This is a genomic window from Xenorhabdus sp. SGI246, from assembly GCF_040838225.1.
GTDB lineage: Bacteria > Pseudomonadota > Gammaproteobacteria > Enterobacterales > Enterobacteriaceae > Xenorhabdus > Xenorhabdus indica.
In genome coordinates, this window is record NZ_JBFPEZ010000004.1 from 57,672 (window position 1) to 115,342 (window position 57,671).

Annotated in this window: 48 protein-coding genes, 1 other RNA gene and 3 pseudogenes (2 of these 52 cut by a window edge); 31 read left to right on the forward strand and 21 right to left on the reverse strand. The window is 41.2% G+C overall.

Annotated elements, in window-relative coordinates:
* Positions 1-1,667 carry the 3' portion of a bifunctional aconitate hydratase 2/2-methylisocitrate dehydratase gene (acnB, locus tag ABLA85_RS01615; protein ID WP_367960767.1) on the forward strand. Its footprint begins 931 nt before the window's first position, so the window shows 1,667 of its 2,598 coding nt (coding positions 932-2,598); the start codon falls outside the window, past its left edge; its stop codon occupies positions 1,665-1,667.
* A 181-nt stretch (positions 1,668-1,848) separates the two neighbouring features.
* On the opposite strand, the pseudogene ABLA85_RS01620 reads toward acnB, so the two are convergent.
* Positions 1,849-2,100, reverse strand: a pseudogene (locus ABLA85_RS01620) (IS1 family transposase); the annotation flags it as partial.
* Between the two features lie 253 nt (positions 2,101-2,353).
* On the opposite strand from ABLA85_RS01620, the gene ABLA85_RS01625 reads away from it, so the two are divergent.
* The 4 genes from ABLA85_RS01625 (at position 2,354) to ABLA85_RS01640 (ending at position 5,580) form a co-directional block, all read left to right on the forward strand.
* The gene (locus tag ABLA85_RS01625) at positions 2,354-2,719 is read left to right on the forward strand and encodes a YacL family protein (protein WP_367960769.1); all 366 of its coding nucleotides are present in this window, start codon (positions 2,354-2,356) and stop codon (positions 2,717-2,719) included.
* 181 nt (positions 2,720-2,900) lie between these two features.
* Positions 2,901-3,773: a small-conductance mechanosensitive channel MscS gene (gene mscS, locus ABLA85_RS01630; protein ID WP_367960770.1), complete on the forward strand. Its 873-nt coding sequence runs from the start codon at positions 2,901-2,903 to the stop codon at positions 3,771-3,773.
* A 239-nt stretch (positions 3,774-4,012) separates the two neighbouring features.
* Positions 4,013-4,636, forward strand: coding sequence for an arginine exporter ArgO (gene argO, locus ABLA85_RS01635; protein WP_367960772.1), 624 nt, complete (start codon positions 4,013-4,015; stop codon positions 4,634-4,636).
* Positions 4,637-4,842: 206 nt separating this feature from the next.
* Positions 4,843-5,580 (forward strand): oxidative stress defense protein, encoded by a 738-nt coding sequence (locus ABLA85_RS01640; RefSeq protein ID WP_367960774.1) that lies wholly within the window; start codon positions 4,843-4,845, stop codon positions 5,578-5,580.
* Here the strand turns inward: ABLA85_RS01640 and ABLA85_RS01645 are convergent.
* Positions 5,577-6,485 carry a LysR family transcriptional regulator ArgP gene (locus tag ABLA85_RS01645; protein WP_367960776.1) on the reverse strand — a complete coding sequence of 303 codons (909 nt, stop codon included), beginning with the start codon at positions 6,483-6,485 and terminating at the stop codon, positions 5,577-5,579. The two genes, ABLA85_RS01640 and ABLA85_RS01645, sit on opposite strands and share 4 nt — an antisense overlap.
* Before the next feature lie 229 nt (positions 6,486-6,714).
* Between ABLA85_RS01645 and rpiA the strand changes: the two genes are divergently transcribed.
* Both rpiA and serA read left to right on the forward strand, forming a co-directional pair.
* Positions 6,715-7,374, forward strand: coding sequence for a ribose-5-phosphate isomerase RpiA (rpiA, locus tag ABLA85_RS01650; RefSeq protein WP_367960778.1), 660 nt, complete (start codon positions 6,715-6,717; stop codon positions 7,372-7,374).
* Positions 7,375-7,646: 272 nt separating this feature from the next.
* Positions 7,647-8,888, forward strand: coding sequence for a phosphoglycerate dehydrogenase (gene serA, locus ABLA85_RS01655; protein WP_367960779.1), 1,242 nt, complete (start codon positions 7,647-7,649; stop codon positions 8,886-8,888).
* Positions 8,889-9,009: 121 nt separating this feature from the next.
* Here serA and ABLA85_RS01660 read toward each other — a convergent pair whose 3' ends face one another.
* From ABLA85_RS01660 to zapA, 3 genes are all read right to left on the reverse strand, one after another.
* Positions 9,010-9,609, reverse strand: a complete 600-nt coding sequence (locus ABLA85_RS01660; protein WP_367960780.1) for a 5-formyltetrahydrofolate cyclo-ligase — start codon at positions 9,607-9,609, stop codon at positions 9,010-9,012.
* A 49-nt stretch (positions 9,610-9,658) separates the two neighbouring features.
* Positions 9,659-9,842, reverse strand: a non-coding RNA gene (gene ssrS, locus ABLA85_RS01665) — 6S RNA.
* Positions 9,843-10,022: 180 nt separating this feature from the next.
* Positions 10,023-10,331, reverse strand: coding sequence for a cell division protein ZapA (gene zapA, locus ABLA85_RS01670; protein ID WP_038270060.1), 309 nt, complete (start codon positions 10,329-10,331; stop codon positions 10,023-10,025).
* Positions 10,332-10,602: 271 nt separating this feature from the next.
* Here zapA and ABLA85_RS01675 point away from each other — a divergent pair, with 271 nt between their 5' ends.
* The 8 genes and pseudogenes from ABLA85_RS01675 (at position 10,603) to ABLA85_RS01710 (ending at position 20,501) form a co-directional block, all read left to right on the forward strand.
* A complete protein-coding gene (locus ABLA85_RS01675) occupies positions 10,603-11,184 on the forward strand; it encodes a YecA family protein (protein WP_367960782.1) in 582 nt (193 codons plus the stop codon).
* A 47-nt stretch (positions 11,185-11,231) separates the two neighbouring features.
* On the forward strand, positions 11,232-12,572 hold the full coding sequence (pepP, locus tag ABLA85_RS01680; RefSeq protein WP_367960783.1) for a Xaa-Pro aminopeptidase: 1,341 nt from the start codon (positions 11,232-11,234) through the stop codon (positions 12,570-12,572).
* Positions 12,572-13,762 carry a 2-octaprenyl-6-methoxyphenyl hydroxylase gene (gene ubiH, locus ABLA85_RS01685; RefSeq protein ID WP_367960784.1) on the forward strand — a complete coding sequence of 397 codons (1,191 nt, stop codon included), beginning with the start codon at positions 12,572-12,574 and terminating at the stop codon, positions 13,760-13,762. The genes pepP and ubiH overlap by 1 nt, the downstream gene beginning before the upstream one ends.
* A gap of 24 nt (positions 13,763-13,786) precedes the next feature.
* Complete coding sequence (gene ubiI, locus ABLA85_RS01690) at positions 13,787-15,019, forward strand: FAD-dependent 2-octaprenylphenol hydroxylase (protein ID WP_367960786.1); 1,233 nt, start codon at positions 13,787-13,789, stop codon at positions 15,017-15,019.
* Between the two features lie 375 nt (positions 15,020-15,394).
* Positions 15,395-16,492, forward strand: a complete 1,098-nt coding sequence (gene gcvT / locus ABLA85_RS01695) for a glycine cleavage system aminomethyltransferase GcvT (RefSeq protein WP_367960788.1) — start codon at positions 15,395-15,397, stop codon at positions 16,490-16,492.
* 46 nt (positions 16,493-16,538) lie between these two features.
* Positions 16,539-16,931 (forward strand): glycine cleavage system protein GcvH, encoded by a 393-nt coding sequence (gene gcvH, locus ABLA85_RS01700; RefSeq protein WP_367960790.1) that lies wholly within the window; start codon positions 16,539-16,541, stop codon positions 16,929-16,931.
* 99 nt (positions 16,932-17,030) lie between these two features.
* Positions 17,031-19,907: an aminomethyl-transferring glycine dehydrogenase gene (gcvP, locus tag ABLA85_RS01705; protein WP_367960792.1), complete on the forward strand. Its 2,877-nt coding sequence runs from the start codon at positions 17,031-17,033 to the stop codon at positions 19,905-19,907.
* A gap of 142 nt (positions 19,908-20,049) precedes the next feature.
* Positions 20,050-20,501: pseudogene (locus ABLA85_RS01710) on the forward strand (hypothetical protein).
* A 70-nt stretch (positions 20,502-20,571) separates the two neighbouring features.
* On the opposite strand, the gene ABLA85_RS01715 reads toward ABLA85_RS01710, so the two are convergent.
* Together ABLA85_RS01715 and ygfZ are read right to left on the reverse strand one after the other, a co-directional pair.
* Positions 20,572-21,180, reverse strand: coding sequence for an HD family hydrolase (locus ABLA85_RS01715; RefSeq protein ID WP_367960794.1), 609 nt, complete (start codon positions 21,178-21,180; stop codon positions 20,572-20,574).
* A 20-nt stretch (positions 21,181-21,200) separates the two neighbouring features.
* Positions 21,201-22,199 carry a tRNA-modifying protein YgfZ gene (ygfZ, locus tag ABLA85_RS01720; RefSeq protein ID WP_367960796.1) on the reverse strand — a complete coding sequence of 333 codons (999 nt, stop codon included), beginning with the start codon at positions 22,197-22,199 and terminating at the stop codon, positions 21,201-21,203.
* A 318-nt stretch (positions 22,200-22,517) separates the two neighbouring features.
* Here ygfZ and sdhE point away from each other — a divergent pair, with 318 nt between their 5' ends.
* Together sdhE and ABLA85_RS01730 are read left to right on the forward strand one after the other, a co-directional pair.
* On the forward strand, positions 22,518-22,784 hold the full coding sequence (sdhE, locus tag ABLA85_RS01725; protein WP_367960797.1) for an FAD assembly factor SdhE: 267 nt from the start codon (positions 22,518-22,520) through the stop codon (positions 22,782-22,784).
* Positions 22,765-23,217 (forward strand): protein YgfX, encoded by a 453-nt coding sequence (locus tag ABLA85_RS01730; RefSeq protein ID WP_367960799.1) that lies wholly within the window; start codon positions 22,765-22,767, stop codon positions 23,215-23,217. Before sdhE ends, ABLA85_RS01730 begins: the two co-directional genes overlap by 20 nt.
* A gap of 296 nt (positions 23,218-23,513) precedes the next feature.
* On the opposite strand, the gene ABLA85_RS01735 is transcribed toward ABLA85_RS01730, so the two are convergent.
* Positions 23,514-24,614: a Txp40, insecticidal toxin (previously name A24tox) gene (locus ABLA85_RS01735; protein WP_367960801.1), complete on the reverse strand. Its 1,101-nt coding sequence runs from the start codon at positions 24,612-24,614 to the stop codon at positions 23,514-23,516.
* A gap of 900 nt (positions 24,615-25,514) precedes the next feature.
* On the opposite strand from ABLA85_RS01735, the gene ABLA85_RS01740 reads away from it, so the two are divergent.
* Positions 25,515-25,895: a DUF4354 family protein gene (locus ABLA85_RS01740; protein ID WP_367960803.1), complete on the forward strand. Its 381-nt coding sequence runs from the start codon at positions 25,515-25,517 to the stop codon at positions 25,893-25,895.
* 83 nt (positions 25,896-25,978) lie between these two features.
* Here the strand turns inward: ABLA85_RS01740 and fldB are convergent, their stop codons facing one another.
* Positions 25,979-26,497, reverse strand: coding sequence for a flavodoxin FldB (fldB, locus tag ABLA85_RS01745; RefSeq protein WP_367960878.1), 519 nt, complete (start codon positions 26,495-26,497; stop codon positions 25,979-25,981).
* A 106-nt stretch (positions 26,498-26,603) separates the two neighbouring features.
* Between fldB and xerD the strand changes: the two genes are divergently transcribed.
* The 5 genes from xerD (at position 26,604) to lysS (ending at position 32,944) form a co-directional block, all read left to right on the forward strand.
* The gene (gene xerD, locus ABLA85_RS01750) at positions 26,604-27,542 is read left to right on the forward strand and encodes a site-specific tyrosine recombinase XerD (protein ID WP_052189545.1); all 939 of its coding nucleotides are present in this window, start codon (positions 26,604-26,606) and stop codon (positions 27,540-27,542) included.
* Between the two features lie 75 nt (positions 27,543-27,617).
* Positions 27,618-28,319 carry a bifunctional protein-disulfide isomerase/oxidoreductase DsbC gene (dsbC, locus tag ABLA85_RS01755; RefSeq protein ID WP_367960805.1) on the forward strand — a complete coding sequence of 234 codons (702 nt, stop codon included), beginning with the start codon at positions 27,618-27,620 and terminating at the stop codon, positions 28,317-28,319.
* Between the two features lie 50 nt (positions 28,320-28,369).
* Positions 28,370-30,103: a single-stranded-DNA-specific exonuclease RecJ gene (recJ, locus tag ABLA85_RS01760; protein ID WP_367960806.1), complete on the forward strand. Its 1,734-nt coding sequence runs from the start codon at positions 28,370-28,372 to the stop codon at positions 30,101-30,103.
* A gap of 218 nt (positions 30,104-30,321) precedes the next feature.
* Positions 30,322-31,420, forward strand: a protein-coding gene (gene prfB, locus ABLA85_RS01765) for a peptide chain release factor 2 (RefSeq protein ID WP_156115361.1) whose coding sequence is annotated in 2 segments (ribosomal slippage) — positions 30,322-30,396 and positions 30,398-31,420 — 1,098 coding nt in all. Because the reading frame shifts where the segments join, the coding sequence is not laid out codon by codon here.
* Between the two features lie 9 nt (positions 31,421-31,429).
* Positions 31,430-32,944 carry a lysine--tRNA ligase gene (gene lysS / locus ABLA85_RS01770; protein ID WP_367960808.1) on the forward strand — a complete coding sequence of 505 codons (1,515 nt, stop codon included), beginning with the start codon at positions 31,430-31,432 and terminating at the stop codon, positions 32,942-32,944.
* 415 nt (positions 32,945-33,359) lie between these two features.
* On the opposite strand, the gene ABLA85_RS01775 is transcribed toward lysS, so the two are convergent.
* From ABLA85_RS01775 to tssF, 7 genes are all read right to left on the reverse strand, one after another.
* Entirely contained in the window at positions 33,360-34,061 is a 702-nt protein-coding gene (locus ABLA85_RS01775; protein WP_367960810.1) for a DUF2931 family protein, read from the reverse strand.
* A gap of 101 nt (positions 34,062-34,162) precedes the next feature.
* Positions 34,163-34,870, reverse strand: a complete 708-nt coding sequence (locus tag ABLA85_RS01780) for a DUF2931 family protein (RefSeq protein WP_367960812.1) — start codon at positions 34,868-34,870, stop codon at positions 34,163-34,165.
* Positions 34,870-36,813 carry a DUF2235 domain-containing protein gene (locus ABLA85_RS01785; RefSeq protein ID WP_367960814.1) on the reverse strand — a complete coding sequence of 648 codons (1,944 nt, stop codon included), beginning with the start codon at positions 36,811-36,813 and terminating at the stop codon, positions 34,870-34,872. Before ABLA85_RS01785 ends, ABLA85_RS01780 begins: the two co-directional genes overlap by 1 nt.
* Before the next feature lie 22 nt (positions 36,814-36,835).
* Positions 36,836-37,624, reverse strand: a complete 789-nt coding sequence (locus tag ABLA85_RS01790) for a DUF4123 domain-containing protein (protein WP_367960816.1) — start codon at positions 37,622-37,624, stop codon at positions 36,836-36,838.
* Positions 37,621-39,360, reverse strand: coding sequence for a type VI secretion system tip protein TssI/VgrG (gene tssI / locus ABLA85_RS01795; RefSeq protein WP_367960818.1), 1,740 nt, complete (start codon positions 39,358-39,360; stop codon positions 37,621-37,623). Before tssI ends, ABLA85_RS01790 begins: the two co-directional genes overlap by 4 nt.
* A gap of 29 nt (positions 39,361-39,389) precedes the next feature.
* On the reverse strand, positions 39,390-39,647 hold the full coding sequence (locus ABLA85_RS01800) for a hypothetical protein (protein WP_367960820.1): 258 nt from the start codon (positions 39,645-39,647) through the stop codon (positions 39,390-39,392).
* Between the two features lie 44 nt (positions 39,648-39,691).
* The gene (gene tssF / locus ABLA85_RS01805) at positions 39,692-41,449 is read right to left on the reverse strand and encodes a type VI secretion system baseplate subunit TssF (protein WP_367960821.1); all 1,758 of its coding nucleotides are present in this window, start codon (positions 41,447-41,449) and stop codon (positions 39,692-39,694) included.
* Between the two features lie 71 nt (positions 41,450-41,520).
* On the opposite strand from tssF, the gene ABLA85_RS01810 reads away from it, so the two are divergent.
* Positions 41,521-41,958: a GNAT family N-acetyltransferase gene (locus tag ABLA85_RS01810; protein ID WP_367960880.1), complete on the forward strand. Its 438-nt coding sequence runs from the start codon at positions 41,521-41,523 to the stop codon at positions 41,956-41,958.
* Between the two features lie 12 nt (positions 41,959-41,970).
* Here ABLA85_RS01810 and ABLA85_RS01815 read toward each other — a convergent pair whose 3' ends face one another.
* Positions 41,971-43,038, reverse strand: a complete 1,068-nt coding sequence (locus ABLA85_RS01815; protein ID WP_367960823.1) for a PfkB family carbohydrate kinase — start codon at positions 43,036-43,038, stop codon at positions 41,971-41,973.
* A gap of 803 nt (positions 43,039-43,841) precedes the next feature.
* Here ABLA85_RS01815 and ABLA85_RS01820 point away from each other — a divergent pair.
* Positions 43,842-45,518 (forward strand): ShlB/FhaC/HecB family hemolysin secretion/activation protein, encoded by a 1,677-nt coding sequence (locus ABLA85_RS01820; RefSeq protein ID WP_367960825.1) that lies wholly within the window; start codon positions 43,842-43,844, stop codon positions 45,516-45,518.
* An 81-nt stretch (positions 45,519-45,599) separates the two neighbouring features.
* The gene (locus ABLA85_RS01825; protein ID WP_367960827.1) at positions 45,600-49,859 is read left to right on the forward strand and encodes a hemagglutinin repeat-containing protein; all 4,260 of its coding nucleotides are present in this window, start codon (positions 45,600-45,602) and stop codon (positions 49,857-49,859) included.
* 192 nt (positions 49,860-50,051) lie between these two features.
* Here the strand turns inward: ABLA85_RS01825 and ABLA85_RS01830 are convergent.
* Positions 50,052-50,177, reverse strand: a pseudogene (locus tag ABLA85_RS01830) (VOC family protein); the annotation flags it as partial.
* Positions 50,178-50,194: 17 nt separating this feature from the next.
* A complete protein-coding gene (locus ABLA85_RS01835; protein WP_367960829.1) occupies positions 50,195-50,548 on the reverse strand; it encodes a tRNA-binding protein in 354 nt (117 codons plus the stop codon).
* 220 nt (positions 50,549-50,768) lie between these two features.
* Between ABLA85_RS01835 and cobU the strand changes: the two genes are divergently transcribed.
* The 3 genes from cobU (at position 50,769) to cobT (ending at position 53,237) form a co-directional block, all read left to right on the forward strand.
* Positions 50,769-51,314 (forward strand): bifunctional adenosylcobinamide kinase/adenosylcobinamide-phosphate guanylyltransferase, encoded by a 546-nt coding sequence (gene cobU / locus ABLA85_RS01840; RefSeq protein WP_047683381.1) that lies wholly within the window; start codon positions 50,769-50,771, stop codon positions 51,312-51,314.
* Positions 51,311-52,075: an adenosylcobinamide-GDP ribazoletransferase gene (cobS, locus tag ABLA85_RS01845; protein WP_367960831.1), complete on the forward strand. Its 765-nt coding sequence runs from the start codon at positions 51,311-51,313 to the stop codon at positions 52,073-52,075. Before cobU ends, cobS begins: the two co-directional genes overlap by 4 nt.
* Positions 52,076-52,172: 97 nt before the next feature.
* Positions 52,173-53,237: a nicotinate-nucleotide--dimethylbenzimidazole phosphoribosyltransferase gene (gene cobT / locus ABLA85_RS01850; protein WP_367960833.1), complete on the forward strand. Its 1,065-nt coding sequence runs from the start codon at positions 52,173-52,175 to the stop codon at positions 53,235-53,237.
* 67 nt (positions 53,238-53,304) lie between these two features.
* Here the strand turns inward: cobT and ABLA85_RS01855 are convergent, their stop codons facing one another.
* Complete coding sequence (locus ABLA85_RS01855) at positions 53,305-54,969, reverse strand: AMP-binding protein (RefSeq protein ID WP_367960835.1); 1,665 nt, start codon at positions 54,967-54,969, stop codon at positions 53,305-53,307.
* Positions 54,970-55,253: 284 nt separating this feature from the next.
* Between ABLA85_RS01855 and ABLA85_RS01860 the strand changes: the two genes are divergently transcribed.
* Together ABLA85_RS01860 and ABLA85_RS01865 are read left to right on the forward strand one after the other, a co-directional pair.
* Positions 55,254-56,003, forward strand: a complete 750-nt coding sequence (locus tag ABLA85_RS01860; protein ID WP_367960837.1) for an SDR family oxidoreductase — start codon at positions 55,254-55,256, stop codon at positions 56,001-56,003.
* A 158-nt stretch (positions 56,004-56,161) separates the two neighbouring features.
* Positions 56,162-56,857, forward strand: a complete 696-nt coding sequence (locus ABLA85_RS01865; RefSeq protein WP_367960839.1) for an epoxyqueuosine reductase QueH — start codon at positions 56,162-56,164, stop codon at positions 56,855-56,857.
* Between the two features lie 134 nt (positions 56,858-56,991).
* Here the strand turns inward: ABLA85_RS01865 and ABLA85_RS01870 are convergent, their stop codons facing one another.
* A protein-coding gene (locus ABLA85_RS01870; protein WP_367960841.1) for a helix-turn-helix transcriptional regulator crosses the window boundary here: on the reverse strand, positions 56,992-57,671 show its 3' portion. The gene runs 136 nt beyond the window's last position; the window shows 680 of its 816 coding nt (coding positions 137-816); its start codon lies beyond the right edge, outside the window — the gene reads right to left on this strand; its stop codon occupies positions 56,992-56,994.

Consider the following 57,671-nt stretch of genomic DNA (forward strand, 5'->3'; position numbering starts at 1 on the left):
CTTATAAAGGTGAAATTCGTCATCACGATACCAATGAAGTGCTGGCAACTTTTGAACTGAAAACGGATGTACTAATTGATGAAGTGCGCGCAGGCGGCCGAATTCCATTAATTATCGGCCGAGGTCTGACAGCTAAAGCCCGTGAATCTTTAGGATTGCCACACAGTGATATTTTCCGTCAGGCAAAAACGGTTGAGAAGAGCAGTCGTGGTTTCTCGCTGGCACAGAAAATGGTAGGTCGTGCCTGCGGTACTACCGGGATCCGTCCGGGAGAATACTGTGAACCGAAGATGACTTCTGTTGGCTCTCAGGACACAACTGGCCCAATGACTCGTGATGAATTGAAGGATTTGGCCTGTCTTGGTTTTTCGGCAGATCTGGTTATGCAGTCATTCTGCCATACAGCGGCCTATCCAAAACCGGTTGATGTGACAACTCATCATACCTTGCCTGATTTCATTATGAACCGTGGTGGTGTATCCCTGCGTCCAGGAGATGGAATTATCCATTCATGGCTGAACCGTATGTTATTGCCAGACAGTGTAGGTACAGGTGGAGATTCTCATACGCGTTTCCCTATCGGTATCTCTTTCCCGGCGGGTTCTGGGTTAGTGGCATTTGCTGCTGCGACAGGGGTTATGCCGTTGGATATGCCTGAATCCGTATTAGTTCGTTTTAAAGGTAAAATGCAGCCAGGTATAACCTTACGTGATCTGGTTCATGCAATTCCTTACTACGCGATTCAGCAAGGTTTGTTGACTGTAGAGAAAAAAGGTAAGAAAAATATTTTCTCTGGCCGTATTCTGGAAATTGAAGGTTTGCCAGAACTCAAAGTTGAGCAGGCATTTGAATTGGCAGATGCTTCCGCAGAACGTTCCGCAGCAGGCTGTACGATCAAACTGGATAAAGCACCGATCATTGAATATTTGCAATCCAATGTCGTATTGCTGAAATGGATGATTGCAGAAGGTTATGGTGATCGTCGGACATTAGAGCGCCGTATTATCGGTATGGAAAATTGGTTGAAAGATCCACAATTGCTGGAAGCAGATACAGATGCAGAATATGCAGCAGTGATTGAAATTAATTTGGATGACATCAAAGAGCCTATTTTGTGTGCACCAAATGATCCGGATGATGCTCGTCTGTTATCAGAAGTTGCCAACAATAAAATTGATGAAGTGTTTATTGGCTCCTGCATGACGAATATTGGTCACTTCCGTGCGGCTGGTAAGTTACTGGATCAACATAAAGGCCAGTTACCGACCCGCCTGTGGGTTGCTCCGCCAACGAAAATGGATGCTGCTCAACTGACAGAAGAGGGCTATTACAGCGTCTTTGGTAAGAGTGGGGCGCGCATTGAGATCCCTGGTTGTTCACTGTGTATGGGAAATCAGGCTCGTGTTGCAGATGAAGCGACGGTGGTATCTACTTCTACGCGTAACTTCCCAAACCGTTTAGGTGCGGGAGCCAATGTATATCTGGCATCTGCGGAGTTAGCTGCTGTGGCTTCATTGCTAGGTCGCCTGCCAACGCTAGAAGAGTATCTGCAATTCATGGCCAAGGTGGATGAAACAGCGGCAGATACTTATCGTTATCTCAATTTTGATCAATTGAATCAATATACCGAAAAAGCAGACGATGTGATCTTCCAAACTGCGGTGTAAAAAATATCTTGCTAAGAAAGGCGAAGGCCTTAATACCGCTCGCTTAAACGCGAGCGGTTTTTTTGTAAGGATAATGCTTACCAATATGCTAAGACTGAATTTTAATCAGATGGAACAATAAAGGTTCTGTTGTATTAATGGTGTTTGATACGGGTCATGTATTAAATGGTTAGATTAAACGTCAAAAATAATATTCACGCTCGATAAAAGTCCCTATCACCCTATCATGCATTTCTTCGGATTTTGAATAACCGATAGTTTTTCTATTCAGTCTTTTTAATCGAGTACACTGAGTTAAATTCGTTCTCTCTATACGCTGAATAAACGTTTTTCTCGTCAGATGCTCTTCTTCGGGAAGGCTGCCATAAACAACATAATCATCCATGCAGTAAAACCGAATACTAAAAGGGGATAAGAGGGCAAGTATGTTCTGATTTGCGACAATGACGATAATGGACGTCAGCTTTAACCATTAAAAAACCCTAAGCGTATCACAATAACTAATCATTTAAGACATAGACCATCCTGGTTTACTTAAGCGAGCAGTATTAAGGCGGAGTCCTCTCTTTTTTATGTCTATTTTTTGTGGCAAATTTTATGTCAGTTTGTGGACAGACTCTGGGGTAGACATCGGAAATGTTTAAAACCCAGATGTGGTTGATATAACAAAAACGTGGAGGTAAGTGATGGAATATGAATTTATACAGGATATCACTGGTCAGGTGATGACAAATTTCTCAATGGATCATGAAGCTATTGGTCACTGGTTGAATGAGGAAGTAAAAGGCGATTTAAGTGTTTTAGATAAAATAATTTCAGCATTGATGGATATAAAAGGTAGTGAACGTCAGTGGCAATTGAACGGTCATGAATACACACTGTTAATGAATGAAGAAGAAATTATGATCAGAGCTAATCAACTCCAGTTTGATACAGAGATGTTGGAAGAGGGGATGAGCTATTACGATAATGAGAGCCTGGCACTTTGTGGTACAGATGATTTTATTAATATGTTGGCAAATTACAGAGTTTTTGTTTTGCAAAATAATTAAAGATAAGTGTTTATGTTCAACCAATGGCAGATTTCTGCCATAATCGATATTCCATCACTTTTGTGTGACGTATTTGTGTAACATATTTGTGTGACATTGTACTGGCTTTTTATTTATAAACAGGAGCCTATATTGCTGGGCGTTTCTTCCCGGCAGGTTCCAACAAAAAAGGTAGGCTTTTATGGAAGAGATCAATCTATCAGGTGAGATTGATAAGGCAGCAAATTGGTTTGTCAATAATCAACATCTACTGATCCAGTATGCAGTGAATATTGTGTTTGCCATTCTAATTCTGATTGTAGGTTTGGCTGTTGCCAAACTGGCAAATAAAGCGGTGAAACGCGTCATGACGCTACGCGGTATTGATGCGACTATTTCTGACTTTTTGTCAGCAATAATTCGTTATGCCATCATCGCCTTTACTATTGTTGCAGTGCTCGGAAAATTAGGCGTTCAAACCGCCTCTGTGATTGCCGTTATTGGTGCCGCAGGTTTGGCTGTCGGTTTGGCATTACAGGGTTCACTGTCAAACTTCGCTGCTGGCGTGTTGCTGGTAGTTTTCCGTCCACTCCGCACTGGTGAATATGTCATGATTGGTGCAGTGGAAGGAACGGTTGTACAAGTGCAAATTTTCTCCACAACATTACGTACTGCGGATGATCGTATTATTGTGATCCCTAACGGAAAAATTATTGCGGACAATATTATCAATACCAGCCGTGAACCAAACCGCCGTACTCAGATAATGGTCGGAGTTGCTTATGACGCTGATATCGATGAAGTAAAGAAAGTGTTGGGTGACGTCATCGAAGCGGATAAGCGCATTCAGCATGAGAAAGGTGTCACTATTCGGTTACATGAAATGGCGCCTTCATCACTCAATTTTATTGTACGTGTGTGGACAACTAATGGAGATGCCTGGAGCGTTTACTGGGATCTGATGGAAAATTTCAAACGAGCTTTGGATAAACACAATATTGGTATTCCTTTCCCACAAATGGATATTTATCTGCATCAGCAGCAAGTTACTCTACAGAATAAAACGGACCAATAATCAATATATTTGGTGTGAGAAATCTTGGTGTGAGAAAATAGAAATACTCTCACACCAAATCAGCATTGCTTAAATAACTTGGGTTTGCCACTCTTTCCACTCTGTTTCTTTCAATACCTTTTAATTGCTTCATAAGTTTCTTTAATGATAGATAAGAAATATTCATTTCTGCTAATGAATAAATTTTCCTAATATGCAGATAGAACTTATCTGATTGAATAAATATTAGGAATTTTTGCATGTTTTCAACATTAATTCAGGGCTTTTTTCTCAGTGCTGCAATGATTATTCCACTTGGACCACAAAATGTTTTTGTGATGCAGCAGGGTAGTAAAAAACGTTTTCATTTGATGAGTGCCGCATTATGTTCTATCAGTGACATTATTCTTATCATGGCAGGAGTCTTTGGAGGTAGTGCTCTGCTTGGGCAGTCAGCATTTTTGTTGCAAGCTGTAACATGGGGAGGTGTTGCGTTTTTGCTATGGTACGGATGGGGAGCTTTTCGGCTGGCAGTATCAACGGATATTGCATTCTCCAGTACAGAAACTCTGGCTCAAAGCCGCTGGCGGGTTATTGTGACATTATTTGCAGTAACCTGGTTGAATCCTCATGTTTATCTGGATACTTTCGTTGTATTAGGTAGCATTGGAGGACAATTATCAGCGGAACACAAGCCGTGGTTTACTGCCGGTGCAGTTACCGCATCCATCAGTTGGTTCTTCGCATTGGCTATTCTGGCCGCATGGTTTTCACCAATTCTTAATCAGCCACGATCTCAGCGCATCATTAACTTATTTGTTGGTTGTGTGATGTGGTATATCGCATGGAGTTTGTTTAAGCAAGGATTACAGATTTTTAATTAAATTAAACATTTCTTTATAATTTAAATACTTCTTTATAATTCAAACCGTTCTTTATAAATATAGTTCTTTATAAATATGGTTCTTTATAAATATAGTGTGCTAATGTTTCTGAAAGCAGCTTGTCTTAATATGAGAATTCTGTAGAAAATACTTATTTATTTGCTGTGTACCTAATAGATAAAGGGTATATCCGAAAGGAGGTTTTAGTGAAACGTAACTCACTGATATTTGCTGTTATGTTAGCTGTAGGCAGTTTGTCATGTATGACGGCTTCGGCTGCGGAATTACCGTCCACCCCGCATGTATCAACTTCTGGTAATGCGACAATCAAAGCGGCTCCAGATATGGCGACTTTGTTGATTCATGTGAAAGTGAGTCAGAAAAATGCAGCAGATGCGAAGAGAAAAGTTGATGAGCGTGTTGCAAAATATTTTGATTTTTTGAAAACAAATGGTATCGAAAAGAAAGATATTAATGCGGCCAATATACGGACTCAGCCAGAATATCAGTACGATCAGAAAACAGGCAAATCAACTCTTACGGGATATGACGCTTCCCGCTCAGTTGAAGTCAAAGTTCGTAAGCTGGATCAACTGAATACACTGTTGGATGGAGCCTTGAAAGCGGGATTAAATGAAATTAATTCCGTACAGTTCAGCGTGGCCGATCCTCAGCGCTATCGCGATGCAGCCAGACAGAAAGCAATTGCGAATGCGATTCAACAGGCAACTGAATTAGCAAAAGGTTTTAACAGTAAGTTAGGTTCCGTATATAGCATCACTTATCGTCCGCCTGAAGCGGTGCCTTTTCCAATGAGTCGGTTGCAATTCAAATCAGCTTTAATATCTGCGGCTTCTGCGGAAAATTCATCTGATGAAACTTATGAACCGCAGAGCATAGAGTTTTCTGATCATGTTGATGCAGTTTTTGAGTTACAGCGTTAATTAGTTTCATCATCTTCCTGACGTAACATCTGGCGTCCTAGTTTTAACAGGGCGTCAGTCACTTTTCTCATAGCGCTGCTTTCCGGGGCAAAACGGTGCCAGTAAAGCATACGGCGTTGGCACAAGCCGGGGGTTAAATCAACCAATTTACCTGCCTTCAATTCTTTGTCGATTTGTAAATGGGGGATCATGCAACATGTCGATCCTTGTTTTGCCAATTGAACAAACGCTTCGGACGAGTTAACGATATGACAAGGCACACTACCTGGTGATAAATCAAAATACTGTTGTAAAAAGGCCTGATGCATATCATCCAAATGATCGAACGCAACAGCAGGTGCTTTTAGTAAAGCTGAGCGAGTGACTCCATTGGGGAAAAAACGTTCAGCGAATTTAGGGGAGGAGACGAACAGATAATCAAGAGCACCTAGCTTATCCACCAGACAGCTTGGTAGGGGTTGTGATTGAATACTGATTGCACCAACAACTTCCCCACGTCTCAGGCTTTCTTGTGTACGTGTTTCATCTTCCACCTGAATATTGAGCTGGATAGGCAAATCGGAAAGCACGGGATGAAGTGCCGGTAAGAGCCAGGTTGCCAGACTATCCGCATTGACGGCAAGAGAGAGTAATAAAGGAGTATCATTACCATTTTCATCACCAAGCCATTGTGCTTCGAGCAACTCTACCTGATGTAATAACGCAAGCAATTTTTGCCCTTGTTCTGTAGGGCGGGGGGGGATGGTACGAACCAATAACGGTTGACCGAATAAGTTTTCTAATTGCTTGATACGTTGGGATACTGCGGATTGAGTGATACAAAGCTTTTGTGCTGCACGTTCGAAACCGCGTTCACGGATCACGGCATCCAACGCTTGTAGGGATCGGTAATCAGGGCGTTTCATCGAAAATCAGGTTCTCCGTTTTTACTCTTCTCTTTGAATATCTGGTCACTAGATTGTGTGTTTAAAATTGTGTGTTAAGAAATTGTCGTTGATTCAAAAATATATTGTGTGCTCAAAAGATTTTTGGGTCTAGGTAGCACTATGCCATATTTTTTCACAGGATAAGATAAAATATTGTTTATACTGGTGGCTGGATTTTTCTTGTAATTGATTATAGGCAGTAATTGATATGACACAGGACGAATTAAAAAAAGCGGTAGGTTGGGCAGCGCTGGAATATGTCAGACCGGGAACCATTGTTGGGGTTGGTACAGGCTCAACGGCATCTCATTTTATTGATGCGTTGGGGACGATGAAAGACAAAATTGAAGGTGCAGTATCCAGCTCGGAAGCATCAACGGAGAAATTGAAAAGTCTTGGCATTCCTGTGCTTGATTGTAATGAAGTTAATTCTTTGGACATTTATGTTGACGGTGCTGATGAAATCAATGGCAACATGCAAATGATTAAAGGTGGTGGAGCAGCATTGACCAGAGAGAAAATCATTGCTGCTGTGGCAAGGAAATTCATTTGTATTATTGATGAATCCAAGCAGGTTGATATATTGGGTAAATTTCCGTTACCGGTTGAAGTTATTCCGATGGCACGTGCGTATGTTGCCCGTGAGTTGGTGAAATTAGGAGGAACTCCGGTTTACCGTCAGAACGTTGTCACTGATAATGGTAATATCATTTTGGATGTTCATAATCTTGCCATTCTTAACCCAATCGAATTAGAAAACAAAATTAATGCTATTGCTGGTGTAGTAACTGTTGGCTTGTTTGCTAACCGTAGTGCGAATGTCGTATTGGTTGGTACAGCTAATGGTGTAAAAACGATTGCAGAGTAATTATTAGTTAAGGGCAGAATATTCTGCCCTTAAAAAATTTTTAGATTTATATTTAAAAAATAAAATTCAGATATATATATTGTATGTTTGTCTAATTATCACTCAAAATTCTATATTTATCTCGTAACTAAAATTTTTACTTTGCGTAACAACTTTTTTATTGTTTCTTATGCTGTTTTACAGGCAAACGATTGTATTGCTGTTGACGTTTTTTTTGTTATTTTAGTGAAACCTATCGGCATTACGAAAATTAGTACAAATAAGGCGGATAAATGGTTAAGGTATCTTTAGAAAAAGATAAAATTAAATTTCTGCTGCTGGAAGGCGTTCATCAAAGCACAGTAGATAATTTGCGGGCAGCAGGGTACAGCAATATTGAGTATCATAAGGGCGCATTAGAACCGGAAGAGCTGAAAGAAGCGATCCGTGATGCCAAATTTGTGGGGATCCGTTCCCGTACTCAGTTAACCGAAGAAATTTTTGCTGCTGCTGAAAAATTGGTTGCAGTTGGGTGTTTCTGCATTGGCACTAATCAGGTTGATCTGAACGCCGCAGCAAGACGCGGTATCCCCGTATTTAATGCTCCGTTTTCCAATACACGCTCAGTGGCTGAAATGGTATTGGGAGAGCTGCTGCTGTTATTGCGTCGTGTTCCAGAAGCCAATGCCAAAGCCCACAAAGGGGAATGGTACAAACAGGCTGCGGGTTGTTATGAAGCACGTGGCAAAAAATTAGGCATTATCGGTTACGGTCATATCGGTTCACAACTTAGTGTCTTGGCTGAAAGCATCGGTATGAATGTTTACTTCTTTGATATTGAACATAAATTACCACTGGGGAACGCCCAGCAAGTTCATCACTTATCTGAATTGTTAAATATGAGTGATGTTGTGAGTCTGCATGTTCCTGAAACATCTTCAACCAAAAATATGATCGGTTCGGCTGAATTAGAGCTGATGAAACCGGGGTCAATTTTAATCAATGCCTCACGCGGTACTGTTATCGATATTCCTGCATTAGTTAATGCGTTAGAAATTGGGCATATTGCTGGTGCTGCGATTGATGTATTCCCCGTGGAGCCGGCAACCAACAACGAGCCTTTCGTCTCCCCATTAATTAAATTTGATAATGTACTGTTGACGCCGCATATCGGTGGATCCACACAAGAAGCGCAACAGAATATCGGTTATGAAGTCGCCGGAAAGTTGGTCAAATATTCTGACAACGGTTCTACACTGTCAGCGGTTAATTTCCCGGAAGTTTCACTGCCAGTACATGCTAAGGATACTAATCGATTACTGCACATCCACGAAAACCGTCCGGGTATCTTAACCAGCATCAACCAGGTTTTCACCGATCAGGAAATCAATATTGAAGCACAATACCTGCGTACTGAAGGGGATATTGGTTATGTGGTTATCGATATCATGACGCAAAATCCGGCTCAGGCTGAATTAGTTTTACAACAACTCAGAGCCTTACCAGGTACTATCCGCTCCCGTCTGCTTTACTAAGGCGAGCTGTACTTAATTGAATGAACAAGTGAGTTAGGTGAAAAACACGTAACCAAATAAAATAAGGGCTATTGAAGAAACAATAGCCCTCAAACTAATCTGCTAAACTCAGTCTCTGCAATTATCCCGGCCAATGCCATCTTTTTTCTGGTGTGATAATTTCTGGTAATGGAATATCCCAACTTGCGCTAGGTAGTGTATTAATTAATTGAAAATTGTGTGCCAGCCCAATTGGATAAAAATTTTTCTGTTGCCATTTGGCTAGCGTTCTATCGTAGAACCCTCCTCCCATGCCTAACCGTTGCCCTGTAAGATCAAAAGCAACCAAAGGGATAAACATAACATCCAGTTCAGAGATAGGTAAAACCTGCCTGACGTCCAGTGATGGCTCTTCTATATTAAAGTGGTTGCGGACAAGAGAAGTTTCAGGTTGATAACGTAAGAACAATAGGTGATTCCGGCTGAAAGGGTGCAATACTGGTAAGTAAACCTGTTTATTTTGCTGCCAAAGTTGTTGAATCAATGGACGTGTATCTAATTCTCCGTCAAAGGAGAGATACAGGGCAATCTTCTCCGCTTGGAGGATCTTTGGGTGAGCCATGACTCGCTCGGCAGCCTGTAGAGCAAATTGCAATTGTTGTTCAGGAGAAAGGCTTTTACGCAGTTGTCGTATTTTTTGTCTGATGCTTTTTCGGAGAGAGAAAAAAGAATCTGATTGCATGATACCTGCCTATTTAGTAGTGCAGAAAAGGATACAAAACAGATAGATAGGATTCTCCAAGATGCCGTTACAGGTGGTAACCCTTGAACCCTTGGTTCAAGGTGAACGTGGAGTCGCCTCTATTAGGCTTCTTGGTCTGGCCAAGCATGCTCACAAGAAACGGAGCACCACATTCTGTAGATATGAAATATCGGCTCAGGGGACTTCCCTGCACACGAACACCTCAGAGAAAATTTTTTATCACTTAAGCCATTGGCAGAGAACCATTAAATCAGGAGCCTACCCATTTGGTTTTAAGTAACATCATGTGACCTATTGTATGTAACTAAATGGAGAAAGCAACTGGTTATATTCATCTATCGTGACTACTGCCTGATTTATCAACAAAAATCTGTTTATTGACAGTTAGATGGTCAGCTAATTTTATTACCTTGCTCTAATAAGGCTTGCTCAATAGTCTGCTGGAGCATTTTAATTTTCTGTTCCATATTGTAGGAATAATCACGGGTTTTCATTTTTTCTTGTGCTAACTCGTGACAGATATTCAGTGCCACAATAAAAACCAGTTGCTCAGTGTTAGTCACTCTGGTGCGTTCTTTGAGGTTATGCAAACGCTGATCAAGTTCCTCCGCCGCAGCCTGCAATGCTTCTATCTGCTCTGGTGGACAATTGACACGTAATGACCGCCCAAAAATCTGAATATCTACTGGTTGTGCAGACATGACACCTTCCTGATTTATTACTGTATCGAACCTTTGTTGATACCTTAATTCTGATATACGCCCTTTAGCTTTCAAGGTAAGTTGCTACATGTTATTAGCTGTAACTCGAAATTTGTTGGGGGTAAAAAAACATATTTTGGTATAAAAATAAGGCCGACACCAATCATTACCGTACAATACCAAAAGACAACCTGATTATGTTGTCTGGTATAGCGACTCCCCTTGATGGTAGCATAGCATGAACTTATATCGCCAACGATGATCAATATACATGTCTATACAAAACTCATTACCTAATTATCAATCATTTGATGAAATTTTGCATCAACAGTCCGTTGCACTGACAGCCGCAGAGATGCATGGCTTAATAAGTGGTTTATTATGTGGTGGAAATCACGACAGTAGCTGGCAGACTCTTGTACATGATCTCGCTAATGATGGTCTTGCATTTTCACAGATACTCGCACAGTCAATCAGAGAATTATATGAAGTCACTTTCGAATCACTGGATGATAGTAACTTTAATTTTAATTTACTGCTTCCTGATGATGAAGCTGGTGTTTTTGCATGTGCTGACGCGTTGGCAGGATGGGTAAACCATTTCTTGTTGGGATTGGGGGTTGCAGATCCAAAAATAACAGAAAAAAAAGAAATTCAGGAAGTTATTACTGATTTACGCAATATAGGTATGTTGGGATACGACGAAGGCGAAGATCAAGAAGAGCTATCTCAGGCACTGGAAGAAGTATTGGAATATGTCCGTGTTGCAGTGCAGCTCTGTTACATTGCACTGGCGATGCCCAAAAAAGAAGGCAATACAACGAAAAAAGATGAAAAACCAACGCTGCATTGATTGGTAATTAGCTAATTATTAATAATAACGAGATTGCAGGAGAGGGTATGACTAAACAAGAATATTTATCCCGTCGTCAGGTATTATTGTCAAAAATGGCACCGGCAAGTGCAGCCATTATTTTTGCGGCCCCGCCTGCGACACGCAACTCAGATAGTGAGTATTCTTATCGTCAGCACAGTGATTTTCTTTATCTGACTGGGTTTAATGAACCGGAATCTGTTCTTATTCTTATTAAAAGCGATGAAACTCACAACCACAGTGTCTTGTTTAATCGAGTGCGTGATCTCACCGCAGAAATCTGGTTTGGTCGTCGGCTTGGGCAGGAAGCCGCTCCAGAAAAACTTGGAGTGGATCGTGCTTTGCCATTTAATGATATTGATGAACAACTCTACCTCTTGCTAAATGGGTTAGATGTGGTTTATCACTCTCAGGGGGAATTTGAATATGCTGATAAGATCGTATTCAGTGCCCTGGATAAGTTGCGTAAGAATAGTCGCCGTAATTTCAGTACCCCATCAATAATAGCAGACTGGCGTCCGTGGCTGCATGAAATGCGTTTGTTTAAATCAGAAGCTGAATTGGAAATCATGCGCAATGCCGGGAAAATTAGTGCTCAAGCACATACCAGAGCTATGCGAAACTGCCGTCCGAATATGTTTGAATATCAGCTTGAAGCTGAAATTCACCATGAATTTATCTATCACGGTGCGCGCTATCCTGCTTATAACACTATTGTTGGTGCAGGAGAAAATGCTTGTATCCTGCATTACACAGAAAACGACCGTCGTATGAAAGATGGCGATTTAGTGTTGATCGATGCAGGTTGTGAATATGAAGGGTATGCGGGGGACATTACGCGGACGTTTCCGGTCAATGGCAAATTTACCCGTCCTCAACGAGAAATTTACGACATTGTGCTGAAATCCATCAATGTTTCCCTTGAACTTTATAAGCCGGGTACTAGCATTCGTGAAGTGACTGAGCAGGTTGTGCGCATCATGGTTGAAGAGCTGGTTAAACTAGGCATTATGCATGGTGAAGTGGAATATTTGATTGAGACCAATGCCTATCGCCAATTTTTCATGCATGGTTTAAGCCATTGGTTGGGGCTGGATGTTCACGATGTGGGGCATTACGGTATTGATCGTGATCGCATTCTGGAACCTGGTATGGTACTAACTGTTGAGCCGGGGCTGTATATCGCACCGGATGCTGATGTGCCGTCGGAATACCGTGGTATTGGTATCCGTATTGAAGACGATATTGTGATTACAGAATCAGGCAATGAGAATTTGACTGAGTATGTCGTTAAAGATCCTGATGAAATTGAAGCACTGATGGCACAGGCAAAACAAGAGTACAGTAATCAGGAAGTCAAGCCATAATGAGCGTGATTATCGTGGGAGGAGGGATGGCTGGTGCAACATTAGCGCTTGCTATTTCTTCTTTGAGCCGAGGGCAGTTGCAAATCTCCTTAGTTGAAGCAGCAGAGCCAACACAGGAACATCCGGGTTTTGATGCAAGGGCGATTGCTTTAGCTTATGGTACATGTCAGCGTTTGAGTCAAATAGGTGTCTGGTCTGCACTGAAAAATGATGTCACTCCAATTACTCACGTTCATGTCAGTGACCGCGGTTGTAGTGGTTTTGTCAATATCCGGGCTGATGATTATGACATTCCGGTATTGGGTAACGTGATTGAGTTGCACGATGCCGGAAACCGTCTGTTTGATTTATTAAAACAAGCACCGAATATCAAACTTTATTGTCCAGCTAAAGTGAATGCTGTTGAGCGTCTGGACACGTCAGTTTTTATTACCTTGAATAATGGCAAAGAACTTACGGGTAAACTATTGATAGCAGCGGATGGAAGCCAGTCTTCCGTAGCAAAAGCCTGTAATATCCCGTGGCAGCGGCAGGATTACGGTCAGGTTGCCATCATTGCCAATGTCTTGACATCTGAACATCACCGAGGCCGGGCATTTGAGCGTTTTACTGAACATGGCCCGTTGGCACTGTTGCCAATGTCAGAAGGGCGCAGCTCGTTAGTCTGGTGTCACCCATTGGATAAATGGGCGGAGATTAATCAGTGGGAAGATGCCGAATTTCTTCAGCAACTGCAAAAAGCGTTTGGCTGGCGGCTGGGAAAAATGTTGGAAACAGGTCAACGGCACAGTTACCCGCTGGCCTTATCTACATCCAACCAGCAGATCAGCCACCGTTTGGCATTAGCAGGTAATTCATCTCAAACTCTGCATCCAATTGCAGGGCAGGGTTTTAACTTAGGTATGCGTGATGTAATGGCATTAGCTCAGGTTATTTCGACTGCTGCGATTGAAGGGCACGATATCGGCTCTTATAACGTTCTGACTTGTTACCAACGGCAACGCTTTGCAGATCGTGAAGCAACGATTGGTATTACTGATGGGTTGGTCAGGCTGTTTGCCAATGACTACTTTCCGTTGAGAATCGGGCGTAATCTTGGCCTGATGGTGATGGAAATGTTGCCACTGATAAAGGGCACACTGGCCCGTCAGACATTGGGTTGGGGCGCCCATCGTTCAACGGCAGAATAAGTCAGATTAAGAGGAAATAAAAACATGCAATCATTTGATGTGGTGATCGCAGGAGGCGGTATGGTTGGCCTTGCGCTGGCCTGTGGTTTACATGGTAGCGGCTTGCGCATTGCGATTGTAGAAGAGCATCCACCAACCAGTATTTTTCATACTAATGATGAACATGCGTTGCGTGTTTCTGCCATCAATGCAGCCAGTGAACGGTTATTAACCCATCTCGGTGTCTGGCAGAAGCTCCTCGCAATGCGTGTCAGCCCTTATCAGGGGATGGAAGTCTGGGATCAGGATAGCTTCGGTCGTATTCAGTTCAATGCGGCGGAAAATGGCCTCAATCATCTTGGACATATTATCGAAAATAATGTGATCCGCCAGGCTCTTTGGCAACAGGCTGAAAGTTTATCTGATGTAACTATGTTTACCCCCGTTTCTCTTAAGCATGTTGCCTGGGGAGAAAACGAAGCCTTTATTACCCTGTCCGATGAGCGAATGCTGACTTCACGGCTAGTTGTTGGTGCAGATGGTGCCCAATCATGGTTACGTCAGCATGCAGATATCCCACTGACTTTCTGGGATTATGAACATTATGCATTGGTCGCTACTATTCGTACTGTGGAACCTCATCAAGGGGTTGCGCGCCAGGTTTTTCATGGGGATGGTATTCTTGCTTTCCTGCCACTTTCTGATCCTCATCTATGTTCTATTGTCTGGTCATTGCCTGCGGAATCGGCGCAACAGCGCAAGACAATGGAGACTGAATTGTTCAATCGGCAATTGAGTGCCACTTTTGACATGCGATTGGGGCAGTGTGAGTTGATCAGTGGCCGTCAGGCTATCCCATTAATAGGACGTTATGCTCGTAATTTTGCTGCACATCGGTTAGCTTTATTGGGAGATGCAGCACATACAATCCATCCGTTGGCCGGGCAAGGCGTTAATCTGGGGTTTATGGATGTAGCAGAGTTGATCGGAGAGTTGATCCGTTTGAACCAGCAAGGCAAAGATATCGGTCAACATCTCTATCTTGGTCGTTATGAGCGTCGCCGTAAACACAATGCGGCTGTCATGCTGGCTGGTATGCAGGGATTTCGGCAGCTATTTGATGGGAATAATCCTGTCAAGAAATTATTTCGTGATGTAGGGCTGACTTTGGCTAACCATTTCCCCGGAGTAAAGCCACAATTACTCCGTCATGCGATGGGTCTTCATGATCTGCCGGATTGGTTGATTACTCAAACCTCTTCAGTTGAAAAAATCTAATTCTTTCTCTTGTTTGGGATTAGTTTTTTTTATAACAGGCTAAAGTGTAATCAGTTGGTTTGCTTCACACTTTAGTCTATTTGTAATAAAAAAAAGAATATTTTTTACATATTACTGCCATTTTTTAGCGTTCCCACACAATAAAATAGAAAAAAATTCCGCATGATAGTGAAGGGTTTTTGAAGGCATCATTGTTATGTTGATAATTTATTTTATAGTTCATTTCTATTTTCAGTGATAACTTCTAGTCCAAGGTATCGTTTGCGTTATTAACCGCTTCTTTGCTTCATGATCCAACATTTGCCGGTTAATACGCCGTATGTATGTTACTCAGATCAAGAACGTTTTCATGTTAAAAATGGAAAGAGGGAAATAATGTCAAAACACACCCCACTATATGATCAGCATCTGGCATGCGGGGCGCGCATGGTAGATTTTCATGGCTGGATGATGCCCCTTCACTACGGTTCACAAATCGACGAGCATCACGCCGTGCGTACTGACGCAGGTATGTTCGACGTTTCCCATATGACCATTATAGATTTGCACGGCGCAGGTTGCCGTGATTTTCTCCGTTATCTTCTGGCAAATGATGTTGCTAAGCTGACTGAAAAAGGTAAGGCACTTTATACCGGTATGCTTAGTGCTTCCGGTGGTGTTATTGATGACCTGATTGTCTATTTTTTCACTGATAATTTTTATCGCATGGTCGTTAACTCGGCGACACGCGAAAAAGATTTAGCCTGGATCCAACAACATGCGGAAAAATACCCTGTTGAGATCACCGTTCGTAATGACTTGGCGTTGATTGCAGTTCAAGGTCCTAACGCACAATCTAGAGTTCAGTCTTTGTTAAATGATGAGCAAAACCAATCCATTGCAGGTATGAAACCCTTCTTTGGTGTGCAATCTGGTGACTTATTTATCGCAACTACTGGTTATACCGGTGAAGCGGGTTATGAAATTGCATTGCCTCAGGAACAAGCTGTTGATTTTTGGCAGCAGTTACTGAAAGAAGGTGTTAAACCAGCGGGACTAGGCGCACGGGATACACTGCGTCTTGAGGCTGGTATGAACCTTTATGGTCAGGAAATGGATGAATCCATCTCACCTTTGGCTGCGAATATGGGCTGGACGATTGCATGGGCACCGGAAGAGCGCCAATTTATTGGCCATGAAGCCCTGTTGAAACAGCGTGAAGCAGGGACAGAACAATTGGTTGGGTTAATCATGCGTGAAAAAGGCGTCTTGCGCAGTGGGTTAACAGTTAGTTTCACAGATAAAACGGGTGAAGTACGTTTTGGTGTTATTACCAGTGGAACATTCTCACCTACATTAGGATTCAGTATTGCCCTTGCCAGAGTGCCGCAAGGGGTTGGAGAGCAGGCGATTGTTCAGATCCGTAATCGCGAGATGCCGGTTCAGGTTGTTAAACCGGGTTTTGTCAGGATGGGAAAATCGCTTGTAGGATGATTTTGGTCGCAACATTTTAATGAATAAAAATAAGGAGATGGAACCGATGAGTCATGTACCAACTGAATTAAAATATACCGAATCACACGAATGGATTCGCTCTGAAGGAAATGGCGAATATACCGTGGGTATTACCGAACATGCTCAGCAGTTATTGGGTGATATGGTATTCGTTGATTTGCCTGAAATCGGAGCAGTCATAAACAGTGGTGATGATTGTGCAGTCGTTGAATCAGTCAAGGCGGCTTCCGATATTTACGCACCACTGAGTGGGGAAGTTATCTCAATCAACCCTGCTTTAGAAGGTTCGCCTGAATTAGTGAATAGCGAGCCTTATAACGAAGGCTGGTTATTCCGTATCAAAGTGACTGATGAAAGTGAATTGACCAACCTGCTGGATGCAGAAAGTTATCGGTCACTCTTGGAAGAAGAAGAGTAGTAATCACCGCCCCACATCACCTACGTCACCAACGCCATACAGTGAGTGGGGCGTTTTTTATATGTGCCGTTTTTAGCTAGTTTCAGGAAATTATTATCAATGATCCAGACTCTAATCCAACTTGAAAATCAAGGTGAATTCATTCGTCGCCACATTGGTTCCTCTGCTGAACAGCAAAAAGAAATGCTGGTAATGGTTGGCTCGAACTCTCTTGACGATCTCACTAATAAAATTGTTCCCCGTGATATTGCATTACCAGAGCCACCAGCAGTAGGCGAAGGTGCGACAGAGCAACAGGCACTGGCTGAACTGAAAGCAATGGCAGGTCAGAACAAACGTTACCAATCTTATATCGGTATGGGATATGCCCCCGCAATACTACCGCCGGTTATCTTGCGTAATTTACTGGAGAATCCCGGTTGGTACACAGCATATACGCCTTACCAACCTGAAGTTTCTCAAGGGAGATTAGAAGCCTTGCTGAATTTCCAGCAAGTCACCATCGATCTGACCGGATTAGATCTTGCTTCAGCATCCTTGTTGGATGAAGCCACCGCCGCAGCCGAAGCGATGGCAATGGCAAAACGGGTTAGTAAACTGAAAAATGCGGAGCGTTTCTTCGTAGTTGATGATATTCACCCACAGATATTAGATGTAGTGCGTACGCGAGCGGCAACATTCGGGTTTGATGTCATTGTCGATAAAGCAGAAAAGGTACTGGAACTAGAGGGTATTTTTGGTGTTTTGCTGCAACAAGTTGGTACTACAGGTCAGATCCATGATTACAGTGAACTTATCGCAAAACTGAAACAGCAAAAAATTATTGTCAGTGTTGCCGCGGATATTATGGCACTGGTTATGCTGACTGCACCGGGTAAACAGGGCGCTGATATTGTCTTTGGTTCAGCACAGCGTTTTGGTGTCCCAATGGGATACGGTGGCCCACATGCTGCATTCTTTGCTTGTCGTGACGAATATAAACGCTCAATGCCGGGCCGTATTATAGGTGTTTCCCGCGATGCCGCTGGCAACCGGGCATTGCGTATGGCAATGCAAACACGTGAACAGCATATTCGCCGTGAAAAGGCGAACTCCAATATCTGTACCTCACAGGTATTATTGGCAAATATTGCTGGTATGTATGCCGTTTACCATGGTGCTGAAGGTCTGAAAAGAATTGCGGGGCGCATTCACCGATTGACTGATATTTTAGCTGCGGGTCTACAAAAAGCGGGCATAACGTTACGTCACAAAACATGGTTTGATACATTGGCTGTAGAAGTCGCTGATAAGGCATCAGTACTGGCACGAGCGGAAAAAGCGCAAATCAACTTACGCACTGATATTCTTGGTGCCGTTGGCGTATCATTGAGTGAAAAAAACAGCCGTGAAGACTTGATAACTCTGTATCAGGTTTTAACTGGTTCTGAAACTGTCTTAGATGTTGATGCTCTTGATAGTGAAGTATCAGAGAACAGTCAATCCATACCGGCTTCAATGCTGCGCAATGATGAGATTCTGACACATGATACCTTCCGCCGTTATCATAGCGAAACAGATATGATGCGCTATATGCATAGCCTGGAACGTAAAGATCTGGCACTGAATCAGGCCATGATCCCATTAGGGTCATGCACAATGAAACTGAATGCGGCTGCTGAAATCATACCTATCACATGGCCTGAATTTACTGACCTGCATCCTTTCTGCCCGTCAGAACAAGCACAGGGTTATCAACAATTGATTAGCCAGCTATCACATTGGTTGGTGTTACTGACGGGATATGATGCGGTATCTATGCAGCCAAACTCTGGTGCTCAAGGAGAATATGCTGGCTTACTGGCAATTCGTCATTACTACGCCAGCCGCGGTGAACAACACCGGCATATCTGTCTGATCCCAAGCTCAGCCCACGGCACAAACCCTGCATCTGCACATATGGCAGGTATGACTGTGGTTGTGGTGAATTGTGATAAAGAAGGCAATATTGATCTGGCAGACCTGTGTGAAAAAGCGGAAAAACACCGTGATGAACTGGCTTGTATCATGGTTACCTATCCATCAACCCATGGTGTATATGAAGAAACCATCCGCCAGATTTGCGACATTATTCATCAAAATGGTGGGCAGGTTTATCTTGATGGTGCAAATATGAATGCTCAAGTTGGGATCACAACGCCGGGCTTTATTGGTGCTGACGTTTCACACTTGAATCTGCATAAAACCTTCTGTATTCCGCATGGTGGTGGTGGTCCGGGTATGGGGCCGATTGGTGTGAAAAAACACCTTGCACCTTTCCTTCCGGGGCATTCCGTGGTGGAAATGGGATCATTAACCACATCGGGTGCCGTATCGGCCGCACCATTCGGCAGTGCGTCTATTCTGCCGATTAGCTGGATGTACATTCGCATGATGGGAGCAAATGGGTTGAAACAAGCCAGTCAATCTGCGATTTTGAATGCAAACTACATCGCTGCTCGTCTGAAAGGTGCTTATGAAATCCTTTATACCGGCCGCGATGGTTACGTTGCCCATGAATGTATTTTGGATATTCGCCCACTGAAGGAAGAATTCGGCATCAGTGAAATGGATATCGCCAAGCGTTTGATTGACTATGGCTTCCATGCACCAACCATGTCATTCCCTGTTGCTGGAACTCTGATGGTTGAGCCAACAGAATCAGAAAGTAAGGTTGAAATTGATCGTTTTATTGATGCGATGCTGGCAATCCGCGAAGAAATCCAAAAAGTGGCGGAAGGTCATTGGCCGCTGGAAGATAACCCGCTGGTGAATGCACCACATATTCAGGCTGAGCTGATTGCTGACTGGGGCCATGCGTACAGCCGTGAAATTGCCGTTTTCCCGACAGCAGAGACAAAAGCAAATAAATATTGGCCAACGGTGAAACGTCTTGATGATGTGTATGGGGATCGTAACTTGCATTGTTCCTGTGCACCAATTGAAGATTATCGTTAAGCATGAATCATGGTGTTGTGAATTGATTTAGAATAAAATTGATTAGAAATAAAAGCAGTGTTGAGAGCCATCTCACACTGCTTTTTTATATCAGCTAGAGGCCATCCGCTGAAATAATTCAATCCTTTTCTAAGGTGATAAAGTGGCAAGAATTCATTTTGTGGTACATGAATATTTTGAAGCACCTGGGGCATATGAAGATTGGGCTAACGCAAGAGGATATCAGACTACATTTTCACGGGTTTATCTCGGTGATAAATTACCAGATTCAATAGAGGATATTGATTTTCTGATAGTAATGGGTGGGCCGCAAAGCCCCGCAACCACAACGACTGACTGTGCACATTTTGATGCAGCAGCGGAAAAGCAACTCATTGTAAAAGTTTGGTTTATGCTTTCCAGTGTCATATGGAACTGACTACAGAGGTAGTTGAATTACTTATCCAAAATTCAGAAAAAGACCTTAGTAAAGCGGATAAGTATACATTTGTTCAAACACCGGAAATATTACGCTCCCATGATTATAGTGAGATGAATAATAAGTTATTTGTTTTTCTCGATAAATTGGCTAGCCAATATATGAAGTTAAATTGATTGATATAATTGTCACGACGATTTTTCAGTCGTGACGATAAACTGAACACTTTTAATTGGGAATAGAAAATTACACTTTTAACCAACCTTTTTCTCTTGCTGTTTCCAGTTGTGGTAGCAAATATTTCCAAAATTCAGGGTAACTTTCAGAAATAAACTGGAGCAAGTTAAAAACTTGTTCAAAACGAATACCATTTTCTACCCAACTCTGCCCATTATTATGCAAATTCATCAGTACTGGCATAACCCTGTCGAGCATTTTAGCGAAACATGCTTCAGGTGTTTCTCCGTCTTCATACTCGTACCAAAGGGCGAGAAAATAATCTCTCTGCGTTTCTGGTAGTAAACCGAAAATGCGCTTGGCAGCTTGCACTTCTTGTTCATGAATAGCTTCACGAGCAGCCAAATCAAACGCGATAACATCACCGGCATCGATTTCCACGATATCGTGAATCAATGCCATCTGTATAACACGGCTGATATTTACCTCTCCGGCATAAGGGGCAAAACTGATAACTGCAAGAGCAAAGTGCCAGCTATGTTCCGCAGAATTTTCATTGCGCTGATTGTTCAGAATTTTCGTTTTACGGTGGACATATTTTAATTTATCCAGCTCCATAATAAAGGAGATAATATCGGTAAACGGGCCGAAATTAACAGGAGATTCAGTCGATGACATAAGAAATTAAACCTCAAATATTATTTTTCTTCCAATGAATAAGGCAGTGTCTGAATAGAGAGAGAATGCCCTTCATCATTGCGAATACGGAATACATTGTCTGTTTCCATATCATTGCTCATAACGATCTGTACCCAAACGGAGCCATCAGCCAATTTGACCGCAGCGAGAACTGAGCCAGTCCGGCGCCACTTATCGCCTAACTGCCACTCCAGTTCATCACCTGCTACAGGAAGAGAAGAGGCGCTACCTGCCAGCCAATACATTGCCCGCTTATTAGCACCGCGATATTTAGCACGTGCCACTATTTCCTGACCGGCATAACAGCCTTTTTTGAAACTGATACCACCTTTGATGGCCTGAAGATTAGTCGCCTGTGGAATAAATTGTGTGCTGCTTGCTCCATCAATTACGGGGAACCCTGCTTCAATCTCCAGTGCTAGCCACTGTTGGCTATCGTTCAATTGTGCCTGAAATTTTTCAACTAACACTTCTGCTAATTTTGTTGCAGTAGTGCTATCTGTAACTAAAAGAAAACGTTCTGTAGGGAGGGAGAAATGAAGAATAGTTGTTGTTTCATGTTGGATAACGGTTGCTTCTGCATCAGGTAAAGTGAGGAAAAGTGTTGCCAGTGCTTCCCGGCTTCCTGCTCCGGCGATACCAAGCAAGATATTTTTTTCGTCTTTGGCAAAGGTCACTTTGGAGAATACAGCATACTTTTTCAATTCAGCCAATTGCGTATCTAATACCGAACGACGTTCAATATAGGCAAAACCTTCTCCACGATGAAACAGCCGCAGATTGCTCCACATCTTTCCTTTGGCATCACAATGAGCACATAGTACATGTTGATTTGCATCCAGGGAGTTAATATCTGCGGTCACCTGACCTTGCAGATATTTTTCTGTATCAGCCCCGATTGCAGTGGCCATTGCCCAATCATCAAGGGAAATTAATGTCAGTGGAAGTGTTGTGGAAGATAATGGAGATTGTGCAGAAAACGGAATTTGGTAAGCCATAACAGCTCCTGCCATAAACTATCTGAGAAATAACGTTAATGGTAAAAGAGATGAAGCTCAATGCAAAGGGGTTATTTTTGTTATTTGCTGGCTGGAGGTTTATTGGCAGATTGGTGTGATACCTTTTATTGCGATACTTTTCGCATATTGTAGAGATACCAACAGTTCAATCGTTACCAATGATGAAAAATAGCCCAGAATCATTGATAATTACAGGTTCTTACTGTAACGAGTTTTTACAGTGATAACGTTTTTACCATGATAAGGTATTACCGTCCCTATGGCACGAATGAAAATAATCAAGAGGCTTTTTTAAACATGGATATTGACAATAAAGCGCGTATTCACTGGGCATGTCGTCGTGGGATGCGTGAACTGGATATTTCTATTATGCCATTTTTTGAATATGAATATGACTCGTTGAATGATGATGAAAAACGCATTTTTGTTCGTTTGCTGGAATGTCCAGATCCTGATCTTTTCAATTGGCTGATGAATCATGGCCACCCGGAAGATGAGGAGCTTTTCAACATGGTGCAATTGATTCAAAGCAGAAACCAAGCTCGTGGCCCTGTGGCACAGTGAACTGAGAGTATCTCTCCGAACCCGCTTGTTTTCCTCTGGCGTACATGGAGTTATTATTCTGGTTGCTCTATTAACACCGTGGTTTGCCAATAGTTTTTATGTTTGGCTTCTGCCACTGATCATTATCTCCATCGTGGCGAGTTGGATAAAGAGCCAGAGAAATATCATGCAGTGCCAGGGGAAACTAATACTGCTTCGTGGCAATAAAGTACACTGGCAAAAAGAAAGATGGAAAATGGTTCAGCCACCGTGGCTTAGCCGTTATGGGATAATGCTCACCCTACGCACCTTTGAGCAAGCGGAAAGTTTTCGCCATCGGCCTAATATTCGGTTATGGGTGGCATCGGATAGTATGTCGGTTAAAGCTTGGCGTAGTTTTAGCCAGATTATGCGTAGTACAGAATTGTGGAAAGAAAAGGCAGAAAGATCATGAAAATCTGACATATTTATTCCTGTGTGGAGAATCTGTTGTGGCTAAGATATGGATATATCACTGCTGAATTGGCAAATGGCAATAAGCTGTTTTATTAGCGAATTCGGTGACCGCCTGGGCGGTCACCTTTGATGAAAGATATTTACAAAACTTATGTACAGGCTCTGTTAGCCACGTAAACCACGTCGCCTATTTTTACCACTCATTTTTTATATCCAGTACAATAGAATTACAATCTCCTACATTCATCTCACGTATCATATTTAAATATTTCATGTTCTGTCACCATCCAGAAATTAGTAATGACCTCCAACACCATGAATTGTGATTATTTTATTAGTGTCATCTTTGGTGAATGTTACCCTGTGTTTTTGACTTAGCCTTATACTAAGGAAATCGCCATTCAGTTTTTCGAAGTTACTGCCTCTTGTTGTACCAATATTTTTTGCTGCTGTAATTGGATCATTACCCATTTGTATCTCTTTTATAAATGATTCATATTTTTCTTGTGCAGCTTTCTCCATATTATCAAATTTATTCTGATTTTTCTTAAGCTTATTAAGATCAACTCTCCATCCAGACGTTGTAGCTGTAGACGATGATGTTGGACTCGATTTAGGCATTTTTGTTGGACCCAATTTAGGCCCTTTTGTTGGACCGGCCAGATAACCTATTCTGCCATCAGGTAACTTCTGAGGTGGTCGAAAGAAAGGCTGAGAAAGTTTTTTTCTTCCAATATAATTCTCTAATGATTTAGTTTCTAATCCGTTGTAAAAATTTCTTGAAAAAATCCTCTTTCCTAGTGAAGTTGCAGCAGATAAGATAAATAAAAAATCAATTAATTTAAAAAATCTTGCCGCGTTTGATTGTTGATTTTCCTCCAGAGGGATTTCTTGTGAAGCAAAGAAATAGAGTGCTAACAATTTGTCTTCATCTGAATAATCACTCAATCGCTTATTTTCAAGTTCAGGAACATTCCAGGTATTTTCAGGATGTTGACCTCCAAAATCCAGTTCGTTCTGGAGAAATCCATTTGCCATATCTTTAGAAATTTGATCACCATTCTCACCCAATAGTGCAGATGAAAGGTTAGACATATATTCTTGATAAATGCTATCTGCGGTATCCTTATTCTTATAATAGTCATTTGGAAGTTGAAAGACATTATGAATACCACTTACCGCTAAAGCGTATGCTAATATTACTTTTTTAGCTCGATATTCAATTCCATATGCTGCTGTATGGCCTTCATCTGTCTGCTTAAAGTTTAGTATACCTATTATATCTCCCGCTATTTGCTTTTCAACGGGTAGATAACCTTCACCTCTAGCATCAGGCGTTAATTGTATTACACTCGAAGTTGTTATGGATTTTATAACCATTGTATTTTCAATCATTGTACTTTCCCATTATGTTGGCGTTTATTGAAATAAAGACTAATATAAATTGCAGCGTTGATTTCCGCTGTTACGGTTTCTTGACTGCTTTAATTAAATTATCAAGTTTATTTTCTCTCGATAATATCCTTACAAACACCTCGGATAATTGAGGGGCTAATATTTTAATAATAAGTAACTATATAATCATTTTTTTATGATTATGACTAAATATAAAAAATATGTGTTTATGTGACTGCTGGATATATAGATAACATAGCACTTTTATGGTGTCAAGCACTGCTAAGTGACTTAATTTTGATTATATTATAGGCATAAGTGATTCGATTTTAATTAAATCTCTGTAGCCTGAGCCAGTTTATCAGGACTCTTTTAGAGACAACTGTAGCGAATGAAACAGCATTATCTCTATATATTTTGTTTTAGTGTTGTCTCTAATGACAATGGAGAAGAAAGTAAAACAGATAAAATTACACGATGTAGTTTTGATATTAAATTTTTCCCATCATTATTGTATGGAATTTCTGACAAATATGTTGGCATACATGCTGTTAATTTTTTTTTAAATTGTTGTTAGTTTTAATTGTGAAATAATTTAAGCGTTAGCACATATTTTTCTATTTTTTATAGTGGTGAATTAATTTTGCAAATGGGATTTGCATTTTATTATATATTTATTAGTTATAAGTTAATGCCAATTTATTTATGAGTAATATATTTAAACTAATAACTAAGTAATTTATCATTAGTTCAATTTTAATTAACTTTAAAATAATCAGGGTCTTTAGATAAAATGCCATTTTCTGATGGATTAGTTGCTTAAAGGTAGTATTATAATTCAGACTGTATCTTGCATACGTACAGTTATTACGAAATTTCAACTTTAAAGAAGGGGCTTATATGAAGGTTTCCACACTTGTCGCATCAATTGCTTTGGCTGGCTTTTGCTTTGTTGCAAACGCCTCTGCTCTTGATAATGTTGCTGTTTATTCTACAGAGAAATCTGACGGCTCTATGTCAGTGGGTGGCAAAAATGCTTACACTAAATCTTTCGAAGTTGCAGTAGCGAACTTATCCGGTAAGGATATTGATTTGTCAAAGCTTTGTTTGAAAGCTTACTCACCTGATAAAAAAGAATTTAGGCTGGATACGGTTGATGAAGAGCTGAGTCAGGGCACACTGAAAGCGGGTAAGTCTGTCAAAGGTATTGCTGTGTTTGCTTCTGAAAATGATGAAGTTCATAAAGCCGCTCTTATTAAAATTTCTGATAATTGCAAGTAACCAGATAAAGCAGCCTTTCTGGCTGCTTTATCTGGATTAGCCTTTCAGGCTCGCTCTGAACTCTTAAGGAAACTTAAGTGATGCTAAAACAGTGCTTCCATTTCTGACAATATCTGTAGACTCCATTGATTCAAGCGCTCATCAGTCTCTTCAAACTGGTTCACATCATCCAGCGCAAGACCGACGAACTGTTTGCCATCTTCCGTCAGTGGTTTTGGACTGGTGAATTCATAACCTTCAGTCGGCCAGAAACCGATAAACTGCACGCCCATAGGAAGTAAATGGTGATACAGCATTCCTAAGGCATCCAGAAACCATTCGCTGTAATCAATTTGATCGCCCATGCCGTACATGGCAACAATTTTCCCTGTCAAATTCAGTGATGGAAGTTGATCCCAAATAGCCAGCCAATCTTCCTGTATTTCACCGAAATCCCATGTAGGAATGCCGAGGATCAAGACAGAATATTCTTCCATCAATTTAGGATCACAATCTTTGACGTTGTGTAGGTCGATCAGATCCTCACCAAGAATATCGCGTATTTTTTCTGCTACCATTTCAGTATAACAAGTGGTAGAGCCGTAAAAGAGACCAATTTTCATCATTATTTATCAGAGAATTTCTAATATGAGAGAGGGTATTGTAACAGAAGAATTGCTTTTTCAGGCATAATAGCCGATCGGAAGGCGCAGATATAAAGGAGGGCTTGTGCCAAGCAAACACGTATTAAAAACTGATGTATCGGAACAGAGCCCATCGGCTAATCCCCTGATAGAACAATTTTTGGATACGATCTGGCTGGAAAAAGATCTGGCAGAAAACACATTGGCTTCTTATCGGCTTGATTTACAATCTTTGAATAATTGGCTGGTGTATGGTGGCTATGATTTGCTTTCTGTACAGTCTATCGAACTACAATCATTTTTGGCTGAACGGGTAGATGGCGGTTATAAAGCCAGTAGCTCTGCGCGTTTGCTGAGTGCCATGCGCAGATTGTTTCAATATCTCTATCGTGAAAAAATGCGGACGGATGATCCAACCGCGCTTTTATCTGCCCCCAAATTACCTAAGCGCTTACCAAAAGATTTAAGCGAAAAACAGGTTGAAGACTTGCTAAACGCGCCCTCGACTGAGCAACCAATAGAATTGCGGGATAAAGCGATGCTTGAAGTGCTCTATGCCTGTGGGTTACGCGTATCTGAATTGGTTGGATTAACATTATCAGATGTGAGCTTACGTCAGGGCGTTGTCAGGATCATAGGTAAGGGGAACAAAGAAAGATTAGTTCCTTTAGGTGAAGAAGCTCTCTACTGGCTGGAGCAATATCTAGAGTATGGACGCCCATGGTTACTGAATGGCATAGTGTCCGATGTGTTTTTTCCCAGTAAACGGGGAACACAGATGACGCGCCAGACTTTCTGGCATCGGATCAAACATTATGCTGTATTGGCTGGTATTGATTCTGAGCGTTTATCCCCGCACGTTTTACGCCATGCTTTTGCAACACATTTAATCAATCATGGTGCTGACTTACGGGTTGTGCAGATGTTACTCGGACACAGTGATCTCTCCACAACACAAATTTATACACATGTGGCAACTGAACGTCTTAAAGTGCTGCATCAACAACATCATCCTCGCGGATAACAATTCATAAATGGCAGTTCATTGAGCACTGTTTATGAATAGTTTGCGAAGGAAGGTGCAAAAAGGAACAAAGTAATGAAGAAAATTGCGTTTTGTCTTTCCTTAATACTAACTGCTTTTGCTAACAATACTTTTGCTGACGACAGCATGATTAATAACTCATTGTCAAAAATGGGACTTAAGGCAGAAAGTATCACGCCATCACACATTACTGGGGTAAGTACTGCTTTAACCCCGCATGGGACTCTTTACATATCCAATGACGGTAAGTATCTGTTCCAGGGGCCACTTTACGATCTCAGTGGAAAAGTACCAAAACAAGTGATTAATCAGGCTTTGGTAAAAAAACTGGAAGCCTTGAAAGATCAAATGATCATTTATAAGGCTCCAAAAGAAAAACATGTAGTGACTGTATTTACAGACATTACTTGTGGATATTGCCGTAAGTTACATGAAAATATTAAGGAATATAATGATAAGGGAATAACTATCCGTTATCTGGCATTCCCTCGTCATGGTCTGCAACACCAATCAGCGAAAGATATGCAATCTATTTGGTGCAGTGCGAAGCCTGCTAAGGCATTGGATGATGCTTTTAAAGACGAGAAAATTTCACCTATTGAAAGTTGTAAAAAGGATATTGCCAAACATTATGAGCTCGGCTTACAGTTTGGTGTCAGTGGAACACCAGCTATGATACTCAAAGATGGCAGTATGATTAGTGGTTTTATGCCGCCAAAAGATTTAGCTGACGCATTAGCGCAGCATGCTGAATAACCATCCAACAGATCCTGATTTAGTGAATAACAGGTAGTGAATTAAGCCCAGTGAATAGAAAAACACAACTCCGCCGCCGCCCAGCGGCGGATGATAGCCACCTTCCCGATAGTATCCATCCGTTATTACGCCGCTTATATGCTACACGTGGTATACGCCAGGCTGATGAGTTAGAACGTGGAGCGAAAGGGTTACTTAATTATCAATCTCTCAATGGCATTGAAGAGGCTGTTTCCTTGCTTATTACAGCATTGCACCAACATTGGCGCATTGTTGTTGTCGGTGATTTTGATGCTGATGGAGCAACCAGTACCGCATTAAGCATCCGTGCATTATGTGCAATGGGATATCGGAATCTGGATTATTTTGTGCCTAATCGTTTTGACGATGGTTATGGATTAAGTGTGCAAGTCGTGAATGATGTCGCCAAAAAAGGGGCTGATCTGATCATTACCGTCGATAATGGGATCTCTTCCCATGAGGGTGTTACAACAGCACATCAGCACGGTATTAAAGTGATCGTCACAGATCACCATTTGCCGGGGGAAACACTGCCAGCCGCAGATGCCATTATCAACCCCAATCTGGTGGATTGCTCCTTTCCTTCAAAAGCATTGGCCGGTGTTGGTGTTGCTTTTTACCTGATGTCCGCTCTCAGAGCGGAACTACGTAAAATAGAATGGTTTGAGCAACAGGGTATCCCTTTGCCGAATCTGGCAGAATTGCTTGATTTGGTGGCATTGGGAACAGTGGCAGATGTCGTTCCTCTCGATACCAACAACCGTATTCTGGTGTATCAGGGATTGAACCGGATCCGGGCAGGGCGTTGTTGTGTCGGTATTCGCGCATTACTGGAAGTTTCCAAACGAGAATCAGGAAAACTGGTTGCCAGCGATTTGGGGTTCTCCCTGGGCCCACGGTTAAATGCAGCAGGGCGACTGGATGATATGTCCGTTGGCGTCGCATTGTTGTTGACTGATGATATTGTACAGGCACGACAAATTGCCTGTGAATTAGATGGATTGAACCAAACTCGTCGTGAAATTGAACAGGGTATGCAGCAGGAAGCCTTGCAGATCTGTGACCAAATTGAACGTACTCATACTGAATTACCTTATGGGCTGGCTATTTATCATCCTGAATGGCATCAAGGAGTCGTGGGCATTTTAGCATCTCGTATTAAAGAGCGTTTTCATCGTCCAGTTATTGCTTTTGCTCCTGCGGGAGACGGAACACTAAAAGGTTCAGGTCGTTCCATAAATGGACTCCATATGCGAGATGCTCTTGAGCGCCTTGATACTTTATATCCGGGATTAATGCTGAAATTTGGTGGTCATGCTATGGCAGCCGGGTTATCGATTGAGCAGGATAAATTCGACCAGTTTCAGCGCTGTTTCTCTGAGTTGGTGGCAGACTGGCTGGATGTCGCTCAACTTGAAGGTATCATCTGGAGTGATGGTGAGCTGGCATTAAAAGAGCTGTCACTGGAAGTTGCTGAAATCTTGCGGGATGGTGGTCCTTGGGGGCAGGCATTTTCTGAGCCGGTATTTGACGGTAAATTCAAGCTCCTGCAACAGCGGATTGTTGGTGAAAATCATCTGAAAGTCATGCTTGAGCCGTTAAAAGGAGGGCCGATGTTGGATGGTATTGCGTTTAACATCGATACAAAATTCTGGCCAGATAACAGCGTTAAAATGGTGGAACTGGCTTATAAACTGGATATCAACGAATTTCGCGGTAACCGTGATGTTCAGCTTTTAATTCAGCACATCTGGCCTCACTGAATTGGCCTTACTGACTGAGTCTATCGATTGGCTAAGGGAGTGTAACTAACCACCTATTCATCGCCACATAATCACATGTGATTATGTGGTAAGTCACTTGAAATGCTATAAACCCTTTGCTAGATCCGTTACAATACGCGGTTCGAAAATATCCATACGATCATCTTTCTGTAAAAAACATCGTTTTTTATAAAAACACAACGTATAAGACACGAAATATGTTTGAAATTAATCCGGTAAAAAACCATATTCAGAACCTGTCTGAGCGGACAGCAGTTCTGAGGGGGTATCTTTGACTATGATGCCAAGAAAGAACGTTTAGAAGAAGTTAATGCTGAATTGGAACAGCCTGATGTCTGGAATGAACCGGAACGGGCACAGGCGTTGGGTAAAGAGCGTTCATCGCTGGAAGGCATTGTAGAAACGATTGATCAGCTTGAACAAGGCTTAGAAGATGTAAACGGCTTGTTGGAGCTGGCCATTGAAGCTGATGATGAAGAAACTTTCAATGAAGCGGTAGCTGAATTGGAGCAATTGGAAGAAAAATTGGGCCAGCTTGAATTTCGTCGTATGTTCTCTGGCCAATATGACAGTGCAAACTGTTATTTGGATCTACAAGCAGGTTCTGGTGGTACGGAAGCACAGGACTGGGCGAGTATGTTGATGCGCATGTATCTGCGTTGGGCGGAATCCAAAGGCTTTAAGACCGAAATTATTGAAGAATCTGATGGTGATGTTGCAGGTTTGAAATCTGCTACCATCAAAATTATCGGTGAATATGCCTACGGTTGGTTACGTACAGAAACCGGCGTACATCGTCTGGTACGTAAAAGCCCATTTGATTCTGGTGGCCGCCGCCATACATCATTCAGCTCAGCCTTTATTTACCCGGAAGTTGATGATGACATTGATATCGAAATCAATCCTGCTGATTTGCGTATCGACGTATACCGTGCCTCTGGCGCGGGTGGTCAGCATGTCAACAAAACCGAATCTGCGGTGCGTATTACTCACGTACCGACAGGTATTGTTACTCAGTGCCAGACAGACCGCTCTCAGCATAAAAACAAAGATCAAGCGATGAAACAGTTGAAAGCCAAACTGTACGAGCTGGAAATGCAGAAGAAAAATGCTGATAAACAGGCTATGGAAGAGAACAAATCGGATATCGGTTGGGGTAGTCAGATCCGCTCTTATGTTTTGGATGATTCCCGCATTAAAGACTTGCGTACAGGTGTTGAGACCCGCAATACGCAGTCTGTGCTGGATGGTGATTTGGACAAATTCATTGAAGCAAGCTTAAAAGCTGGCCTATGAGGAACTAAAATGTCACAACAACAGCAGGGGGCTGAACAGGCTCCTGATTTAAATAATGAACTGAAAACACGCCGTGAAAAACTGGCTACACTGCGCAGCAACGGTATTGCATTCCCGAATGATTTTCGTCGTGAAAACATTTCTGAAGATCTGCATGCAAAATACGATGACAAGACTCAGGAAGAGCTGGAAGCGCTGAACATTGAAGTGACTATTGCAGGTCGTATGATGACCCGCCGTATCATGGGTAAGGCATCTTTTGCGACCTTGCAGGATATGGGTGGCCGTATTCAGATCTACGTTTCCCGTGACGATCTGCCGGAAGGCATTTATAACGAACAGTTCAAAAAATGGGATTTAGGTGACATTTTAGGTGCACGCGGTAAATTATTTAAAACCAAAACCGGCGAGCTTTCTATTCATTGTAGTGAACTGCGTTTACTGACTAAGGCTTTGCGCCCATTGCCGGATAAATTCCACGGTCTGGCGGATCAGGAAACCCGTTATCGCCAGCGTTATCTGGATCTGATCTCGAATGATGAATCGCGTAGGGCATTCCAGATCCGTTCCCGTGTGATGTCTGCGTTGCGTAATTTCATGATCAGCAAAAACTTCATGGAAGTTGAAACGCCGATGATGCAGGCGATCCCTGGCGGAGCGAGTGCGCGTCCATTTATTACTCACCACAATGCGCTGGATATCGACATGTATCTGCGTATAGCGCCAGAGCTTTACCTGAAACGTCTGGTGGTGGGTGGTTTTGAACGTGTGTTCGAAATCAACCGTAACTTCCGAAATGAAGGGGTTTCACCACGTCATAACCCAGAGTTCACCATGATGGAACTCTACATGGCTTATGCTGATTATCAGGATTTGATCGTTCTGACTGAAGAATTGTTCCGCACATTGACTCAGGACGTGTTGGGTACGACGTTGGTCAAATACGGCGAACAAGAGTTCGATTTTGGCAAACCTTTCGTGAAAATGACCATGAAAGAAGCAATTTGCAAATACCGCCCGGAAACCAACGTGGCGGATCTGGATGATATGGTTAAAGCTGTTGCTATCGCTGAATCTCTTGGTATTGAAGTTGAAAAAGGTTGGGGATTAGGCCGTGTTCAGTGTGAAATTTTTGAAGAAACTGCGGAAAGCCATCTGATTCAGCCGACATTTATTACTGAATATCCGGCAGAAGTTTCTCCACTGGCGCGTCGTAATGACGATAATCCATTCATTACTGACCGTTTTGAATTCTTCATTGGTGGACGTGAAATCGGTAATGGTTTCTCCGAGCTAAACGACGCAGAAGATCAGGCAGAACGTTTTGCAGAGCAGGTTCGTCAGAAAGACGAAGGTGATGACGAAGCCATGTTCTACGATGATGACTACGTAACTGCATTGGAACACGGCATGCCGCCAACAGCGGGTTTGGGTATTGGTATCGACCGTATGGTGATGTTGTTCACTAATAGCCATACCATTCGTGACGTGATCTTGTTCCCGGCTATGCGTCCGAACAAATAATCGTTTTTTGATTAAAATCAATAAATAACGCCCTGCTCAGCTTGTTGAGCGGGGTGTTTTTACAGTGAGGAAAATAAAAAGTGAGGAAAAGGCAAGCGTAGCGCGTCAGTAATGCGTTGAATAGGCCAAAATGACTATATCTATATCCGGTTAAGCGAGAAACTCTTTCTGGCTGGCAATTAGTTTAGCACCACAAGCCGTGTACATCCCTTCCACAGCGATAGATTTTCCTTTAAGCAGTAATCACTTTTCCAGCGCGATCGGTTGTGTTGTTTAATAAAATAATGGCTTTGTTTGCCATGTTTAACCTCATACCTGAAACATTCGGTTATCAGTGATTAAGTCAGCAACAACATCAGAAACCATAAATAATTTATATTAATTTCTGATGTTATGATGCTTCAAGACAAGCGTTTTACCATTCCCCATAGGGATATTTTTTCCCTTTGATAAAATCTTTAATACGTTTGGAATATTCCGCATAGCCATCAGGATAGTTTGTTTTATCCTGACATACCGTCATCTTATCGCCGGAAACGGATTCACCAGTAGCAATTAAGATATTATCACCGTTATTTTTATCATAACCGCGTAACCATGCACGGGCAGTTCCACCGGGAGCTAAACCAATAAATATTGTATCCCGATAGAATATCTGTCCCTTAACTGCTTTCGAATCATAAGGTTCACGCATTAGTTGCCAGATTTCAGGGATAAATTTAAAGGTTGTCTGATAAGATTTTTTATCAATCACAGAATCCCAGCAAACGGTCAATGAACGGGGAAGAGCTTCACCATAGTTTCGAATACCACTACTCCCTCCTAAGCGTTTATTCCAGCCATGCAAACTTTCATAATCTGGGTTTGCACCATCTGGCATAAATTTTTGAACAATATAGTTATCCTCATCCTGAAATTGGACAAAGCTGATGCTGGCAGGAAAATATTTCGGCGTGCGTAACTTAAACCACCATTTATCATAAGGCAACGGCTGACTGTGGCGCACAATGGGCTTGTAAGTTACCACCCGTTTTCCGGGCGGATAGGACTGACAGGCGGTTAATCCCAATATCACACCTAAGCTCAGTAACAAGGCGAATGATCTTTTGTTTTTCATTATGAAATTTCCTTACCGGTAATATCAAAAATGGCTCGGTGCCATTTTTCACAAGGACACAAATTGAACTTGTTGCGTTAATCCAGCTCAAAATAACGGCATTACCATTCCCCATAGGGATATTTTTTCCCTTTGATAAAGTCTTTGATATATTTGGGGTATTCGCTATAACCATTCAGAACTTTTGTTTTTCCCTGACATACCGTCATCTTATCGCCGGAAACGGATTCACCAGTAGCAATTAAGATATTATCGCCGTTATTCTTATCGATGCCGCTTAACCATGCACGAGCTATACCACTTGGTGCTAAACCGATATAAATAGCCTTCCGGTAATCCGGTGGTTGTTTTTCATAGCCGGGATAAAAGGCAGGCTCACGCATTAGTTGCCAGATCTCAGGAGTAAATTTAAAGGTTGTCTGATAAGATTTTTTATCAATCACGGAATCCCAGCAAACGGTCAATGAACGAGGAAGGGCTTCTCCATAGTTACGAATTCCGCTGTTTGTGATACCCAGTTTTTTATTCCAACTGATTAAACTACGAAGGTTTGAATTAGCTCCATCCGGCATAAATTTTTGCACAATATAATTGTCTTCATCCTGAAACTGGACAAAGCTAATGCTGGCCGGAAAATATTCTGGTGTGTAAAACTGAAACCACCATTTATCATAAGGCAACGGCTGACTGTGGCGCACAATGGGCTTGTAAGTTACCACCCGTTTTCCGGGCGGATAGGACTGACAGGCGGTTAATCCCAATATCACACCTAAGCTCAGTAACAAGGCGAATGATCTTTTGTTTTTCATTATGAAATTTCCTTACCGGTAATATCAAATATGGCTCGGTGCCATTTTTCACAAGGGCGATTCACAAAACTGATTAACTCGATGGAACCTACACCTCCCTGAATTTGTTCATCTTTTATTACCACACTATTCCAATGGGATGAGCAATGAACATATTTAGTCTGGATCAACGCTAACTCTTCAGCACTAAAAGGGGTTAATGATTGGCCTTGCCGGACTGCTCGTCCTTGTTTAATGGCTTTTTCCGTCAATGGAGCAAGTTCCGGAGGCAGTTGATAATCTTTATCATCATCATTGGGTTTACCAAAAATCACACCAGCCTCTTGTGCGGCATCCTGCATCACCAGCATCACTACTTTTGACCAGTCATTGGTGATTTTCCGATATAGTACCGCTGCCGCTGCCACTTGTTTTTGAAAACGTTCCAGATCATTACGGGGGTAAAACTGGTTATTTTGCCATGTTTCCACTTTGACCTTGTTACCGTGAAGTAACGGGGCAATGGTGGGATAGTTTCTCATCTGCGATAATTCCCCCTGTGCTTTTTTATATATCCAGGTGGCATTATTGGGGATGCTTTCATCTATTGTAAGGCTGTGTGGCCGGGTGATAAATAATCGTTCTGTTTCGATAGGATTATAGCCACCGCCAATATCTGAATGAACCCCTGGAAATATCAGTTCTGGATAATCAGGGGTGATACTGTTTAAAGAGAAGTTATAGCGGCATTCATTCATGGCCGTAATCTGGAAGACATGTTCAGCAATGCCAGCGGGTAAACGAATATCAATATTGCCCGTATCGGCACTGTGAGGATTAAGCCCGTTACCTAATGTACCAATAGCTGCTACCGTATCAAAAATGCCCAAAAAACGATTTTTCCCAGTGGGATATAAGGATTTATCCAGATAACGGTACTGGTCAAAACAATCTGTTAACGCCTGCTCCAAAATCGGATCACAATTAAAAACCCGGTTAGCGAAGTGCCGCGCTGCCGCAGCTCCCCGACTAAATCCAATAATATCGAATTGCAAGCATTTGACATTACTCTGAATCTTCTTCAATGCCTCTGATATTTCAACTTTTATTTTTTGGATGGCCATTTCAGTTTTGGCATGGACACCTGTTTCCCCTATCCCCAGTCCATAGCCTACCACACTGTCTGACTTTCCTGCCTGAGTACCAATCCCCTCAATATATACTTTGGTTTGATGGGAACTATCGTCAATTTCTTCCTGCTTATATATTTCATGCAAAAAATGCACATTGGTATAGTAACCATCATAACTGATCCGCGAGGTATCACCGGGCAAGCCGAATTGATTAAAGGAACAACTCATCGCCTGTTGATTGGTCTCTGTTGCTTTCGGAAGACATAAAAGGCGCTCATTGATATTCTCGGTATTGTTACCAGTGCCATCAAAAAAGACGCCAATTGTTAAGGTAATGCCACTTTCAATGACCTGTACTTCCAGTACATGCCGCCGATTGAGTTGATGGATGGACAGCCCCTGTAACGACGATCCTCGGAAGTGCTCGGAATCCTTTAGTTCTTGCTCCTGCCAACCTTTAATTTTAGGGTATGCATCACTGAGCATTCCCAATGGGGTGTACTGGTATTCATGCCCGTCCATTAACGCTTTTGGCTTCACCGATGAATGGGCTTCTCCGGCTTGTAGACGTGGCATTCGTTTCACGATTTCATCCGCTAACGGTTGCGCTGAGACAGATAGTGTCACCAGCATGGGGGATAAATTTTCTTCCCGCAATAGCCCTTCACCATTGGTCACACCGCTACGGATATCTTTTTTATTTCCTCTGCTTTTTAGCGTATAAGGTATCCCTGTTAATGGTTTGCCCTGCTCATCTAAGAGTTGAAATTCAATCCAGTTTTTCAGTATCTTTTGACAATCTATGCAATTCGTCGGGTCTAACTGGCTCATTCTTTTCTTCCTTATATTTTATTTATCCATGAATGCTATCTTTGAGAGCAACACCTTGGGTATCAGTAACAAAGTGTTCAACCGTTAACTTGTCTAGTTTACGTCTTTCATCTCTCGCCCGTTTCAGCCAAGCAACAAGACTGTTTTGTAATTGTCCTTCCGGTTCATCCAATTTCAGCGCCAAGTCGGGGTTTTCTTCCCAAAGTTGGCAACTTAAGGCGTAAGCCAGATTATTAAGGGTCGAATCGCTTGAATGACGGGCTTCAATCAGATGATCACCTAACACAAATAAATTCGTACTCAATTCCTGGCTACAATTCTCAGGCCGGTAATAGCAACTCGGTTCGGGGGTGTCTATCATCAGCTCATTGACCGGGGTTAACAGTTCACGCCAGTCACCCGGTTTCAGGGCAGGCAGCAGCAGTGTGAAAATACGATTATCCATCAGTCGCAACACTACAACCTGACCACGTAACAACACCTGTTGATGTAACCGCCAGTGCTCTAGCTGAAATGACCACGGTAAAGTGCTGCGATAACCCCAGCCCCAACTGGCATCGCTGAGTTCGTGTTTATCCAGCAGTAGCGCCAGTTCCGGCAGGCATTTTACTTTGGGTTGTATTAGCCACGGGCTTTGTTCCAGCATGGCATCCATTGGTGTACCGCTGTAGAGCGGAAATGCCTGCTCTGTCCAGCCGTTGAGGTAAAAATGCTGGACAGGGTTCGGTTCTGCCAGACTGTTGACCAGAAAATAGCATTCCCCTCTGTCCTGATGCGTTAACCAGGTTTTCCAATCGGTAGATTCCATCATGCTTCCTCTGCTCCTGTGATAACCCAGTTTTCTTCTTGCTGAGCGAGAATGGCACAGGGTGGTTTAGCTGGGAATTCGGTTGTCGGAAGTGCTTCCGCCATCGGGAGTTGTCCTGCTTTGGCGAGCGGCTCTACCCCCTCTGGAAGTTGCAGTGAAACCCCACGTCCGCTGCCTGCGGAACCTTGCCCGACATTGATGGTCGAAGACAAAATACCACCCGGCGTAACTTTCAGAAAACTGCCGCCCACTTTTAGTGTGATTTCTGCTGCCGCTTCCAGCACCACCTTACCACCGCTTTTCAGGTGGATTTCCTGCCCGCTGTCAATCACAGTAGCATCCCCGGTCTGGATATGCTGGCTGCCGGCAATTCGATGAGATACATCGCCTTCGGTGGTGATTTTGCGTGAACCCGCGACCTGATGATGGTCATCGGCGCGGATATCATGGTAACGGTTGTTATCAATGCGGCTCTTCTGGTCATGTTTGATATGCCAGTAAGCATCGTTTTCGATATGCGCGGTCAAATCTTTCTGGCCGTGGAGATAGATTTCTTCGCTGTCTTTCGCATCCTCAAAGCGCAGTTCGTTAAACCCTTTGCCTTTGTGGGTTTTGGTTTTAAAGGTGGTGCGGGTTTTTTCTGCCGGTAAATCCAGTGGCGGACGGTTCAGGCCGTTGTAGACACAGCCGGTGACGATTGGCCTGTCAATATCCCCGTTGAGGTAAGAGATAATCACCTCCTGCCCGATACGCGGTATCGCCATAAAGCCAAAACCATTACCGTTCCAGCCCTGCGCAACTCGTACCCAGCACGAAGCGCCATCATCCGGCTGGTCATAGCGGTTCCAGTGAAAATGCACTTTAATGGCCCCGTCTTTATTGACGAAAATTTCCTCTCCTTCCGGGCCGACCACGATGGCGGTTTCATCACCATCCGCCAGCGGCTTGTAGTGGAAAGGCGGACGATAATCATCCAGACCGGAAATAAAACTGAAATGGTTAGAGAGTGTGGTGCCTTCACCACCGTTGTCGCCTAGTGCCTGTGGGCAACATCCGTGGTGGCTGATACCGACCACCTGCCAGCGAACATTCAGCGGGTTATGGGGGTGATTTTTTATCTCGAAGATTTTGCCCGGCATCAGTTTGATGCAGTTACTGCTACCGCTGCCGGTCTGCTTCTGGTTATCCAGCGCTTCCTGTCGGTATTTCAAAAAGGGGATGGCGGCAGCATCTTTCTGAAATCGCCCATAACTTTCAAACACGGTATAAGGGGTCTGGCTGCCGAAATCGCGGAAACCTTCACTGCTGTGCATATGGGAGAGGTGATAGCGCGGATTCTCCGGGTTGAAGTCTTTGTGCAGGCTGCGCTGTGGATTCATTCCTACCCCTAAGCGTACCTGATAAATCGTATCCACCCCATGCGCGGTTTCCGGTTGTGGTTGGTAAAGTAACGCCAGCCCGGCGGTCATACCGAGATGGCTGTCACTGAAAAACGCCGTTTCATCTTCAAACCAGAAACTAAATCCTTCTTCCGCTGCCAACCGACAGAAAAACACATAATCGGATTCGCGTTTCTGGGTCACATATTCCCTGTCCTGATGGGTGTCATAGAGCTTCGAATCGGCTTTTACCCGGTGTTTTTTCAGCAGGCTGTTTAAGATGGTGGGGACATTTTGTTGATGATAAATCCGGCTGTCCTGATTGAGCGTCAGCCGCCAGAGGGCAGGACGCACGGTCAAGGAATAGAGCGTTTGGTTGCCATCGGTGCTTACCCAGTCGGCATGGGAGATGATGCCAGTTGTTCAGTTTCGCCGTAAAAAATCTGTAATACCGCTTCCTGCATCAGCAGTGAGACCAAATCAATCTCCACCTGCGGTTTAAACGGATTCGGGTTACCGCTTCTGACCAGTGTCAGGTTCAGGGTAAACAGTTCAGATAACCCTTCCTGTAGGGAAAATTCCCCCACAGCAAAAGTGTCTTCCGGCACACCGGTGATGTGGCAGACAAAGCGTAATCTACTTTTCATGTTGATTTTTTCCTTATGGTTGATGTCATGCGTTCTTTAATCGGTTACATTTCCGGGCGTAATCCGTCGACATGCCAGAACTGCCACAGCACCTTGTTGCTTTCTGGGGTAAAAATCTCCAGCATGACAAATGAAGACTGGCTGATAAAACAGGCCATTGTCTGATTGATTAACCGGCAGAAGCGGTACATTTCACCAGTATTGTGGTAGCAGTCGGGGTTCAGGGTGAGCGAGAGTAAATGCCCGCGAATGGGGCGGCCTAGCCGCATTCGGTCAGTCAGGCGTTCTTCCACCTGCATAATGCCGTCAATGTGCTGGCGGAGCCGGCGGCTCAGCGGACGATTCGTATCAGAATAAGAGTCAAACAGGCTGAGAAATTGTTTCAGGCTTTCGGTGGTAAACAACATCATCGGCGGGCTGGAGAGGCATGACAGTAGCGGCCAGCCTACATTTTCTTGTAACAGAGGCGGGTAATCAGCAGTGACAGGCGTGATATTATGTACGTTGAGATGAGACGGTGAGCCTTCCTGCGTTACGGTAATAGTGCCTTGCTTCAATGCCAGCGCTTGTTCATGGTAGCCGATTAAATGACCTGAGACCTCAATGGTGGGCAAGTGGTTTGCGGGTTTACCGGCTAAATCAAAAAAACGCAGGCAGTGCTGGAGTCTGCCCAGGAAATCACGCTCAGTCTGAAGCTGATAGTAAAAAGTGTCGGGTTGGTCATCTTCATCCAGAAAATGCCCAGAGGGGATAAACTGTTTAATCGGCAGCCAGTGATAAGGTATACCGCGTTGCTTGTTGTCATCAGGTTGCTGCACCACCTGAATCTCGCGCAACCGGAACAACTGCACCGATTCTCCCAACAGCAAAGGGTAACTGTGATTACCGGCTTCCAGTAAAATGGGCGGACTGGTCTGATTTTCCAGATGAATAGCAGGGACGCAGCCCAACAAAAACGCCTCATCGACATTATCCAGTGGTAATTCACCCTCGAAACGAAAAATCAGCTCAAACGTGCCATCTTCATTCAGTGACACATTTGTGCAACTTTTGCGGATATCCAGCTTAACAAAGTTATAAAGCTGGGGCAGCGCATAATATTCCATCAATGGTTGCAGGCCGGAATACGTATTCTTTGGTGTCGGTAACACCGGACTATCAAACAAATTGTGCCAGCCATAAGGGAAGCAGCCCAATTTTCGCTGTTCGCCCTGTGTTTTTAGACTGACTTCACAGAGGTGTTGATCCAACCAGAGGCTGAGCTGTGCCGCCTTTTCCGTGTCAGTGCCGAGGAAAAAGGATAATACTCCGCTTCGCCAGACTGAAGACGCCGTGCCGGTTTGACACAGAGTCAGTATAATTTCACTGTGGGTGCCGGTTTTTTTCACCGTACGTTGTTGCACGATCAACGGCTCAATATGTAGAGGGCGGCAGGTTTTAAAGGCGAGCAATTGCCCGTTGATGTTGGCAGACACAGACGTACCAGCCGGAATATCGGCGCTGCCCTGATGTTCACCATCAGTGGGATAGAACTGCATTATCGTTGTAGGAGGAATGGGGCACAACGCTAGCGGCCAGATACGAGACAGAATATCGTGAGTGATTTCAGGGAGATCGTCCTCCAGTTTATCCCGTAAGTTGGCTATCAGCAGAGCAAAGGCTTCGAAAACATGCTCAATATCAGGATCACGGGCAGTTTCCAGAAAATCACTCAAATGCGGCGAGTCTTTCGCCACTCGCTGTGCTAGTTCTCGCAGGTAGGTGCGTTCTTGCAGGTACAGCGATTCCTTATTGTTTTTCATTATATTCACTTAGTCATGTCAGATGTTTTATCAATCAGGGATCGGTGATGTCTGCATCAGGTGGAGATAACATGGGTATCCGATCAATAAAGGCGGTTTATTGTACACATTTATCAATAAAACTAATTAACCAATTAAATACAATTTATACACATTCACATTGGGCTAAAGGAATTGATCTCGAAACAGTACGGTGCTCTATTGAAAACAGTCTGACATTTGGATTGTATGACAGGAACGTACAGATAGGGTTTGCTAGATTCGTGACAGATTTTTCAACGTTTGGATATCTGTGCGATGTCTATGTATTGGAAGAATATCAAAAACAGCAGCCAGGAAGCTGGTTAATGACATGTTGTCAATCTCACCCTATTATTCAACGATTGCGAAAAATAATGTTGGTGACTTCATCCGCGCATTGGTTATACGAAAAGTTTGGCTATTCTTCTATTAATCGTGAAAATTTTGTCTGGCAAATATTTCGTACTGATGTTTATGAAAAAAATTGATACCAAACAAGTCTACCGATGTTTAAATTTATTGGGGAAAATATCGATATTTTCCGATGATAAGGTAAAAGCAGAACATTGCTGAGAAAATTGAACACTATCTTCCAGTGTCATTCCGGCCAGCCAACAGTGAGCAAGCCCTGCCATCATTGCATCACCGGCTCCATTTGTATTAACGACATTACTCATTAATGCGCGTGAATGACCTGCTTTATTATCTAATTCACTATAATACACACCTTCGGCATCCATACTTAAAATTATTCGTTGGACACCCTGTTGATGAAACCAAGACGCAGCAATGGCTGCGTCTTCTAATGTTTCAATCTCAATACCACTGAGTATTTTGGCTTCGGAGCGATTAGGTTTTAGGGTATGGATATAGGATAGCCAATGGCGGATATTAGATGCCTTGAAGGTGGAAACGGTATCAACAAAAATTGGAACATTATTAGCGTGGCTGAATATCCATTCCAATGATTCCTGAGATAAATTGCAATCAAGAACTAATACACTGGCATTTTGGATAAGTTTTTTAGATTGAGCCAGTAACGAGGGCGTAAGTTTATTCAGAATGCTCATATCATTTACAGATATGATACACTTTCCATTTTCATCAATAAATGAATTGCAGATTGATGTTTTTTCATCATCCAGCGTATGTAAATATTTAATATTAACGCCAGATAATTTTGTTTGTTCTGACAGAAGCTTGCCATGTTGGTCGTTGCCAACGACGGAAATTAAATAACTTTCATTTTTTAATGCAGCAATATTCTGAGCGATATTTCTCCCGACCCCACCGGGGGTCGAGATTATTTTCCCTGGGTTGGAATCATCAAATACTATTTTAGCAAAGGTATAGCTGGTTATATCTATATTAGTTGCACCAATCGTAACAGCATAAACATCATTGGATAAAATATAACCTTTCCCTTTGATGTAACCTTTTTTACTTAGGTTCATAATATGTCCTGCAACACACGAGCGACTAATTCCAAGAATATCTGCAATTTCTTGCTGTTGGATAAAAGGATCTCGTTTTAAAATTTGCAGTATTTGATTTTCCCTATTTGACATATTATGGCCTTGGTTACTTTTTGTATCCATATTTTTATTTCATATTGAGTGGACAGTAAAGGTTATTTTTATAATTTGTTCGGCTTTTGAGAAAGTGATCGTAAGTTTGGTTGGATTGATTTTTTGTGTAAATTGTGATCTGAATCAAAAATATTATTCTGATAAATCAACAATGTTTAGGATAATAAAAGTGTTTAGATCGTAAACTATATTTTATTCTGAATAAAATTATTTTATATCAAAGTGTTATGGTTGAGTGTGTTTCTTACAAACAAGTGTTTGGTTTTTATGGAACAGCCTTTGATATCATGTGATAACGAAAGATATTTCATATCTTAATATATTATATTCACATAATGAAATTAAAAAATTGGTGTAAATCTGCCTAATGCTATCGAAAGCAAGTCTGGTTTATGTATTATCAGATAACAACCTTGGTATGTAAATCTATCTTCATGATATGAATTGTTTTTTACAATCGATTTTATTTAAATACATATTTATTGTTATCCATCTGAATAAAATATTTTATTAGTTTGATTATATTGACAAAAATAGATTATTAATTTTATTTCTTATAAGTTTCATAGGGATAATTGGCGTTTTTTTATTGCATCAATGTTATTAAATGATTTCTAATTAATCTTTTTCTTGTTGGTGTTTATGAATTGTTTGTATTTTTTTTGTAAAACTATGGCAATATGCAAGTGCTGAATCTGATGTTAATTAATTGTGATTTAAAAATTATCAGTGTGAATTAATATATTAATGATAAGTATTAATTGATTATTTTGGTGCCCTCTATGATTAGAAAATTCACAATAATATTTATATTTTTAATACCGTATATTTCTTTTACAGTATCCGCTTCTTCGGTAAACCTTAATGAAAATCTATCACCATCTGTTGTGAATGAAGGAATAAATAATTTACAGAACAGTGAAAGAGAGATAAACAAACTTATTGAACAGAGACGGCATCAGGCAATACTCAATCGATCAGAGCAGAATTCTGCAAAATCATCACCAAATCTTGTGGAATCAAAAAAATGTCTACCAATTAGTGGCATTTATATGCAGGGAATATCATTATTGTCAACCTCTGACTTGAAAACGCTAAGTGCTATTCCTAGTGGCTGTATTACCAGTCATTATATTAATAGATTAGCATCAGAAATTACGAATCTTTATATTCAGAAGGGTTATGTTACAGCCAGAGTAAAACTCATTCCGCCTGATTATGATAAGAAATTAGGGATCAGTATCATAGAAGGTTTTGTTGAAGATATTCGGGGAGGGGATCGTTGGGTTAATAGCCAAACTCTTTTTCCTGATTTAAAGAATAACCCATTAAATATACACCAACTCGATCAAGGGTTAGATCAGGCAAATCGTCTGCAATCAAACCAAACTACATTGGATATCTTACCAGGTACAGTTAATGGGGGGTCTATCATTCTCTTGAATAACAAACATAGTGCGCCCTGGAAAATCTCTGTGACAACTGATAACTATGGACAAAAAAGTACTGGGGAGTGGATGGGAAGGTTAAATACCAGCTTTGATAGCCCATTGGGATTATCAGATTTTATTAGTTTCAGTGGAAACTCTACATTAAATAATTATAAAAAAAAGTATAACCATTCTTATATCTTACTTTATTCACTTCCTTATGGTGAGATGACATTTAGCGGATTTTATGTTGATTCCCAATATAGAAATAAGATGCATTTACAGATTAGGTCAATAAATATAAGAGGAAATGCTGAGCAAGCAGGAATGCGGGCTGATTGGGTATTTCATCGTAATCAAAAGCAAATAGATACATTAAGTACACAGGTCGTATATAAAAAAGGGAATAATTATTTAAATGATGAAAAACTCATAATAAGTAGTGAAACTATTAGCCTTGTTTCTCTTAGTGTCAATCATTTGCAAGTTATTCCTACAGGTATTTTTACCTTTGATATTGGAATTAATAAAGGAATGCCATGGTTTGATACACAGACAGTTATGGACAAGGATTTTATTAAAGGTCAAATGTCACTGAATCTGAAAAAGAAATTTACACTGTTAAAATCATCCTATTTTTTTAATAGCGGATTTTATATGCAATATAGTCGAAATCGGTTACCGGCTATGGAATGTATAGATATTGGTGGTAAAAATAATATTCGAGGATTTAATGGAAGTTTCTTATGCTCTGATAATGGTTGGTATTTAAGAAATACATTGTCTTATCCGGTTCCTATACCTCAAGGCTCTCTGACATTAAGTATTGGTGGAGATTTAGGACAGAGTAAAAGTTATAGCAATAAAGGTGAATGGATAAATGCTATAGGGTTAAATGCCGGGCTGACATTACGCTACCAACAATTGTTTGCTGATATTCAAGTCAGCCAAGGAAAAATCTTGTCTCCACAATATCGGGGGCTTGATAACCCCATACAGCTATTAACACGTTTCTCTTACAGTTTTTAATTCTTAAATAATCATCTTAACTTTTTTAAACCTATTTTTTTGATTACACAGAGTAATAATTAGAAACACAGGGGTTATTATATGAAAAATACTGGTTTTAGATTATCACCTACTGGCCGGCTTGCTGTGTCAGTGGCAATTATTATGATTTTCAGTTCAAATAGTTTTGCCAATGGGATCATACCCGGAGGTGATCCATCACACCGACCTGATGTAACAAATGCTAAGAATGGTGCAGTGGTCATTAATATTGCTACACCTTCAGAATCAGGATTATCGCATAATCAATATGAAGATTTTAATGTTTCTAAAGATGGTGCAGTTTTCAATAATTCACTAATAGACGGTAAATCACAATTGGCAGGCAATTTATTGGCTAATAATAATTTGCATGACCGGGAGGCAGAGATCATTTTAAATGAGGTTATCAGCCGTAATCCCTCTTTATTACTGGGTAAACAAGAAGTTTTTGGTGCGGCAGCAGATTATATATTAGCAAATCCCAATGGTATCACTTGTAATGGGTGTGGTTTTATCAATACAAATCAGTTATCGCTGGTTGTAGGTAATCCATTAGTTGATAAAGGTGTTTTGAAAGGGTTTAACACGTTTGAAGGTAAAAATAGTCTGAAAATTGGTGAAGAAGGCTTGGTACATAATGCTGTTATAAATCTTATTGCACCCAAAATTAATAGTCTTGGTAAAATTAGTACCAATCAGGATCTTAATATAGTAACAGGTCAAAACAAAATTTCTTCTGATGGTCAACTATTGGATACAAAAAAATCAGCAGTAGGTTTACTTGATAGCTATTATTTAGGCAGTATGCAGGCTGGTCGTATTCGATTATTAAATACAGATAAAGGTAGTGGTGTTAATCTGCAAGGCGAGATGGCCGCAGATGGTGGTATTAATATTGAATCTAAAGGCGAGTTAAAACTGGAAGGAGCTAGACTGAAAGGAGGTGATCTTGAATTAAAAGGTGACACTATTTTATCTCAAGGCGCTTTAGGAGAAGTTTCTTTCAAAGATGAAAAGTCAGAAAGCTATTTTATGAGCGGAAACAGTACTCGTAAAGAGAGGAAATTACAGTCTCTTGCTCATACCAGATTAGAAGGTGAAAATATTACATTGAATGCCAAAAAAGATAATAAAATTATGGCAACAGATATTTATGGCAACAATATTAATCTAATCGGTGAAAAGCTGAGATTAGAAGGACAGAAATATAATCAGCATACTGAAGACAATGAAGAGCAATGGAAATTTTTATGGAAAGACAGTAAATCTAATAGCTATGATAAATTTCAGCAGGATGGAGATAATATCCGAGCTAGTGGTAATGTGAAATTAGTCGCGACAGGTGAGGATATTAAAATAGAGGGTGGTCATATTGATGCGGATAATAATATAGTATTATCCGCTAAGCGTAATGTAGTGATAGACAATTTGATAGAAATTGAAAAAACAAATAATAAAGAATATATCAGATTTGATTCTGGTAAATTAACTACGGGGGATAAAGAAAAAGGTTACTCCACGCAGAAAAATATTAGAAGTGATTTGAATGCTGGTAATGATTTAGATATTAAAGCAAATGGTAATATTAAATTGATTGGTACTAAAGCTCACGCTGACAATAATTTAATTATTAAGGCAAATAAACAATCTCAAATCATTTCTAAAGCTTTTGATAACAAATCGACAGATAATGATAACGTAACATATTGGGGGGGGATTGCAGGAGGGAAGAATAAAAATAATTACAATGAGATTAAACAGAATCAATCCTCTGATGTAACAGCAGACGGGTATATATTAGTAACAGGTGATGATGGAATTAAAATTACCGGGAGTAATATTAAATCAGGAGAAAATGCATATTTTGAAACAATTAATGGAAGTTTATTAATTGATAATGCAGTTAATTATCATAAAAATAGTATTGATGAGAGGAGTGGAACTGCCTTTAATATTACTAAAGACTCTAATAAAGAAAAAGAATATAAAGAAACTGCATTACAAAGTCAGATTGTTTCTGATGCGGATTTGAATTTACTCAGTGGTAAAAATATTGAAGTGGTGGATAGTTTAATAAAAAGTACTAATGCATTGAATATCAATACACTTGGCGATTTAAAAGTTTCCTCTTATGGTGAGAAATATGATCGGCAGAAAATAGCATCTTTGCTTAAAGCAGGGGGTATATTTAAACCTGCTACGAAAGATAAGGATGAAGATAATGGAAAGCTTCTTGATACTGGACTTGTTATTAATTATACCAGTGATAGTAAACAACAAGGAAAAATCACACAAAAATCATCGGAGCTTAACGGGGGGAATATTTCCATTAATGCAGGTAAAGATGTTACTGTTACCGGATCAGATATGGTAACGACAGATGGTAATGTTGATATCTTAGCTAATAATATCTCTTTCCTTTCTGCCGATAATGAAATTTCAAAAAAGCAATCTCATTCATCTACAGGTGTTGGTTTAGTGTTTTCTTTGGGCAAGGGGAGTATCGGGGCTACTATTGGTACACAATATGGCAATATCAATAGTTTTCAACAGCAGAAAAATGCAAGAGCTTCAAAAACGAATATTGCAGGTGACATCAAATTACAGGCAAGAAATAAATTAGAACAACAGGGAACTCAGCATAATATCGCTGGTAATTATGATGTTAACGCTAATCGTATAGTGAACCGGTCGGCAATAAATAGTACTACTGAATCTTCAGGTGATCTGAAAGCAGGAGGTGCTTTAGGCATTTCTTTGGGTGTAAAAAATAACTCTCCCGGTGTTGTTCTTAATATTTCTGCTAAGGGTGATAATCACAGAGAAAATTCCAGTACATCAAATTCTGATGTTACTCTAATAAACGCTAATAATATTAATATTAATGCTAAGGATGATGTCTATGACCAGGGAACGCAATATCATTCAACTAATGGAAATATAGAATTAAAAGCAAATAACCATATCAGTGAAGCTGCATTTAATCGTAAAGAAAAAAATGTTTTTCATACGTCAGGTAACGCAGGTTTACAAGCAGGTTTTGACCTCCAGTCTCAGGATCTTGTCATGAAAGGAGTAGGAAAAGGGGGAGCATCGTGGGACTCTCAGTCCAGCTCTGATGCTATAGTCAGTGATTTCAGAGCGCAGAAAAATATTAATATTCAAACTAAGCATAATGCCAAATATCAGGGAACATCTTTTGATGCTGAGAGTGGAAAAACTAGCATCAATGCGGGAGATAATATTACTTTTAATCAGGCAAATAATACTAATAAGGTTTCTAATATAAATTATAAAGTTGGTATTGAAGCTCAGATAGGCGTTAATGTTGCTACCGGTGTTGTTAATTCTGGAGCTGCCTTTGTTGGCGCAAAATATGCTACAAATGATGAAGACACGATAATCGCAAAAAGCAGTAATATTAAAGGTGAAAAGGGTGTTAGATTAACTGCTGATAATAATCTATCCTTACAAGGCACAAATGTTTCTGGTCATCAGATAGATTTAGCAGCAAAACGGGGCGGGATTATTATTACATCAGCGCAAGATATTACAATGAAAAACAGTCTTCAAGTTGGTGGTGAAGGGGGTTTTGGGGCTGCAATAACGGGTTCTAAATTAGGTCAATTGGGTGTGAAAGCTTATGGGGAATTCGGCAAAGGTTATGCAAATGCAGTTACCAACCATAACAGCCAGATTACAGGTGAAACTGTTAAATTAACTAGTGGGAAAGATGTAATACTTAAAAGTTCTAATATTGTAGCAGATAGAGTAAATGGTAAAATTGGGGGCAATCTCAATATTGAAACTGTTAAGAATACAAATAATGGACAAAAGACATATGTAGGTACTGGAATTATGTTTAATAGTGGAAATTTATTTAATGATAAACAGCCAGGCGGTATTTTGGGTGTGTTGAGTAAAATAAAAAGTATTCTAATCGGGATAAAAGATAAATTAAAGGTTGATTACGAAAAATATGATGATGAGGCTTTGGCGAATCAGGCTGGTATTTCTGGTGCTAATAGTGTAGTTCTGAGTGTAGCTGGTAAAACTTATCTGACTGGGGCGAAAATTGACAGCACTAATAGACCTGTCAATTTGAATACTCAGGAAATAGAAAACCATTCAGTAACTGCATATAGTAAAGGAGAAAAAGTGTCAGTAGAATTACCTGAATCGCCTATTGAATTTATAATGAGTTTACCAGAAGTTATATCCAATATTGCAAATGAAAAAATTCCATATACAGATATTCAAAGTTATGATGAAAAAAGCAGAACGCTTGAAAGTGAAGTAAAAGGTTATAAATTAAAGTGAGTGTTATTTTATTGTCATGTATAATTAATAACAATAGCACAACTAATATTGTGCTATTGTTATTTTAGAATTTAAGTCAAAATTAATCTGTTTTTTTGATATGAGGAAAATAACCCAATTGAATTGGGCTAATGTTTATTAAGAAATTGCGTTTTGATATAAATCCCAACGGTTACCATAAATATCTTCACTTTTTCCTGGTTGGGGGGTATCTTCCACTAGCGTAAAACCCAATTTGTTGGTGTAGTAATCAATGGCTTTGTCGTAATCATCAACAACAATAGCAACGTAACCCATACATCTTTTTTGTGTTCTCATGGTATTCCTATTTAAAATTACAGCATCCGTGTCCCTAAGGTCACATTTTTTTCTGGTTGGATCAGTACAGTACCTTCATTATCACAAACGGCAGCTAACACCAAAACTTCAGATTTAAACCCGGCTACTCTTCTTGGTGGAAAATTTACAACAGCCAGTATTTGTTTGCCGATTAATTGTTCTTCTGTATAGTTCTGACACAATTGTGCAGAACTCTGTTTTTCTCCAATCTCATCACCAAAGTTGATATACAGTTTATAAGCAGGCTTGATGGCTTTTTCATTTTTTTCAACTTTGGTGATTCTGCCAACACGAATATTGAGGGCCATAAAAGTAGATATATCCGTGAGATGATTTTCTGAATTTTGCATATCTGTATATTTGTTAATAGTAGGGTAATTATATTGGGATATTATTATAACAGACAGTATATAAGAATATTTGTCTGACTTTGTGAGCTAATTCACGTCGATACAAAACACTTATCTGTATGAATTCATCAAATAATCATTCAATACGTTATTCTATGGCAACGATATAAACAGGTTTGCTGTAGTCACAAAATACTGTGTAATTTTCGGGAGCCAACAAATGATTTTAGTAACTGGCGGAGCACGTAGTGGAAAAAGTGCTTATGCTGAACGGCTGATCACAGAGCGCTGCGAACAGGTGTTGTATATTGCTACGGCTCAAATTACGGATGAGGAGATGGCTGCTCGTATTGAGCGGCATCAGCAAGATCGCCCCCCACATTGGCGAACCTGGGAAGGACATCAGGATCTGGGAAATGTTATTCGCCAACACCGTAAACCAGAAGAGGGAGTTATACTTGAATGTGTAACTACATTAATTGCTAACCTGCTTTTTGATAAATCAGAAGGCATGTCACCTGATAAGCTGGATTTCACCTCATTGGAGGTATTTGTCCACCACCAGATAGATGACTTGATCGATGCTTGCCTGAATTGTCCGATGCCTGTTTATTTAGTGACCAATGAATTAGGGATGGGAATTACTCCTGAAAATCGTCTGGCTCGTCATTTTATTGATATTGCCGGACGAGCTAACCAGAAACTGGCACAGGCAGCAGAAACAGTCTGGCTAATGGTTTCTGGTATTGGAGTGAAGATTAAATGAAATTGAAACTTTTTTGGGCAACATTACAGTTTATGACACGGCTTCCCGTGCCTGCAAAGTGGGCTCAAGGTACTGATTTTTATCAGCTAGGGCGGGGTATAGCTACTTTCCCTTTGATTGGTTTTATTGTCGGTGTAATTGCATCCTGTATTGCTCTGGCAATAAGTCAATCTGGCGGGGGAGTGTATATTGGTGCAATCGGTTATGCGTTAGCTTTGGTGCTTCTGACTGGCGGATTGCATTTAGATGGTCTGGCTGATACCTGTGACGGGATTTTCTCCAGCCGCCAGAGGGAAAGAATGCTGGAAATTATGCAGGATAGTCGTCTTGGAACGTATGGCGGGCTGGCCCTGATTTTTTGTATCCTCATTAAAATGCTTGCTGTTGTTGAACTTGCCTACCATCCTCCCCTGAAGTTATTAGCCTTATTATCCTGTGCTCCTGTTGTTGGACGTACTGTTGTTGTGCTTTTGATGTTTGAGCAGCGTTATGCCCGTGAAAATGAAGGAATGGGGAGCAGTTATATTGGCCGCATTACTCCACGTGGTACGGTGCTCACTTTACTGACAGGGACAGTATTGGTGATGATACTTGGCGATTGGCAGGGGTTATCTGCAATGATGGTTACGATGATCGCCATTTTTTTACTTTCTCTCTATTTTAATTATCGGTTGGGAGGGCAAACCGGAGATACGCTAGGAGCGGCAATTGAAATAGGCGAAGTGATTTTTTTACTGACTTTAATTTTGATTTGGAAATAGTTCTTTGAAAAATAGCTTTTATAAATTGGTTTATGGAGAGTAAATAAATGTGGTTTCCTTTAAGCATTCAATCTGAAATTTGGCCGGAAGGATAATTATGGTCTTTCACTCTTTGCCTCTTTTACTTGATAAAATTCAACCACTTGATCGGGAAAAAATGGAGACAGCAGCACAACATATCGACAGCTTGGTCAAACCGATTGGTAGCCTGGGGCGTCTGGAGACTCTGGCAATACAACTTGCGGGAATGCACGGTATTGAGGATCTGCGAAATCTGCAAAAAGAGATCATCGTTATGTGTGCTGATCACGGTGTTTATGAAGAAGGTGTGGCTATTTCTCCCAAGAATGTGACGGTCATACAGGCACGGAATATGTTACAAGGGCTGACAGGAGTTTGTGTATTGGCGAAAAGCAGCAATACTCATGTTTTGCCTGTAGATATTGGTATCGATTGTGAGCCAATAGATAATTTGTTATCCCTCAAATTAGCCCGGGGTTGTGGCAATATTACACAAGGTCCGGCTATGTCTTATGAATATGCAGAAGCACTATTGTTGGCCAGTGCACAACTCGTTCAACAGCGTATTGCGGCAGGTGTTTCAGTGTTTGGTGTGGGAGAACTGGGAATTGCAAATACGACACCAGCAGCGGCAGTTATCAGTGTCCTCACCGGAAGCGAGCCCTGTGATGTGGTCGGATTGGGCGCTAATTTGCCGATTGAACGACTCAGACATAAAGAATCTGTTGTACGTCGTGCTATTGATGTGAATCAGCCAGATGTGCACTCTTCCCTTGATGTATTAGCAAAGGTGGGTGGGTTTGAGCTTGTGGGGATGGCGGGAGTGATTTTGGGAGCCGCAGCAGCAGGCGTTCCGGTTGTCCTTGATGGTTTTATTTCTTATGCATCTGCGTTGGCGGCAGTTCAGATAGCTCCTTCTGTTCGGGATTACTGTATTCCATCCCATATGTCAGCAGAAAAAGGGGCAGTGTTGGCATTACAGCATTTGGGGCTACAGCCTTATCTGCATTTGGATCTGCGTCTTGGTGAAGGTAGCGGGGCAGCAATTGCAATGTCTTTGATTGATGCTGCCTGTGCGATGTATTGCAATATGGGGTATCTGGCAAAAAGTGGGATTCGATTTCCTGAGTTACTCCATTGAGTTAGGTTTTTTCGGGAGTAATGTTATATTGCTGCATGAATTCTCGCATTTTACCATGTCCTGTATGTTATGGGCCTTTCGCTAATTTTCTTAATTGTTCTTTGAGGATCTTTCCGTTTACATTGCGTGGCAGAGCTAAAAAAGTATAGCCTTTTGGCCGCTTATAGCGTGCTACAATGGTACAGATATAGTCATCCAATTCTTGTTCAGTTATCAATGTATGTTCATCAAGTTCGATAAAGGCATGGGGAACTTCACCCCAATATTCATCAGGTTTTGCTACAATAGCGACAGCCAAAACTCCGGGGTAATTTGATAGTGCATTCTCCAACTCAAGGCTGGAAATATTTTCACCACCAGAAATAATGATATCTTTTTTCCGATCGATGATTTTAATATAACCATCGCAATCAACGACGGCTAAGTCTCCGGTAAAAAACCACTGACTAGTCATATCAGGTGTAATATGGCGGGCAGGATCATAAGAGGCTACAATATTGCCCCGAATGACAATCTCACCAATGGAGTGCCCGTCAGAAGGGACTGTTAATCCGCTGTTCTCATCAATAACCCTGACTTCTCCTTGTAAATTGGAAACAATACCCTGACGCATCTTTTTTAAAGTTGTTTCTGATGTTGGTAGTGTTTCCCAGTCATGTTTATCTTCACAAACGACGACCGGCCCATAAGTTTCTGTCAGGCCATAGACTTGGGTAACAGCGATCCCGACAGTGTCAAGTAAAGCAAAGATTTTTTCCGTTGGTGGAGCACCGGCAATAAGACCGTAGACATTATTATTAAAAGAGATACCGCGTTTTTGAGCTTCTTGTCCCAGGGAATAATGCACAATTGGAGCGCCACAATAGTGTGTCACCTGATGTTTTTGCATAAGCTGTATGGCTTCTGCTGCATCAAATTTGCGCATGCAGATATGTGTACCGGCACGTGCAGCTATAGCCCAGGGAAAACACCAGCCATTGCAATGAAACATTGGTAGTGTCCATAAATAAGTAGGGCGCTTAGGCATATCCCAATCCAGGATATTAGAAATTGCGTTAAGGAATGTTCCTCGGTGTGAATAGACAACCAATTTGGGTTGTCCACTGGTTCCCGAAGTGGAATTAATGCTGATGGATTCCTGTTCGTCAATGGGATAAAAATTCAGGGTCTTGGATGGATATTGGGTTAACAATGATTCATAGTGGATAAAATCCTGACCAGGTTCTGATATTAATATGGCTGCATTATGCTGAGTTGCCGCAATATTTTCAGTAACCACAATATTTTCAGTAACCACAATATTTCCAGTAACCACAATGATTTTTACCGGATTGTTAAAAACAACATCATCTAACAATGGAAGATAGACTTTATCTATAACTAAAATCTCAGGATTAATTTTCTCAAAAATAAAATTTAGTGTAGCTGAATCTGTTCTGATACTTAAGGCATTAAGGATACCACCGGACAGCGGAACAGCATAATGTAGTTCCAGCAGTTCGTGAGTATTGGGTAATAGTGTGGAGACAACACTACCTTTACCCACCCCCATTTGCTGAAGTGCAACTGCAACTTTTTCACAGCGCTTTGCATATTGTTGCCACGTCCAACACTGTTCTCCATCTATTATCGCAGGATAGTCACCATTACTTAATATGGTTCTTTTGAGAAATAAAATAGGTGATAGTGCGCTACCGTCATATTCATTTAAGAATGAATGAGAGAGAGTCATATTTTTTTATCCTGTATTTTCATTTATTACTAAAAGTCATCATGGTGATGAGAATATGCCATCTACCATAAATAATTATGCGTGCTTTTTTCTCAATAAATTTCTCACGAAATTAAGTTAAATAAAATCACACTTTTTGTTTAGATATTAAATTGATGTTTTATTGTTTTTAATATATCGGTTATATTTATTGTTATTGATAAAATAACATGCTAAAAATATATTGAAAAATTAAGTGTAAGGTGGCAAAAATACTGTATCTACCGATATAAAAGGAAACAATAATGTTTAATTTAGCCGGAAAAATCGCATTTATTTCTGGAGGAACCAAAGGTATTGGTAAAGGGATTGCTCAGGTATTTAAACGGGCAGGTGCGACGACTATTATTTCAGGTACGGATAAAGTAAAAGGGGAGGTTATTGCCAAAGAATTGGGTGTTGATTTTATCCCCCTTGATGTCACGGATCAGGCTGCATGTAAAAATGTGATTGATAGCATTGTCGAAAAACATGGCAGGCTTGATATTCTTTGTTCAAATGCGGGTATTTTTCCACAACATTTTCTTAACGAGATGACGGTTGAAGATTGGGATTTAGTGTATACTGTCAACCTGAAAGGCACATTTTTATTAGTTCAGGCTGCGCTGAATGTCATGGAGAAGCAGCAGTATGGACGAATTATACTGACTTCATCTATCACTGGTGAGATAGTAGGAATGCCGGGGTACAGCCATTACGGTGCGAGTAAAGCAGGGCAGCTAGGGTTTATGCGAAGTGCGGCACTTGAATATGCGACTCAGGGGATTACGATTAATTCTATTATGCCGGGCATGATTGCTACTGAAGGCTTGCAGGCATTCGGTGAGGATTTTTTGCAACAGATCGAAGCTACAACCCCAATGCGTTCCTTAGGAACACCGGAAGATATTGGTTATACTGCTTGTTTCCTGGCTTCTGATGAAGCGAAATATATAACCGGGCAGACAATTGTGGTTGATGGTGGACAGGTATTACCAGAAATACAAGGTGTTTGATTGATCTAATGTGATCAAAATCGCCTTTTCTTTCTCTCTATTCTTTCTGTCCGTTGTCGTAAGGCAGAAGAAAAAGGTAAGATGGGTAACTAATAAACACAGGGAGGGAAAGCATATTCTCTTCCTGGTTTTTTATTGTCTGAGTTAGGTAAAATACTATGTCATTGAACTATGAACGTAAGTCTCTTCCACTCCCCAATGGGAATAATAAAGTACTGCTGCACTCATGTTGTGCGCCGTGCTCAGGGGAAGTGATGGAAGCAATGTTAGCTTCGGGGATAGATTTCACGATATTTTTCTATAATCCGAATATTCATCCGCTAAAGGAATATGAACTGCGTAAAGATGAAAATATTCGTTTTGCAGAACAGATGGGCATTCCTTTTATTGATGCTGATTATGATCGTGATAACTGGTTTGAACGAGCAAAAGGTATGGAAAACGAACCTGAACGCGGCATTCGCTGTACTATGTGTTTTGACATGCGTTTTGAGCGGACAGCGTTATATGCTCATGAACATGGTTTTCCTGTTATTACCAGTTCGCTTGGTATTTCACGCTGGAAAAATATGCAGCAAATTAATGAGTGTGGTGTCCGCGCTGCTTCCCGTTATCCGGGGTTAACGTATTGGGAATATAACTGGCGTAAAGGCGGCGGTTCTGCGCGTATGATAGAAATCAGTAAACGCGAAGAATTTTATCAGCAAGAATATTGCGGCTGTATTTATTCTTTGCGCGATACTAATCGACATCGTTTGGCGACCGGACGGGAAAGAATAAAACTCGGTACTGTGTTTTACAGTGCCGATAGCGATAAAAAAAGTAATAAAAACTGCCATAAGAAAGATCACTAATTACTATAACTGTCGGTTAAAATATTCTCTTTTTTCTCTTATTTAATACCTGTCCATCATTTTGATATGGAGGCAGGTTTATTATTTTTGCCTCATCATATCTGCCTGAGTTTTGATGAGGCAAAAAACTGTAATTAATTTTTGCCAGATCTGGCTCTATTGGGTGTACACCCAAAGCGCTTCCGATAGCTTTGAGTAAAGTAGGACTGACTGGAAAAGCCAGATTCCAGCGAGATATCAGCAATGCTCATTCCACTGTTCAAGAGTAATTGATGTGCATAAAGAATACGCTGTTCACTGATCCAGGCACGTGGTGATATGCCGTAAACACTGTTAAAAAGTTCCTTGAATGAAGTTAACCCCATGCCAAATTCGCGGGCAAAATCATTCAGCCTCCATTCTTTGAGATAATGAGCCTCCATAAATGCTTGCAATCGTTCTACTTGACGATTACTCAACTGCCGCAAAACCGACATCAGTAATGAGCCTTGTTTTCCGAGGGAAAGTAACAAAAGTAGCTCTTCAATTCTTAACTCAATCAATACTGGGGGATAGTCATGAGCAAGTAAGTTGACTAATCCACGGATACTTTCTGTTAATAAAGGAAACTGATTGAAAGGAATTAACCGATAAGCGGGGAAATCATGGCGTTCTATATTACTTAATAGATCTCCAAAGCGTTTCATAAAACTACGCAAAAAATCCATATGCAATGGTAGCCATAATGCCTGACAATTTTTTGTATTAGTTTTTGCAGCATAGTTTCCCGGATGGGTAAGAAGGATGTCATTTGACTTGATGTGATAGGTTTTGG

Coding starts and splice junctions, on each gene's coding strand:
- ABLA85_RS01790 (WP_367960816.1), bottom strand. CDS start 37,624: ATGATGGAATCTACCGATTGGAAAACCTGGTTAACGCATCAGGACAGA.
- ABLA85_RS01835 (WP_367960829.1), bottom strand. CDS start 50,548: ATGCAAAATTCAGAAAATCATCTCACGGATATATCTACTTTTATGGCC.
- argO (WP_367960772.1), top strand. CDS start 4,013: ATGTTTTCAACATTAATTCAGGGCTTTTTTCTCAGTGCTGCAATGATT.
- ubiH (WP_367960784.1), top strand. CDS start 12,572: ATGAGCGTGATTATCGTGGGAGGAGGGATGGCTGGTGCAACATTAGCG.
- cobT (WP_367960833.1), top strand. CDS start 52,173: ATGGTCTTTCACTCTTTGCCTCTTTTACTTGATAAAATTCAACCACTT.
- ABLA85_RS01645 (WP_367960776.1), bottom strand. CDS start 6,485: ATGAAACGCCCTGATTACCGATCCCTACAAGCGTTGGATGCCGTGATC.
- ubiI (WP_367960786.1), top strand. CDS start 13,787: ATGCAATCATTTGATGTGGTGATCGCAGGAGGCGGTATGGTTGGCCTT.
- sdhE (WP_367960797.1), top strand. CDS start 22,518: ATGGATATTGACAATAAAGCGCGTATTCACTGGGCATGTCGTCGTGGG.
- fldB (WP_367960878.1), bottom strand. CDS start 26,497: ATGAAAATTGGTCTCTTTTACGGCTCTACCACTTGTTATACTGAAATG.
- lysS (WP_367960808.1), top strand. CDS start 31,430: ATGTCACAACAACAGCAGGGGGCTGAACAGGCTCCTGATTTAAATAAT.
- ABLA85_RS01780 (WP_367960812.1), bottom strand. CDS start 34,870: ATGAAAAACAAAAGATCATTCGCCTTGTTACTGAGCTTAGGTGTGATA.
- ABLA85_RS01715 (WP_367960794.1), bottom strand. CDS start 21,180: ATGTCATCGACTGAATCTCCTGTTAATTTCGGCCCGTTTACCGATATT.
- tssF (WP_367960821.1), bottom strand. CDS start 41,449: ATGAAAAACAATAAGGAATCGCTGTACCTGCAAGAACGCACCTACCTG.
- ABLA85_RS01675 (WP_367960782.1), top strand. CDS start 10,603: ATGTCTATACAAAACTCATTACCTAATTATCAATCATTTGATGAAATT.
- ABLA85_RS01860 (WP_367960837.1), top strand. CDS start 55,254: ATGTTTAATTTAGCCGGAAAAATCGCATTTATTTCTGGAGGAACCAAA.
- ABLA85_RS01735 (WP_367960801.1), bottom strand. CDS start 24,614: ATGATTGAAAATACAATGGTTATAAAATCCATAACAACTTCGAGTGTA.
- ABLA85_RS01810 (WP_367960880.1), top strand. CDS start 41,521: ATGGGTATCCGATCAATAAAGGCGGTTTATTGTACACATTTATCAATA.
- ygfZ (WP_367960796.1), bottom strand. CDS start 22,199: ATGGCTTACCAAATTCCGTTTTCTGCACAATCTCCATTATCTTCCACA.
- ABLA85_RS01865 (WP_367960839.1), top strand. CDS start 56,162: ATGTCATTGAACTATGAACGTAAGTCTCTTCCACTCCCCAATGGGAAT.
- serA (WP_367960779.1), top strand. CDS start 7,647: ATGGTTAAGGTATCTTTAGAAAAAGATAAAATTAAATTTCTGCTGCTG.
- zapA (WP_038270060.1), bottom strand. CDS start 10,331: ATGTCTGCACAACCAGTAGATATTCAGATTTTTGGGCGGTCATTACGT.
- cobS (WP_367960831.1), top strand. CDS start 51,311: ATGAAATTGAAACTTTTTTGGGCAACATTACAGTTTATGACACGGCTT.
- ABLA85_RS01815 (WP_367960823.1), bottom strand. CDS start 43,038: ATGTCAAATAGGGAAAATCAAATACTGCAAATTTTAAAACGAGATCCT.
- pepP (WP_367960783.1), top strand. CDS start 11,232: ATGACTAAACAAGAATATTTATCCCGTCGTCAGGTATTATTGTCAAAA.
- ABLA85_RS01740 (WP_367960803.1), top strand. CDS start 25,515: ATGAAGGTTTCCACACTTGTCGCATCAATTGCTTTGGCTGGCTTTTGC.
- cobU (WP_047683381.1), top strand. CDS start 50,769: ATGATTTTAGTAACTGGCGGAGCACGTAGTGGAAAAAGTGCTTATGCT.
- dsbC (WP_367960805.1), top strand. CDS start 27,618: ATGAAGAAAATTGCGTTTTGTCTTTCCTTAATACTAACTGCTTTTGCT.
- ABLA85_RS01855 (WP_367960835.1), bottom strand. CDS start 54,969: ATGACTCTCTCTCATTCATTCTTAAATGAATATGACGGTAGCGCACTA.
- gcvP (WP_367960792.1), top strand. CDS start 17,031: ATGATCCAGACTCTAATCCAACTTGAAAATCAAGGTGAATTCATTCGT.
- ABLA85_RS01660 (WP_367960780.1), bottom strand. CDS start 9,609: ATGCAATCAGATTCTTTTTTCTCTCTCCGAAAAAGCATCAGACAAAAA.
- ABLA85_RS01625 (WP_367960769.1), top strand. CDS start 2,354: ATGGAATATGAATTTATACAGGATATCACTGGTCAGGTGATGACAAAT.
- ABLA85_RS01800 (WP_367960820.1), bottom strand. CDS start 39,647: ATGAAAAGTAGATTACGCTTTGTCTGCCACATCACCGGTGTGCCGGAA.
- ABLA85_RS01825 (WP_367960827.1), top strand. CDS start 45,600: ATGAAAAATACTGGTTTTAGATTATCACCTACTGGCCGGCTTGCTGTG.
- rpiA (WP_367960778.1), top strand. CDS start 6,715: ATGACACAGGACGAATTAAAAAAAGCGGTAGGTTGGGCAGCGCTGGAA.
- mscS (WP_367960770.1), top strand. CDS start 2,901: ATGGAAGAGATCAATCTATCAGGTGAGATTGATAAGGCAGCAAATTGG.
- ABLA85_RS01775 (WP_367960810.1), bottom strand. CDS start 34,061: ATGAAAAACAAAAGATCATTCGCCTTGTTACTGAGCTTAGGTGTGATA.
- gcvH (WP_367960790.1), top strand. CDS start 16,539: ATGAGTCATGTACCAACTGAATTAAAATATACCGAATCACACGAATGG.
- ABLA85_RS01820 (WP_367960825.1), top strand. CDS start 43,842: ATGATTAGAAAATTCACAATAATATTTATATTTTTAATACCGTATATT.
- gcvT (WP_367960788.1), top strand. CDS start 15,395: ATGTCAAAACACACCCCACTATATGATCAGCATCTGGCATGCGGGGCG.
- ABLA85_RS01785 (WP_367960814.1), bottom strand. CDS start 36,813: ATGAGCCAGTTAGACCCGACGAATTGCATAGATTGTCAAAAGATACTG.